Source organism: Bacillus sp. Y3 (assembly GCF_008123875.1).
GTDB lineage: Bacteria > Bacillota > Bacilli > Bacillales > Bacillaceae > Bacillus > Bacillus altitudinis.
Genome location: NZ_VSSC01000004.1, coordinates 1 through 57,671, shown reverse-complemented (window position 1 = coordinate 57,671; position 57,671 = coordinate 1). Strand labels below are relative to the sequence as shown.

Annotated in this window: 61 protein-coding genes, 1 pseudogene and 1 riboswitch; of the genes and pseudogenes, 49 read left to right on the top strand and 13 right to left on the bottom strand. The window is 40.1% G+C overall.

From position 1 onward, the window contains the following. Positions 1-102 precede the first annotated feature (102 nt). Positions 103-345 (top strand): aspartyl-phosphate phosphatase Spo0E family protein, encoded by a 243-nt coding sequence (locus tag FXF70_RS09930; RefSeq protein ID WP_008346101.1) that lies wholly within the window; start codon positions 103-105, stop codon positions 343-345. A gap of 52 nt (positions 346-397) precedes the next feature. Here the strand turns inward: FXF70_RS09930 and FXF70_RS09925 are convergent, their stop codons facing one another. After that, a complete protein-coding gene (locus tag FXF70_RS09925; RefSeq protein ID WP_148780185.1) occupies positions 398-1,897 on the bottom strand; it encodes a sporulation kinase KinD in 1,500 nt (499 codons plus the stop codon). A gap of 204 nt (positions 1,898-2,101) precedes the next feature. Between FXF70_RS09925 and mhqR the strand changes: the two genes are divergently transcribed. Continuing rightward, the gene (gene mhqR, locus FXF70_RS09920) at positions 2,102-2,557 is read left to right on the top strand and encodes a MarR family transcriptional regulator MhqR (RefSeq protein WP_148780184.1); all 456 of its coding nucleotides are present in this window, start codon (positions 2,102-2,104) and stop codon (positions 2,555-2,557) included. A 186-nt stretch (positions 2,558-2,743) separates the two neighbouring features. On the opposite strand, the gene motB is transcribed toward mhqR, so the two are convergent. The 3 genes from motB to FXF70_RS09905 form a co-directional block, all read right to left on the bottom strand. Beyond that, positions 2,744-3,508: a flagellar motor protein MotB gene (motB, locus tag FXF70_RS09915; RefSeq protein ID WP_017367125.1), complete on the bottom strand. Its 765-nt coding sequence runs from the start codon at positions 3,506-3,508 to the stop codon at positions 2,744-2,746. Then, positions 3,501-4,295 carry a flagellar motor stator protein MotA gene (gene motA / locus FXF70_RS09910; protein WP_008346088.1) on the bottom strand — a complete coding sequence of 265 codons (795 nt, stop codon included), beginning with the start codon at positions 4,293-4,295 and terminating at the stop codon, positions 3,501-3,503. The genes motB and motA overlap by 8 nt, the downstream gene beginning before the upstream one ends. 387 nt (positions 4,296-4,682) lie before the next feature. Beyond that, positions 4,683-6,788 carry an ATP-dependent Clp protease ATP-binding subunit gene (locus FXF70_RS09905; protein WP_148780183.1) on the bottom strand — a complete coding sequence of 702 codons (2,106 nt, stop codon included), beginning with the start codon at positions 6,786-6,788 and terminating at the stop codon, positions 4,683-4,685. Between the two features lie 245 nt (positions 6,789-7,033). Here FXF70_RS09905 and FXF70_RS09900 point away from each other — a divergent pair, with 245 nt between their 5' ends. The 6 genes from FXF70_RS09900 (at position 7,034) to FXF70_RS09875 (ending at position 11,163) form a co-directional block, all read left to right on the top strand. Then, positions 7,034-8,077: a YkvI family membrane protein gene (locus FXF70_RS09900; protein WP_148780182.1), complete on the top strand. Its 1,044-nt coding sequence runs from the start codon at positions 7,034-7,036 to the stop codon at positions 8,075-8,077. A 71-nt stretch (positions 8,078-8,148) separates the two neighbouring features. Beyond that, a riboswitch (PreQ1 riboswitch) is annotated at positions 8,149-8,193 on the top strand. A gap of 158 nt (positions 8,194-8,351) precedes the next feature. Beyond that, positions 8,352-9,008, top strand: coding sequence for a 7-cyano-7-deazaguanine synthase QueC (gene queC, locus FXF70_RS09895; RefSeq protein ID WP_008348090.1), 657 nt, complete (start codon positions 8,352-8,354; stop codon positions 9,006-9,008). Next, positions 9,009-9,449 carry a 6-carboxytetrahydropterin synthase QueD gene (queD, locus tag FXF70_RS09890; RefSeq protein WP_148780181.1) on the top strand — a complete coding sequence of 147 codons (441 nt, stop codon included), beginning with the start codon at positions 9,009-9,011 and terminating at the stop codon, positions 9,447-9,449. Beyond that, positions 9,442-10,173 (top strand): 7-carboxy-7-deazaguanine synthase QueE, encoded by a 732-nt coding sequence (queE, locus tag FXF70_RS09885; protein WP_148780180.1) that lies wholly within the window; start codon positions 9,442-9,444, stop codon positions 10,171-10,173. The genes queD and queE overlap by 8 nt, the downstream gene beginning before the upstream one ends. Positions 10,174-10,188: 15 nt before the next feature. Next, positions 10,189-10,686, top strand: a complete 498-nt coding sequence (queF, locus tag FXF70_RS09880) for a preQ(1) synthase (RefSeq protein ID WP_003211403.1) — start codon at positions 10,189-10,191, stop codon at positions 10,684-10,686. A 258-nt stretch (positions 10,687-10,944) separates the two neighbouring features. Beyond that, positions 10,945-11,163 carry a hypothetical protein gene (locus FXF70_RS09875; RefSeq protein WP_025207245.1) on the top strand — a complete coding sequence of 73 codons (219 nt, stop codon included), beginning with the start codon at positions 10,945-10,947 and terminating at the stop codon, positions 11,161-11,163. A 124-nt stretch (positions 11,164-11,287) separates the two neighbouring features. On the opposite strand, the gene FXF70_RS09870 is transcribed toward FXF70_RS09875, so the two are convergent. Next, on the bottom strand, positions 11,288-11,476 hold the full coding sequence (locus tag FXF70_RS09870) for a YkvS family protein (RefSeq protein WP_003211747.1): 189 nt from the start codon (positions 11,474-11,476) through the stop codon (positions 11,288-11,290). Positions 11,477-11,643: 167 nt separating this feature from the next. On the opposite strand from FXF70_RS09870, the gene FXF70_RS09865 reads away from it, so the two are divergent. The 17 genes and pseudogenes from FXF70_RS09865 to FXF70_RS09790 all read left to right on the top strand — a co-directional run bounded on the left by FXF70_RS09865 (position 11,644) and on the right by FXF70_RS09790 (position 30,031). Then, a complete protein-coding gene (locus tag FXF70_RS09865; protein WP_008348081.1) occupies positions 11,644-11,838 on the top strand; it encodes a hypothetical protein in 195 nt (64 codons plus the stop codon). Positions 11,839-12,144: 306 nt separating this feature from the next. Beyond that, positions 12,145-12,798: a cell wall hydrolase gene (locus FXF70_RS09860; protein WP_025207246.1), complete on the top strand. Its 654-nt coding sequence runs from the start codon at positions 12,145-12,147 to the stop codon at positions 12,796-12,798. Positions 12,799-12,911: 113 nt separating this feature from the next. After that, positions 12,912-14,228, top strand: coding sequence for a polysaccharide biosynthesis protein (locus FXF70_RS09855; protein WP_148780179.1), 1,317 nt, complete (start codon positions 12,912-12,914; stop codon positions 14,226-14,228). Positions 14,229-14,282: 54 nt separating this feature from the next. Further along, complete coding sequence (stoA, locus tag FXF70_RS09850; RefSeq protein WP_148780178.1) at positions 14,283-14,771, top strand: endospore biogenesis thiol-disulfide oxidoreductase StoA; 489 nt, start codon at positions 14,283-14,285, stop codon at positions 14,769-14,771. A gap of 295 nt (positions 14,772-15,066) precedes the next feature. After that, positions 15,067-16,986 (top strand): heavy metal translocating P-type ATPase, encoded by a 1,920-nt coding sequence (locus FXF70_RS09845; RefSeq protein ID WP_148780177.1) that lies wholly within the window; start codon positions 15,067-15,069, stop codon positions 16,984-16,986. Positions 16,987-17,090: 104 nt separating this feature from the next. Then, positions 17,091-18,185, top strand: a complete 1,095-nt coding sequence (locus FXF70_RS09840; protein WP_148780176.1) for a M24 family metallopeptidase — start codon at positions 17,091-17,093, stop codon at positions 18,183-18,185. A gap of 291 nt (positions 18,186-18,476) precedes the next feature. After that, positions 18,477-19,466 carry a LacI family DNA-binding transcriptional regulator gene (locus FXF70_RS09835; protein ID WP_148780175.1) on the top strand — a complete coding sequence of 330 codons (990 nt, stop codon included), beginning with the start codon at positions 18,477-18,479 and terminating at the stop codon, positions 19,464-19,466. Between the two features lie 55 nt (positions 19,467-19,521). Next, positions 19,522-20,376: a glucose PTS transporter transcription antiterminator GlcT gene (gene glcT, locus FXF70_RS09830; protein WP_017359435.1), complete on the top strand. Its 855-nt coding sequence runs from the start codon at positions 19,522-19,524 to the stop codon at positions 20,374-20,376. Between the two features lie 202 nt (positions 20,377-20,578). Further along, positions 20,579-22,678 (top strand): glucose-specific PTS transporter subunit IIBC, encoded by a 2,100-nt coding sequence (ptsG, locus tag FXF70_RS09825; protein ID WP_017359434.1) that lies wholly within the window; start codon positions 20,579-20,581, stop codon positions 22,676-22,678. Positions 22,679-22,771: 93 nt separating this feature from the next. Beyond that, positions 22,772-23,038, top strand: coding sequence for a phosphocarrier protein HPr (locus FXF70_RS09820; protein WP_003211078.1), 267 nt, complete (start codon positions 22,772-22,774; stop codon positions 23,036-23,038). Further along, positions 23,038-24,756 (top strand): phosphoenolpyruvate--protein phosphotransferase, encoded by a 1,719-nt coding sequence (gene ptsP / locus FXF70_RS09815; protein WP_148780174.1) that lies wholly within the window; start codon positions 23,038-23,040, stop codon positions 24,754-24,756. Before FXF70_RS09820 ends, ptsP begins: the two co-directional genes overlap by 1 nt. 113 nt (positions 24,757-24,869) lie before the next feature. After that, on the top strand, positions 24,870-25,097 hold the full coding sequence (locus FXF70_RS09810) for a transcriptional regulator SplA domain-containing protein (protein ID WP_008348056.1): 228 nt from the start codon (positions 24,870-24,872) through the stop codon (positions 25,095-25,097). An 80-nt stretch (positions 25,098-25,177) separates the two neighbouring features. Continuing rightward, positions 25,178-26,206, top strand: coding sequence for a spore photoproduct lyase (splB, locus tag FXF70_RS09805; RefSeq protein WP_007498710.1), 1,029 nt, complete (start codon positions 25,178-25,180; stop codon positions 26,204-26,206). Positions 26,207-26,321: 115 nt separating this feature from the next. Next, positions 26,322-27,344, top strand: a pseudogene (locus tag FXF70_RS19450) (cache domain-containing protein); the annotation flags it as partial. Beyond that, complete coding sequence (locus tag FXF70_RS19445; RefSeq protein ID WP_370529227.1) at positions 27,336-28,283, top strand: methyl-accepting chemotaxis protein; 948 nt, start codon at positions 27,336-27,338, stop codon at positions 28,281-28,283. The pseudogene FXF70_RS19450 and the gene FXF70_RS19445, both read left to right, overlap by 9 nt. A gap of 76 nt (positions 28,284-28,359) precedes the next feature. Further along, on the top strand, positions 28,360-29,145 hold the full coding sequence (locus tag FXF70_RS09795) for an SDR family oxidoreductase (protein ID WP_148780173.1): 786 nt from the start codon (positions 28,360-28,362) through the stop codon (positions 29,143-29,145). 13 nt (positions 29,146-29,158) lie between these two features. Continuing rightward, complete coding sequence (locus FXF70_RS09790) at positions 29,159-30,031, top strand: NAD(P)-dependent oxidoreductase (RefSeq protein WP_148780172.1); 873 nt, start codon at positions 29,159-29,161, stop codon at positions 30,029-30,031. Positions 30,032-30,145: 114 nt separating this feature from the next. Here FXF70_RS09790 and FXF70_RS09785 read toward each other — a convergent pair whose 3' ends face one another. After that, a complete protein-coding gene (locus tag FXF70_RS09785) occupies positions 30,146-30,943 on the bottom strand; it encodes a CAP domain-containing protein (RefSeq protein WP_048003071.1) in 798 nt (265 codons plus the stop codon). 336 nt (positions 30,944-31,279) lie between these two features. Here FXF70_RS09785 and FXF70_RS09780 point away from each other — a divergent pair, with 336 nt between their 5' ends. Both FXF70_RS09780 and FXF70_RS09775 read left to right on the top strand, forming a co-directional pair. Then, a complete protein-coding gene (locus tag FXF70_RS09780; RefSeq protein WP_148780171.1) occupies positions 31,280-33,403 on the top strand; it encodes a peptidoglycan D,D-transpeptidase FtsI family protein in 2,124 nt (707 codons plus the stop codon). 156 nt (positions 33,404-33,559) lie between these two features. Further along, positions 33,560-35,386 (top strand): PAS domain-containing sensor histidine kinase, encoded by a 1,827-nt coding sequence (locus FXF70_RS09775; protein WP_148780170.1) that lies wholly within the window; start codon positions 33,560-33,562, stop codon positions 35,384-35,386. Positions 35,387-35,411: 25 nt separating this feature from the next. On the opposite strand, the gene FXF70_RS09770 is transcribed toward FXF70_RS09775, so the two are convergent. Beyond that, positions 35,412-36,584: an aminotransferase A gene (locus FXF70_RS09770; RefSeq protein WP_019743910.1), complete on the bottom strand. Its 1,173-nt coding sequence runs from the start codon at positions 36,582-36,584 to the stop codon at positions 35,412-35,414. A gap of 294 nt (positions 36,585-36,878) precedes the next feature. On the opposite strand from FXF70_RS09770, the gene FXF70_RS09765 reads away from it, so the two are divergent. Further along, positions 36,879-37,763: a cation diffusion facilitator family transporter gene (locus tag FXF70_RS09765; RefSeq protein WP_017359428.1), complete on the top strand. Its 885-nt coding sequence runs from the start codon at positions 36,879-36,881 to the stop codon at positions 37,761-37,763. A 64-nt stretch (positions 37,764-37,827) separates the two neighbouring features. Here the strand turns inward: FXF70_RS09765 and FXF70_RS19060 are convergent, their stop codons facing one another. Then, positions 37,828-37,980, bottom strand: coding sequence for a hypothetical protein (locus FXF70_RS19060; protein ID WP_017367142.1), 153 nt, complete (start codon positions 37,978-37,980; stop codon positions 37,828-37,830). 300 nt (positions 37,981-38,280) lie between these two features. Between FXF70_RS19060 and FXF70_RS09760 the strand changes: the two genes are divergently transcribed. The 3 genes from FXF70_RS09760 to FXF70_RS09750 all read left to right on the top strand — a co-directional run bounded on the left by FXF70_RS09760 (position 38,281) and on the right by FXF70_RS09750 (position 41,237). Continuing rightward, positions 38,281-38,820 (top strand): RDD family protein, encoded by a 540-nt coding sequence (locus FXF70_RS09760; protein WP_007498690.1) that lies wholly within the window; start codon positions 38,281-38,283, stop codon positions 38,818-38,820. 124 nt (positions 38,821-38,944) lie between these two features. After that, the gene (locus FXF70_RS09755) at positions 38,945-40,255 is read left to right on the top strand and encodes an MFS transporter (RefSeq protein ID WP_148780169.1); all 1,311 of its coding nucleotides are present in this window, start codon (positions 38,945-38,947) and stop codon (positions 40,253-40,255) included. Between the two features lie 73 nt (positions 40,256-40,328). Next, positions 40,329-41,237 carry a chemotaxis protein gene (locus FXF70_RS09750; protein ID WP_008348035.1) on the top strand — a complete coding sequence of 303 codons (909 nt, stop codon included), beginning with the start codon at positions 40,329-40,331 and terminating at the stop codon, positions 41,235-41,237. 34 nt (positions 41,238-41,271) lie between these two features. Here FXF70_RS09750 and FXF70_RS09745 read toward each other — a convergent pair whose 3' ends face one another. Beyond that, positions 41,272-41,733 (bottom strand): YkyB family protein, encoded by a 462-nt coding sequence (locus FXF70_RS09745; RefSeq protein ID WP_007498684.1) that lies wholly within the window; start codon positions 41,731-41,733, stop codon positions 41,272-41,274. A gap of 313 nt (positions 41,734-42,046) precedes the next feature. Between FXF70_RS09745 and FXF70_RS09740 the strand changes: the two genes are divergently transcribed. Beyond that, on the top strand, positions 42,047-42,478 hold the full coding sequence (locus tag FXF70_RS09740) for a hypothetical protein (protein ID WP_148780168.1): 432 nt from the start codon (positions 42,047-42,049) through the stop codon (positions 42,476-42,478). Positions 42,479-42,643: 165 nt separating this feature from the next. On the opposite strand, the gene FXF70_RS09735 is transcribed toward FXF70_RS09740, so the two are convergent. After that, on the bottom strand, positions 42,644-42,859 hold the full coding sequence (locus tag FXF70_RS09735) for a hypothetical protein (RefSeq protein ID WP_008348016.1): 216 nt from the start codon (positions 42,857-42,859) through the stop codon (positions 42,644-42,646). Positions 42,860-43,024: 165 nt separating this feature from the next. On the opposite strand from FXF70_RS09735, the gene FXF70_RS19055 reads away from it, so the two are divergent. Beyond that, entirely contained in the window at positions 43,025-43,201 is a 177-nt protein-coding gene (locus FXF70_RS19055; protein ID WP_187424768.1) for a hypothetical protein, read from the top strand. 227 nt (positions 43,202-43,428) lie between these two features. Here FXF70_RS19055 and FXF70_RS09725 read toward each other — a convergent pair whose 3' ends face one another. The 3 genes from FXF70_RS09725 to FXF70_RS09715 form a co-directional block, all read right to left on the bottom strand. Beyond that, on the bottom strand, positions 43,429-44,706 hold the full coding sequence (locus tag FXF70_RS09725; protein ID WP_008348012.1) for an MFS transporter: 1,278 nt from the start codon (positions 44,704-44,706) through the stop codon (positions 43,429-43,431). 73 nt (positions 44,707-44,779) lie between these two features. Next, positions 44,780-45,277: a L,D-transpeptidase family protein gene (locus FXF70_RS09720; protein WP_008348009.1), complete on the bottom strand. Its 498-nt coding sequence runs from the start codon at positions 45,275-45,277 to the stop codon at positions 44,780-44,782. Between the two features lie 156 nt (positions 45,278-45,433). Next, a complete protein-coding gene (locus FXF70_RS09715) occupies positions 45,434-46,291 on the bottom strand; it encodes a metallophosphoesterase (RefSeq protein ID WP_039963342.1) in 858 nt (285 codons plus the stop codon). 139 nt (positions 46,292-46,430) lie between these two features. On the opposite strand from FXF70_RS09715, the gene fadH reads away from it, so the two are divergent. From fadH to FXF70_RS19140, 16 genes are all read left to right on the top strand, one after another. Next, positions 46,431-47,195 (top strand): 2,4-dienoyl-CoA reductase, encoded by a 765-nt coding sequence (gene fadH / locus FXF70_RS09710; protein ID WP_007498678.1) that lies wholly within the window; start codon positions 46,431-46,433, stop codon positions 47,193-47,195. A 64-nt stretch (positions 47,196-47,259) separates the two neighbouring features. Continuing rightward, entirely contained in the window at positions 47,260-48,480 is a 1,221-nt protein-coding gene (locus tag FXF70_RS09705; RefSeq protein WP_052320947.1) for an EAL domain-containing protein, read from the top strand. Positions 48,481-48,741: 261 nt separating this feature from the next. Beyond that, positions 48,742-49,638 (top strand): manganese catalase family protein, encoded by an 897-nt coding sequence (locus FXF70_RS09700; RefSeq protein WP_019743902.1) that lies wholly within the window; start codon positions 48,742-48,744, stop codon positions 49,636-49,638. Positions 49,639-49,822: 184 nt separating this feature from the next. Beyond that, a complete protein-coding gene (locus FXF70_RS09695) occupies positions 49,823-50,065 on the top strand; it encodes a YkuJ family protein (protein ID WP_003212254.1) in 243 nt (80 codons plus the stop codon). Positions 50,066-50,204: 139 nt separating this feature from the next. After that, positions 50,205-50,720, top strand: coding sequence for a ribonuclease H-like YkuK family protein (locus FXF70_RS09690; protein ID WP_008348001.1), 516 nt, complete (start codon positions 50,205-50,207; stop codon positions 50,718-50,720). A gap of 149 nt (positions 50,721-50,869) precedes the next feature. Next, a complete protein-coding gene (gene abbA, locus FXF70_RS09685; protein WP_008347999.1) occupies positions 50,870-51,061 on the top strand; it encodes an antirepressor AbbA in 192 nt (63 codons plus the stop codon). Positions 51,062-51,207: 146 nt separating this feature from the next. Then, a complete protein-coding gene (gene cbpB, locus FXF70_RS09680; RefSeq protein WP_007498671.1) occupies positions 51,208-51,651 on the top strand; it encodes a cyclic-di-AMP-binding protein CbpB in 444 nt (147 codons plus the stop codon). A 96-nt stretch (positions 51,652-51,747) separates the two neighbouring features. After that, positions 51,748-52,629, top strand: a complete 882-nt coding sequence (locus FXF70_RS09675; protein WP_039168691.1) for a transcriptional regulator CcpC — start codon at positions 51,748-51,750, stop codon at positions 52,627-52,629. 102 nt (positions 52,630-52,731) lie between these two features. Next, a complete protein-coding gene (locus FXF70_RS09670) occupies positions 52,732-53,139 on the top strand; it encodes a DUF4275 family protein (protein WP_041507579.1) in 408 nt (135 codons plus the stop codon). 199 nt (positions 53,140-53,338) lie between these two features. Then, positions 53,339-53,815: a flavodoxin gene (locus tag FXF70_RS09665; RefSeq protein WP_148780167.1), complete on the top strand. Its 477-nt coding sequence runs from the start codon at positions 53,339-53,341 to the stop codon at positions 53,813-53,815. Beyond that, positions 53,805-54,698: an exo-alpha-sialidase gene (locus FXF70_RS09660; RefSeq protein ID WP_148780166.1), complete on the top strand. Its 894-nt coding sequence runs from the start codon at positions 53,805-53,807 to the stop codon at positions 54,696-54,698. The genes FXF70_RS09665 and FXF70_RS09660 overlap by 11 nt, the downstream gene beginning before the upstream one ends. Before the next feature lie 16 nt (positions 54,699-54,714). Next, on the top strand, positions 54,715-55,173 hold the full coding sequence (locus tag FXF70_RS09655; RefSeq protein WP_008347989.1) for a flavodoxin: 459 nt from the start codon (positions 54,715-54,717) through the stop codon (positions 55,171-55,173). Between the two features lie 109 nt (positions 55,174-55,282). Continuing rightward, positions 55,283-55,993, top strand: coding sequence for a 2,3,4,5-tetrahydropyridine-2,6-dicarboxylate N-acetyltransferase (gene dapD / locus FXF70_RS09650; RefSeq protein ID WP_008347987.1), 711 nt, complete (start codon positions 55,283-55,285; stop codon positions 55,991-55,993). A gap of 34 nt (positions 55,994-56,027) precedes the next feature. Further along, on the top strand, positions 56,028-57,206 hold the full coding sequence (locus FXF70_RS09645; RefSeq protein ID WP_148780165.1) for an N-acetyldiaminopimelate deacetylase: 1,179 nt from the start codon (positions 56,028-56,030) through the stop codon (positions 57,204-57,206). A gap of 50 nt (positions 57,207-57,256) precedes the next feature. Next, complete coding sequence (locus tag FXF70_RS09640) at positions 57,257-57,499, top strand: YkuS family protein (protein ID WP_003211408.1); 243 nt, start codon at positions 57,257-57,259, stop codon at positions 57,497-57,499. Continuing rightward, positions 57,489-57,671 (top strand): hypothetical protein (locus FXF70_RS19140; RefSeq protein WP_222863439.1); only part of this gene is annotated, 183 nt, incomplete at its 3' end. The genes FXF70_RS09640 and FXF70_RS19140, both read left to right, overlap by 11 nt.

The following is a 57,671-nucleotide window of genomic DNA, read 5'->3' as shown; positions in this document are numbered from 1 at the left end:
AAATAAAATAAGCATATTTAATTTAATTTACAAATAAAGTATAATTTTGGTGTCGGATCATTTAGAGCGTAGACAGACGAATTCAGAGCGGGAGCTGAGATCATGAATATTTATGTACGGAAAGAACAGCTATTAATGTCAATTGATGAAAAGAGAAGACAAATGGTAGAAGCTGCTCAAGTAGAAGGCTATACAGGTGAGACGACAATTAAATATAGTCAAGAACTGGACAACCTGATGAATGAGTATCAGTATCTTCTTTTTCATGAACAACAATCTGTTGCTTCCTTTCATGATCTTGTATCACAAATGAGTCTCCTTTCTGTCAATCGTCCTTCTTATTGACATCAAAAAAACCGGTCTTGCCATTAGCAAAACCGGCTGAATGTTTCAGCTATTAGTGTGCAGAAGGGAGCATGATGATCACGGTTGTTCCTTTATTCACTTCGCTCTCGATATCGATTGTCCCCCCATACATCGAAATGATCCGTTTACACACAACAAGCCCAAGACCTGTTCCTTTTTCCTTCGACGTAATAAAAGGGAGGAAAATATGTTTCAGCATCTCTTCTGGTATACCTTCACCTGTATCTTTCACTTTTATGATGACCTGTTCTTTTTCAGCCTCAATGACAATCTTCAAATGACCGCCATTTGGCATCGCTTCTAACGAGTTTTTCGCTACATTCAATACCACTTGTTTAATGTGATCCTTCGTGCAATACACGCCAACATCTTGAATGGTGTTGATTTGCAAATCAACCTCGACATTATAAAGGTTCGCCTCAGAAAATACAATTGGCATGATCTCACTCACAATTTCTTTCACAGAATTATTTTGCCACTTTTCAGCCGTTGGTTTTCCAAGCACAAGAAACTCACTGACGATTTGGTTAATCCGTTTAATTTCTTCCTCGATGACAGAAAAATAAAGCTGATCCTCTTCTGAACGATACTTCTTTTGCAAAAGTTGAATAAACCCGCTAATGCCTGTTAATGGATTGCGAATTTCATGCGCTGTACTTGCTGCGAGTGTTCCAATGAGTTCAAGTTTTTGTGCTTCATTTTGGTGGCGTTCCTGCTGGGTTTGTCGTCTTAAAATGATATATTGGACGAGTGTGAATAAGATATTTAAGAGAATAAATGCACTGGATAAAGGAAACAGCATCACAGACAGTACTTCACTTGTTGTCGCACGCTGCGGAAAAACCTCCAGCTTCCAGCTGTTTTCATCTAAATATGTAGACACGGTGCTATCACTTTCAGATTCTGGCTGTGGACCACTTGTAAACACAACGTCTCCATTTTGATTCAGCATCTTAAAATGAAGCTCTGGGTTTAATACATTCATAATATTTCTTAAATAATCAATTTGAATCGCAGCGACTAGCACATCCGTGACTTCGTCGTTCTCATTCAAAACAGGGACACAAATGGAGAGAATCCGCTGCTTAGTAATGCGGCTCACATAGTTATCTGTGATGACGGTCTGTTTTGTGACTTGAATACGTTTAAAGTAATCTCTAAATGACAGGTTGATTTTTTCCTTTAATGGTGTGGTGCTGGCTGTGACATTTCCTTTTTGGTCTAGGAGATACAGGCCTGAAAAACGAGGTTCTTGTTTATAGATTTTCTCTAGGATGTTTTGCACTCTTTTCGTTTCAAGCGGCTGGTCAAATCCCATGGCAAGGGAAGTTAATCTTGCTTCTGTTTCACTGATTAAATAATTCATTTGGTTTTTGTGAATATTTAACATAAGTGTAGCGGTTTGTTTGTTTTTTACATCAATTTTCTCAGTTTCTTTTTCGTAGATAAAATAACTAATGATGAGGGTTGGAATCACGACCAAAATAAGGTAAAGCTTGATCTTCTTCCAAAACCCTTTCAGTATACTCATGATTCATCGCTCCAACGTATTACCTAATAGACTTATTATAGCATTGAACCTATCTTTATTACGATGACTTGTGAGATTTTTAAAAAATTAGGTGATTCGTTCTGGTCTCTTTTTCATGCTAAAAATGGTTCAACATGTTGACATTTTACTTATTGTTTATTAATGTCACATTAGTGGGTTGCATTTCATAAAGGATGATAAAAAATGGAAAATCATAATGTTGAGAAATCTTTGAAATTATTTATTGTACTATCACGTGCCTATCGCTCCATTAATCACCACATGAACAAACATATTGTGAAGCACGGTCTGAATCCGACTGAATTTGCTGTATTAGAATTGCTGTATCATAAAGGTGATCAGCCGCTTCAGCAAATAGGTGATAAGATCTTACTCGCAAGCGGAAGTATCACGTATGTGGTTGATAAATTGGAGAAAAAAGAACTCCTTAGCCGGAAAGCTTGTGCAGAAGACCGCAGGGTGACATTTGCACATATTACGGAGCAGGGAAGAGCTTTGCTTGATGACATCTTCCCAGATCATGCAAAAGAGATTCACGAGATGATCAGTGTGCTTAGTGAAGAGGAGAAGGATGCCTGCATCGGTATGCTCAAACATGTAGGGCTGCGTGCCAAGCATTTATATGATCATAAAGAATAAACACATAAAAAAGGAAGCCAGCGGCTTCCTTTTTAGTATGTAGACTAATCCTCGCATATGGTGTCAGTCCTGCGCACCGATAAACGACAAGCGCTTTCAATCGCGCTCATAAGAAAAACAAAGGACTAAAATAAACATCATTTTAGCCCTTTGTCATGATCTGAAAGGAAGCTGCTGGCTTCCTATTTATTTTGCTTTTTTCTCAATTGGCAAAATAAGAACTTCGACGCGTCTGTTTTTACTTCTGCCTTCTGCGGTATCGTTAGAGGCAATCGGTTTAAATTCACCGTAACCTTTTGTGCTAAAGTTCTCTTGGTCTAGGTTGCTGTTTTCAAGGAGAATATTTAAAAAGTTGACCGCACGAATGGCGCTTAAATACCAGTTGGATTCAAATTCAGAATTCCGAATCGGAACGTTATCTGTATGCCCGCTAATGACGATATCACGAGCAGGGTTAATGACGAGCAGCTTTGATATTTCTTTGGCTAACGGAACATCCTGCGAGCGGATCACCGCTCGCCCAGAATCAAAGAAGATGCTGTCTTCAATTGTAATAAGCAGACCTTCATCCGTCAGCTTTGTTTCAAGCTTCGAACCAAGTTTTTTATCCGCAATGAATGAATCTACTTGCTTTTTAACCTTTGTTAATACCGCTTGGTCACGAGCTTTCGCTTTTGCTTCTTCTTCATCTTCTGCTGATTTTTTGGTTTGATTGCTGTTTTCTGTTTCTTCGGTGCTCTGCATGCTTGATTGGTCCATTACGCCAGTGCCGCCAGTAAAGACAACATTAAACGATTTAGCCATCTGTTCATATTTTGCCGCATCAATGGAGCTAGATGCAAACAGCACAATGAAGAGGGCGAGAAGAAGCGTAAGAAGATCGGCGTAAGGGATCAGCCAAGACTCATCTACATGGTCTTCATGATCATGTTTTTTACGTTTCCTAGCCATTCTGTTTTTCTCCTTCTTCAATGACAAGATTTGCACGTTCTTTTGCTGGTAAGTACATCAGAAGTTTTTGCTCAATGACCTTTGGAGACTGGCCTTCAAGGACAGAAAGAATCCCTTCAATCATAATGAGACGAAGCTTTACTTCTTCCTTTGATTTACGCTTCAGCTTGTTGGCAAATGGATGCCACAACACATACCCTGTAAAAATCCCTAGCAGTGTGGCGACGAAGGCAGCACTAATCGCATGTCCAAGTGCTTCAATGTCTCCCATGTTTGCAAGTGCGGCAATAAGTCCGACAACGGCACCAAGTACCCCTAGAGTCGGAGCGTATGTACCAGCTTGTGTAAAGATTAATGCGCCTGACTGATGTCTCTCCGACATGGCATCGACTTCTTCTGTTAAGACGTCGCGAATAAATTCAGCACTTTGACCGTCAACTGCCATGCTTAAGCCGTTCTTTAGAAAATCGTCATCGACTTCCTCAAGATTTGCCTCTAATGCCAAAAGACCTTCACGACGAGCAATTTGTGCCCAGTTTGAAAATAGAGGAATCATTTCTTGTATCGTTGGAAGCTTGCTATCTTTGAAAATTTTGCCGAATAATTTTGGTGTTTTCTTAATTTCACTAGATGGGAAGGCAATGACAACAGCTGAAATTGTCCCAACCACAATGATCAATATAGCCGCCGGGTTGATAAGAGCGGTTAGACTCACACCTTTCAAAACCATACCGACACTCAGTGCAATAAATGCTAAAATAATACCAATTAACGATGTTTTGTCCATTATCTCACCAAATCCTTTAACTATCTTTTTCTATAGTTAATATCGGTGTCTTCTAGAAGGGTTTTAGTCAGAATATAAAATTAAGACATTTTATGTGAAGAAATTTTGACGAAAGCGCTTTCTGAAAGTTGTAAAAAAAAGAAACTCCCTCATATAAAAGGGAGTTTTCAGCTTCATCTTTTTTGAGCTGTTTCATCTAAGAGCAATTCTTTTAATTTTTCTTCATGTATGATTTTGATCAAATCGTAGTTCCAATTGATCATGTGATCCATGTGCTCCACCTCTTTTTCTTTTATCGTAAAGGAAAAGAGGCGGGGGAGCGTCGGCGCTCAGATGGAATTTAGACACTGCCACATGATGGAGTTGAAGATCCTCCTTAGGATGTACTTAGCTCTTTTTCACAACAATTTCGTCATGTTCAACATCGACTGTAAATCCAGTAAGTTTTTCTTCTTCAAGCAAGATGTCCGTCATTTGATCTTCAACATGCTCTTGAATCGTTCTTCGTAACGGACGAGCCCCAAATGCTGGATGGTAACCAAGTTCAGCGATTTTTTCTTTCGCTTCGTTTGTGATGTGAACAGTTAGATTTTGTTCTTTTAACTGCTCTGACAAATCTTTGAGCAGAAGATCCACAATTTTGACTAAATCGTCTTTATCTAATGAATCAAACTGAATGATGCTGTCAAAACGGTTCAAGAATTCCGGTTTGAAATAAGCGCTCAGTGAATCAATCAATGATTGTTCTTCGATGGCTTCTTCTTGTTCAGACTGGAACCCGACTTTGACCGCTTTTTTATCTGTGCTGCCAGCGTTACTTGTCATAATGATGACTGTGTCTTTAAAGCTGACGGTTCTGCCTTGGCTGTCTGTTAGACGGCCATCTTCCATGATTTGAAGGAACATATGCTGGACATCAGGGTGCGCTTTTTCGATTTCATCAAGCAAAATGATGCTGTATGGTTTTCTGCGAACCTTTTCCGTGAGCTGTCCGGCTTCATCATGTCCAACGTAACCAGGAGGAGAACCGATGATTTTGGACACGGAGTGTTTCTCCATGTATTCACTCATATCTAAACGAATGATCGCTTCTTTTGAGCCAAATAATTCTTCCGCTAATGTTTTAGACAATTCGGTTTTCCCGACGCCTGTTGGCCCAACGAAAAGGAAGGAGCCAGTTGGTCTGTGTTTTGATTTTAAGCCGGCTCTGCTTCTTTTTACGGCTTTCGCCACTTTTTCAACCGCATGTTCCTGACCAATGACGCGGGCTTTTAAGCGGACATCAATTTCTTTCATTTTTGTTTGTTCGTCTGCTTGCAGTTTGCCGACAGGGATACCTGTTTTTTGTTCTACAATCGACTGAATGTCCTCAGCTGTGACGACATGTTCTTTGTCATTTGTTTTGTTTTGCAATCTCGCTTCAATCGCTTCTTCTTCGTCTCGAAGCTTCGCTGCTTTTTCATATCGTTCTTCATTTAAAGCAGCTTGTTTTTCAGCGGCAATTTGCACAAGACGGTTTGTTAATTCATCTTCACTTGCTGCATCAATGGAGAGATTCGCTTTTGAACCTGCTTCATCCATTAAATCAATGGCTTTATCTGGCAAGTGGCGGTCTTGAATATACCGCGAAGATAATTGAACACACGCTTTAATGGCTTCGTCAGAATAGGTGACGCCATGATACGCTTCATACTTATCTTGAATGCCTTTTAATATCTCGAATGCTTCATCCTGTGTTGGCTCATCAACGATGACGGGTTGGAATCTGCGTTCAAGGGCAGCATCTTTTTCAATCTGACGATATTCTTTTAATGTTGTCGCACCTACTAGCTGCAGTTCCCCTCGAGCTAGAGCTGGTTTCAAAATGTTTCCGGCATCCATTGACCCTTCAGCAGAGCCTGCGCCTACAAGAAGATGAATTTCATCAACGAATAAGATGATATTTTTACGGCTTTGCAATTCTTTGATTAATTGCTTCATCCGTTCCTCAAATTGACCACGTACACCTGTGTTTGCCACAAGTGAAGAGACATCTAATAAATAAACTTGTTTGTTCTTTAATTTATTTGGTACATCTCCATTTGCAATTTTTAGAGCTAGTCCTTCGGCTATGGCCGTTTTACCAACACCAGGTTCACCAATGAGGACAGGATTGTTTTTATTTCTTCTATTTAAAATCTCAATGACTCTTGTGACTTCTTCATCACGGCCAATGACAGGATCGATTAAACCAGCATGTGCGCCATCCGTTAAGTTCCGGCCAAGCTCATCGAGTAAGCCTTTTTGTTTAGGCCGCTCTTGGCTCGTCGCATGTCCTGCTTGCTCAGAGAAGAATGAACCGCCTCCGAAAAGGTTAGGACCCATTTTCATTTTTGACTGTTCCATCAAAGAGGTATAGCAGTCTTCACATAAAACCATTTGGCTACGGGACGAATTTACTTGCATATTCAGGCGAATCGTTGCTTCATTTACTTGACAATGTTGACAACGCATGAGCCATGACCTCCTTAAAATAAAGTTTGACTTTATTTGACCAATGAATGTTAAATAAAATGGTCTGTTGTTTGACCATCTTTGACTATAGTATACTCTGACCTATTTTGACTTTCAACTGTTTTGCTCATAGCTGAATGAAAAATCCTTTTTTGCATTTAATCATGGTTTGTCCTTCTTTTCAAGGAACTTGTCTCATAGGATAAAAAAGAGACAATCGAAAGTGATGGGTGCGGAGGGGTCATATGAAACGTTCAAATGAATCCGCTTTTCAGCTTGCCTTTGTATATGTAGGAACAGTGGTTGGAGCTGGGTTTGCGACAGGAAAAGAAATCGTAGAATTTTTTGTTCGTTTTGGCTGGATTGGATTGATCGGGATTTTGATTAGCGGTGTTATTTTTACCGGCCTTGGCGCAAAAATGATGCTGATTTCCAAACGAATTGAAGCGGAATCTTATCAAGATATGAATCGGTTTTTATTTGGAGCTGCTGCGAGTCGATATATTAACATCGTCATGTTTTTTATCTTACTAGGTGTGACGTCAGTGATGATTTCTGGAGCAGGCGCTATTTTTGAAGAACAACTTGGCATCTCAAAAGAATATGGTATTTTTTTAACGATTATTTTAAGTGTCATTGTCCTTTTTAAAGGGTCAAAAGGGTTATTTGGTGTCAATGTACTTGTCGTTCCAATGCTGATTTTCTTTTCGCTGATTGTGTTTCTAGACTCATTTGTGTTTAGTAGCGGTGAAAGCCACGTTCTGGGGCTGCAAATGGGAGAGGGCGAATGGATGTTGTCTGCGGTTTCATATGGTGCATTTAATTTAGCGCTGTCTCAAGCCGTATTAGTGCCGGTCGCAAACGAAATGACATCCGAAGCCGTGATCAAAAAAGGAGCGGTGCTTGGGGGTCTGATGCTGACACTTATTCTGCTCGCCTGCTTTTTATCTCTTTCTTCATTAGATATGCTGGAGTCTTATGATATCCCGATGGCCCAAGTGGTGTATCAAGTCGCAAACTCCATTCATCTCGTCTATTTATTCGTGATCTTCGGTGAAGTCTTTACATCTGTTATAGGGAATTTATACGGTCTCGAAAGGCAAGTGAGGGCGTATATCCGATTGAACAGTATGTATACGATATCCTTTATTCTGCTTTGCTGTTATGTGATCAGTAAAATTGGATACGGCACACTCATTTCAACGGTTTACCCTGTTTTTGGCTATGTCAGTATCTTTTTTATCCTCTTTCTTTGTCTGAAAAAAGTGCCTGCATCACGTGATAAGTAAAGAAGGGATAGCTTGTATACCAATTATGTGGTACACTATCCTCTGTGAAAATTGAACAAAAATCCGTGAAAACGGGAGAGGTTCTAGCAAAACCCTCTATAAAAAACTAAGGACTTGCCGTATCCTTGGATGTGGCATTTTTTATTTTTTATGGCTGGGACACCTCATACACATGTAAAGGTGTCTTTTCTTTTGAGAAAAATAGGGGTTTTCATGAACCTTTCAGATGCAGCTTTGTGCGGTGGTACGGGTCTGCAAAAGGAGGAAAAGGAAAATGAAAAATGAAAAAGCGGTCGTTGTCTTTAGCGGGGGACAGGACAGTACGACATGTTTACTATGGGCACTTCAACAATTTAAAGAGGTTGAAACGGTAACCTTTCATTATAATCAGCGTCATCAAGAAGAAATTGATGTCGCCAAAAGAATTGCTGACAAGCTAGGTGTGAAAAATCATCTATTAGATATGTCTCTTTTAAATCAGCTTGCACCAAATGCCTTAACAAGAGATGACATTGATATTGAAGAAAAAGAAGGAGAACTGCCTTCCACATTTGTTCCGGGGAGAAACTTAGTTTTCTTATCCTTTGCATCCATTCTTGCGTATCAAATTGGAGCACGTCATATTATCACGGGTGTGTGCGAGACAGACTTTAGCGGCTACCCAGATTGCCGAGATGAGTTTGTGAAATCTTGTAACGTCACGGTGAATTTGGCAATGGAAAAACCATTTGTCATCCATACGCCGCTCATGTGGCTGAATAAAGCTGAAACGTGGAAGCTGGCTGATGAACTGAATGCGCTAGATTTTGTAAAAAATGAAACACTCACTTGCTATAATGGCATCATTTCTGATGGCTGCGGGGAATGTCCTGCATGTAAGCTTCGGAAAAATGGCTATGACACTTATATGGACATGAAGGAGGCGAACTAAATGCTTTCTCAAATCTATCCACAGACGAATCACCCTTTTTCGTTTGAATTAAATAAAGATATGCATGTATCGGCAGCCCATTTTATCCCGAGAGAAGATGCTGGCGCTTGTAGCCGTGTACATGGTCACACGTATACGATTAACATTACGATTGCAGGAGATCATCTAGATGATTCAGGTTTCCTTGTGAATTTTAGCACGCTAAAAAAACTCATTCATGGACAGTACGACCATACACTGCTCAATGACCATGAAGAATTCTCATCAAATGATCCATACGCGATGCCAACCACTGAGGTTGTCGCAAAGACTGTGTATGATAAAGTGACCGCATATTTAACGACTTTAGCGAACAAGCCGACATGTGTTCAAGTTTTTGTCAGAGAGACACCAACAAGCTATTGCATTTACCGTCCGAAACGAGTTGAGCTCAATGACTAAAGCGATTCCTGTCTTAGAAATCTTTGGTCCAACCATTCAAGGAGAAGGAATGGTCATTGGCCAAAAAACCATGTTTGTCAGAACGGCTGGCTGTGACTACTCCTGCAGCTGGTGTGATTCATCTTTTACATGGGATGGATCAGCGAAGCAAGATATTCAGTGGCTTCAGGCAGAGGACATTGTAAAAGAGCTGAAGAGAATAGGTGGAAAGGCATTTTCTCATGTCACCATTTCAGGTGGGAATCCTGCGCTTTTGAAACAAATGGAATCACTTATTGATTTATTGCATGAAGAAGGAATTGATACGGCGCTTGAAACGCAGGGAACGATGTATCAAGATTGGTTTTTGAAGATAGATGATTTAACCATTTCTCCAAAGCCACCAAGTTCTAATATGAAAACCGATTTCTCGAAACTTACGCGTATCATAGATGAATTGAAAAATGGAAACAGGTTGCATCATGCAAGCCTGAAGGTCGTCATCTTTGATGATCTTGATCTAGCCTATGCAAAGGATGTCCATGCGAAATACCCAGAACTCCCCTTTTATTTGCAGGTGGGAAATGATGATACGACGACAGCTGATGATGCGTACTTATTAACGCACTTATTAAAGAAATACGAAATGCTTGTAGATCAAGTAGCGCAAGATCCTGATTTGAATCGTGTGAGAGTCTTACCACAATTGCACACGCTATTGTGGGGAAATAAACGAGGCGTATAGAAAGGAAGAGACAAAATGACGACAAGAAAACCAGAAGAATTAGAAGGTGTCACTTTACTAGGAAATCAAGGGACCAATTACTTGTTTGACTATGCACCACAAGTGCTTGAAACGTTCCCAAATAAACATACGAATAGAGATTATTTTGTGAAATTCAACTGCCCAGAATTCACATCACTTTGCCCGCAAACAGGACAGCCAGATTTTGCGACCGTGTATATCAGCTACATCCCAAATGAAATCATGGTCGAAAGTAAATCATTAAAATTATATTTGTTCAGCTTCCGTAACCACGGTGACTTCCATGAGGATTGTATGAATATTATCATGAACGACCTCATTGAATTAATGGACCCAAGATATATTGAAGTATGGGGCAAATTTACACCAAGAGGCGGTATTTCAATTGATCCGTATACGAACTACGGAAAACCTGGGACAAAGTATGAAGAGATGGCATCGTATCGTATGATGAATCACGATATGTATCCAGAAACGATTGATAATCGCTAATAAATAAGAAAAGACATGTGGATGACATGTCTTTTTTTATGGAATAGATTATGATGGCACATAAAAAAAGAGAAGAGTCATGTCACTCTTCTCATACCAATAGGAATAGAACTTGCTAGGACGGCTGGGGGCTACCAGCTCGTATGTATAGTATACACGACAGAACGTATGTTTGTAAAGGTGTATCATGCTTTTATTCTTCATATATTTACTTTAAGATAAAATTGAAACGAGCGAATGAAAATGGAGGCGTTTGTGTTGGCAAACAAAGAAGACAAAACAGAGAAGCTGCTAATGGAATTAAGGGAAGAGCTTCAGGTGCTTGAACATCAAAACAAAGAACGATATAAATGGAGTGCTTCCACATTACTTGGAGTGATCGCCCTTTTAATTGATAAAGGCGTGATAACACCTGAAGAAGTTGATATGTACAAAACAAAAGCGGAAATGCAAACCTTTCACGCGCAAAAAGACTGACGCCACTTTATATGGTTGTCAGCCTTTTTTATATGTGATGGTCAAAAGAGAACAGAGCTGTCACACGAGTCAGCTTTGCTGTGTATATCTTTATGTAACGGTAGTCTGAATTGAGGATTGCAAATTAATGTACGGAGTCTTTGATGATTTTATAGTTTTTATGATTAACGACTGTTAGTGAATCCAGTTCTAAATCTCTATAGTTGTCCATAATAGTGACATCCACAATAACAGAGTTTTCATTCACTTTTTCAACTACACCTGTTAAACCATTTCTAAATTCGATCACATTCCCAATTTTTGCAATCTTCAACCGATCCCTCTCCTTTAAAAACAGATTTCATTCCCTATTAAAAAGTATTTTGCAATATTTTCATACCAATGTAAAGGATAAAGACGTTTTTCTTTCGTTTTCGTTGTACGCTTTGAAAACGAATGGTATATTTAATATTTGATCAAGGCTGAAAAGGAGCGGTTTTTTTGACTGAAGAACACATCAACACAATACTAGAATCATTACGGAATGGTACTGAAAAACAAGTGACCATTCAAAAGGATGATTTTTTAACATTTCGTTCTGTATTGGTCAATCAAGATGATTTTAAACATTTTCGCGGAATCGCCAAGCATGGTGGAGATGTTATTTTTGAATATCTTAAAGAAGCAAGAAGCTAAAGCTTTTTCTCATTCATGAGAAAAAGCTTTTTATTTTGGTTCTTTTGTCACACTTCAAACCAGCTTGATACATATGAAAAGAAAATGTAATAACCCATAATCAGGAGCATAAGGATGATTATAGGCTAAAAAGAGACTATATTAAACGCTTACATTACCAGTTCATGCGTATTTCAACTAGGACATGCCATTTAATGACGGAATTTGGACAGGCATGAAAATCTTTGTGCGTGAAAATAGAAGAAGCTCTTGTTAGAGTGGACAAGTATCTTACAGCCTACATTGATTAAAGGAGGAATGAGGCGAATGATCAAAATTCATACAGCTCTTTTTGCCATCCTTATGCTCATCTCAGCGATCAAGATGGACAATATACAAGAGCAAGAAGGCACATTAAGTCAGAAACTTGAACAAGCACCTGTAAAGCATCAGCTTTCATATATAGATCAAGATGAAAAGCATACTGTGATCCCAGCGTTTTCAGAGGAGAAACATCAGCCGAAAGTGAAAATGCTAAGCACGTCAACAGAGGAGAAGGCATCAAAACCGAAGCCGAAGAAAAAGGAAACGGCAAAGCCAGCAAGCTCAAGAAATCAATCACACTATTCTAATGAAGAAATGGACTTGCTTTCTCGGTTGGTACATGCCGAAGCAAAAGGTGAATCTTACGCCGGGAAAAAAGCGGTAGCAAGCGTCGTCTTAAACCGCGTAGAACACCGCTCTTTTCCTGACAGTGTCAGAGGCGTGATTTATCAGCGAAATGCCTTCCAGCCCGTATCAAATGGAAGTATCAATGATAAGGCAGACCAGGATTCCGTAAAAGCTGTGAAGCAGGTTGTCAAAGAAGATGACAGAACAACAAAGGCGATTTATTTTTATAATCCAAAAACGGCGACAGATAACTGGATTCGTTCTCGTAAAATTGTAGAACGCATTGGCCGTCATGTGTTTGCAGTGTAAAGAAAAGCAGCGATCAATCAGTCGCTGTTTTTTTGTCTTCAATTATTAAAATATTTTCAGGACTTGTCTCATAGAATGTGAAAAGAATTTGCTTTTAGACAAGGGGAGGCTACATGAATCGATTTGTAAAAGGGGTCATTCTGCTATCTGTCGCAGCTTTCATTGCTGAGTGTATCGAGTTTTTAGTCAATATGATTTTAGCGAGAGAGCTTGGAGAACATGGAATGGGTTTATATATGAGCATCCTTCCCATCATCATGCTTGTGCTTGTGATCGCCAGCTTAGAGCTGCCAGTCTCCATTTCTAAATTCATTGCAGAATCGCATGAGCGGCTTCATAAAAGTATGCTTCGCCATGCATTTAAAATGACGCTTGTGGTGACATGCACAACAACGGCAATAGCAGCCATTGTACTGCCTTTCATTCCTGTATTTCAATCGTATCATCCGCTGATGAAGGGTTTGGTTCTGTCACTCATTCCAATCATCGCATTTACTTCCATTGCACGCGGCTATTTTATGGGCAAGCAGCAAATGGGCAGAATTGCTCTAGCCAATATGCTGAAAAAAACGATCCAGCTTATCTGTTTGTTTTTGTTTTTTCATTGGTATTCGTTTGATATTGAAACAGCGGTGCTTATTGCGATTGGTGTGATTGTTGCAAGTGATCTCGTCGTCTTTATCTATTTATATTCCCAATACGTCATGGCGAAAAATGCTGTGAATGTCAGATCGGTTGAGTTAAGAGGGATTGACGTCAGAAAACGTTTGTTAGCAGTCTCCATCCCGACAACAGGTATGCGTATCTTTCATGCCATTGCCAATGCGATTGAACCGTTTTTGATCAAAGGAGCCCTCGTTGCAGCGGGCATTTCTGGTACGCTTGCGGTTGATCATTACGGAATGCTTGCTGGCGTAGCGATGTCGATCGGTTTTTTTCCGGCGTTTATCGCTCATTCCATTATGATTGTGATGATTCCGAATGTATCAGAAGCCTATGCCTTGGGGCAGTATGATCTCGTGAAAAAACGTGTCAGACAAGCGATTCTCATTACGTTTGGCTATGGGGTGCCAGCGGTGATGATCATGTATTATTTCGCTTATCCGCTCACGCAGCTCTTTTTTGACTCACCTCAAGCAGCCGTCTACTTGCAGCTGCTATGGCCATACTTCTTATGCCACTTGTTCGTGATGCCGTTTCAAGCGTGTTTAATTGGTATGGGTCTCATAAAAGATGTGTTCCTACATAATATATGGGTGCACGTGGTGTCGTTCTCTATGGTGTATTTTCTAGGATCCATCGAATCCTTAAATATGATGGGCGTTATCTTAGGAATGAACACGGGGATGCTGCTATTAACGGCTCTGCATTATGCAACGATTTGCAAGGAACTCGGCGTCTCCATGTTTCTTATATTGAAAAAAGCTTGAATGTCATGTGCAGCTAGCGGGCAAGCTATAGGAAAATCAGGAAGGAAGATGCTGATGAATCGTAAATATCTACCCGCCAGTCTTCTCGTGATGACCCTTCTTTTATTTCTGATGAACATAGAGGCTGAAGCAAAAGAGCCTGTCATGGCGCCGAGGATAGAAGCTCTTACATTAACAGGTGAAACGCAGGTGATCCCGGTGAAAGGGAAGCGGACCATTCTGCATTTTTGGACAACGTGGTGCCCATCCTGCAAAATGGAGCTTCCAGCCTTTGAACAGATTGTGAAAGAAAATCAAAGTGATGTAGACATACTGACTGTTAATTTACTTGGTGCTGAGCAAAGCAAGCATGCTGTTGCCCAATTTGTGAAAGACAGAAAGTTTACATTTCCGATCGTTCTCGATGAGCACGGCGAAATGATGAAGAAATACCAAATCATGACGATCCCGACGACTTTTTTCATCAATGAAAAGGGTGAAGTGGTCAAAAACCATATAGGTCCGCTGACGAAAAAACAAATCAAAGAGTGGACAAATTCTTAGAACACAAGCTTTCTGTAAAGAACCAATGGTCGATCCGTTGGTTCTTTTTTGTGTTCAATTACCTTTCAGATGAATAAAATGTGCTCAGAAAGAGGAAGAAATGTCGGATGCTAATAATGATAATTATTATCAAGAAGAAATTATAATAATTATTAATTGAAAATTGGTCAGAACCTGTTATAATGAGTTACAGACCTATAAAAAGCTTGAAATAGCAGAAAATATAGATGATTAACGGAACGGGCAACGATTGATAATGTGAAAATCATTATCAATTAGAGAGGAGAAAGTAATCATGAATGAGAATACAGTACTTTATCAAACGACAGATCAAAAGGGATCCAACTCGCTCTTTCATAAATGGGCACAGCACGGAGAATTAATCGCAGCAGGCATTTCGGGGATTCTCATCTTGATTGGATGGTTTCTAAAGGATGAAACGATGTGGAGTATTCCTCTTTTTATTCTTGCTTTTGTTATTGGTGGTTTTGCAAAGGCAAAGGAAGGAATTGAAGAGACCATTTCATCCAAGACATTAAATGTAGAACTTTTAATGATATTTGCTGCGATAGGCTCAGCGATCATTGGCTACTGGGCAGAGGGCGCCATTTTAATTTTTATTTTTTCGCTCAGCGGTGCGCTAGAAACGTATACGTCAAATAAAAGTAAAAAAGACTTAACGGCCTTAATGAGTATCGCTCCAGATGAAGCCACTTTAATTGAAGAAGATGGCACCACCATCCAAATCGCTGCTTCTTCACTTACGCCAGGCGACCGTATTTTAATCAAAGCGGGCGAACGAATTGCAGCAGATGGTGTGATTATGAGCGGAAGAACAAGTGTAGACGAATCTGCCTTAACGGGTGAATCGGTGCCTCAGGAAAAAGGGCAAGGGGAAGATGTGTTTGCAGGAACAGTGAATTTAAATGGTTCATTAACAGTAGAAGTAACAAAACATAATGAAGAAACACTTTTTCATAAAATCATTAAGCTTGTGGAATCTGCACAAGAAAGTGTATCGCCAAGCCAAGCGTTTATTGAAAAATTTGAAGGTGCATATGTAAAAGGTGTGCTCATCACTGTAGCGATTTTAATGTTCCTACCTCATTTTGTACTTGGCTGGAGCATGAGTGAAACGTTCTACCGTGCGATGGTGTTTATGGTGGTTGCCTCGCCTTGTGCACTTGTTGCCTCAATTATGCCAGCAGCTCTTTCACTCATCTCAAACGGTGCAAGAAACGGTATGCTTGTAAAAGGAAGTGTCTTTTTAGAAAAACTGGGCACAAGTACGATGATTGCATTTGATAAAACGGGTACGATTACAAGTGGAAAACCAGCTGTTGAAAAAGTGGTCTTGGCAAAAGGGCAGGATGAATCGACCTTTTATCAAGCGCTCTATCAAATTGAAAGTCAGTCAAACCATCCATTAGCTAAAGCCATTTCTGATATGGCAAAAGAGCATCATACAGGGCGGTCAGCCCACGTAACCATTGAAGAAACATCAGGTTTTGGTGTGGAAGCACAATTAAATGAGGACAGATGGCGGATTGGGAAGAAAGATTTTGCCGGAAAAGCTTCAATGGATCGTGACATTGAAGAGAATGGTGATGTTCTTTCATCCAAAGGATATACAGTTGTCTATGTTCAAAAAAATCAAGAAGTCGTCGGCTGTCTCGGTTTGAAGGATCAAATCAGACCTGAAGCCAAAAAAATGATTCAGGAGCTGAATGATTTAGGCATCCAAACCGTCATGCTCACAGGGGATCAGCAAAAAACAGCTGAAGCGATTGCAGAGGAAGCAGGCATCCAAACCGTTGTCGCTGAATGTCTTCCAGATGAAAAGGTACACGAAGTCAATCAACTGAAAAAACAAGGTGATTCGATCATTATGGTCGGAGATGGAATCAATGATGCACCTGCACTCGCCACAGCAGATGTTGGCGTCGCAATGGGCGGAGGCACAGATGTTGCTTTAGAAACAGCAGATCTCATTTTAATGAAAAATAACTTAAACAACTTGACAAAGATGATCCGTCTTTCAAGAAAGATGAACCGAATCATTAAACAAAACATCATCTTTTCATTAACTGTTATTTGTTTGTTAATCTGTGCGAATTTCTTACAAGTTCTTGATTTACCTTTTGGTGTCATTGGGCATGAAGGCAGTACGATTTTGGTTATTTTAAACGGACTTCGTTTGCTTCGTGCTTCTTAAGCAAATCACAAAAGCGCACTGGCTTTAGGTCAGTGCGCTTTTGTGCGAAATACAGTGAAAACTGATACAATAGATCAGTAGTCAAACGTGTGAGGAGGATCACGATGAATCGAATGAAAAACTTGTCTTCTTGGCTTAAGAAAAAAGACATTCAAGGTGCATTTATACATACAAAGGAGAATGTATTCTATCTATCTGGATACTTTACAGAGCCGCATGAAAGAGTGATGGGGCTGTTTGTTTTTCAGGAAGCAGATCCATTTTTCATTTTGCCTAAGATGGAAGTTGAGCAAGCAAAAAATGCGGGATGGGCTGGAGATCTCATTGGATATGAAGACCATGAAAACCCCTTTGATTTCATACAAAAGGCACTAGAAAAACGAGAAGTAAAAGCGACTCGCCTAGCGATTGAAAAAGAATCCATTCCTTTGCAAAGAGCAGAGCAGCTTCAAGCTGTCACTGGGGCAGAAACATTTGTCCGGGCAGAAGATGTGCTCAATCAGCTAAGACTAATTAAAGACGAAGCTGAAATTGAAACATTGAAAAAAGCTGCTCAATTGGCAGACGAAGGCGTCAAAATTGGGGTTCATGCCCTAAAAGAAGGGGTGACGGAAACCGAAGTTCTTGCTGTCATCGAATATGAACTGAAGAAAAAAGGCATTCAGGGCATGTCCTTTTCAACCATGGTACTATTCGGAGAAAAATCAGGAGAACCTCATGGAAATCCGGGACAGGCAGCCTTGAAAAAAGGCGATTTTGTTTTATTTGATCTTGGCGTGATTGTGGATGGCTATTGTTCAGATATTACAAGAACCTTCATCTATCAAGAAGCGTCTGAACAACAAAAGGATATTTACAACGCCGTCTTGAAAGCCGAATTGGCAGCACTTGATATGAGCCAGCCGGGTGTGAGAATTGGTGACCTTGACTTAAAAGCAAGAGGGCTGATCGCAGAAGCAGGATATGGCGAATACTTCCCGCACCGTCTAGGGCATGGACTCGGGGTTTCTGTTCATGAGTTCCCTTCTATGAGTCAAGCAAATGATGATCTTCTAAAAGAAGGGATGGTCTATACGATCGAGCCGGGTATTTATGTACCAGGAGTCGGCGGGGTTAGAATTGAAGACGATGTTCTCATTACAAAAGATGGCCCAGTCACCTTAACCAATTATCCAAAAGAGTTGACGATCATCAAGTAATGAAAAAAATCACGATGAACGTCCAAGTATTGGGAGCGTCATCGTGATTTTTTGTCACTCTTTGCAATCCTTATCAACAAAAAAATCATCAATTGATTGAAACGGCTTGATTTTATGTTCTTTTCCTAAAGGATGTAGTGCGAATCGAGCAGAAAACAAAATAGTCAAACATAATATGATCCATATGATAATACCCATCTTGAATTCCCCTTTCCACCCAGTGATTTGTTCAGCTCACATACATCTTAAAGTATGAAACGCTTACCATATCAAGAGAAAGTAGGAGAAAAAATGCCTAACATAAGGGATATTGCGAAAAGAGCGGGTGTATCTGTTACCACCGTATCACGAGTGATGAATGATCATCCTTATGTCAAAGAAGAAAAGCGAGAGCGCGTACTTAGTGCGATGAAAGAGCTCAAATATACACGGAATATTCAGGCAGTGCATTTAGCAAAGGGCTATTCCAATATGCTTGGAATTGTACTTCCGACAATTGATCACTCCTATTTCAGCGGAATTGTCACAGGGATTGCAGAGAAAGCACAGGAGTGCGGAATGCATTTTGCCTTGTTTCAAACAGGATATGACCCAGTAAAGGAAAAAGAAGCATTAATGAGCTTAAAAGAGCAACGTGTGGATGGTTTAATCTTTTGCTCAAATGCGTTAAGTGATCGAGACATTTTAAAGTGGCAGGAATCTGGTCCTATTATCTTTTGTCATCCTACTCCGCATGATCCATGTTCATCGGTATCGATTGCGCATGATCAGGCTTTTAAGGAAGGGCTTGAACACTTAGCGGCATGCGGTCATGAGCGAATCGCAATCGTTCTTGCTAGAACAGAAGGGGAGAATAGCCAAGTTCGCATTCAGACTTATCAAGAAATGATGCGGTCGCTTGGGCAGGACATTGATGATGAATGGATCATTGAAGGAAAACTGACCATTTTTGATGGCAAGCAATTATTTAGAGAATGGAAAGAGATGAAAAATCGTCCGACAGCCTTATTGATTACGAACGATGATGTCTCAGCAGGTTTTTTACTAGAAGCACAGCGTCGCCACATAAACGTTGGAGAATCGCCAGCCATACTTGGCTTTCAAAACGATCAATTGAGTGAAGCATTGGGGATTTCTAGTATAGACATTCCCCTCAAACAAATGGGGCAGGAAGCATTTGACTTGTTCAAGCAAGCATTACAAGGTGAGGCACCAAAAAAAAGAGTGCTGTCATATCGACTCGTTGAGCGAACAACGACTATTTTGAAAAACAATCGTTGACGCACGTTTCATCTGTTTTGTACGATAAGAAGGATTGAATAAGAAGGAGGTGGGGATGTTCATGGAATCCTTCACCGTTGATAAAGCGTTAAATAATAATGTCATCATCGCAAAACACCCTTCTTTAGGCGAAGTGGTCCTGATTGATAAAGGGATCGGCTTTGGGAAAAAATCGGGTGACGTTCTCGATCAAGCGGCATTTGAGAAAATGTTTGTGTTAAAGAATACAAAAGAGCAAACAGAATACAAACAATTGCTGCACCACATAAATGAGGACATGATTGAGCTTGCCAATGACGTCATTTATCATATACGAGAAAAAATGGGGCATCGTTTAAATGAGCATATTCATATTGCACTGACAGATCATATTGCCTTTAGCTTTAAGCGAGTTAAGCAAGGCTATGATATCACCAATCCTTTTATGCTTGAAACGAAATCCTTATACCCGAAAGAATACGAGGTCGCAAAGGAAGTCGTGGAACTGATAAATGCGCGGCCAGATGTTGAAACAAAGCTGCCCGAAGGAGAGATTGGCTTTATTGCGCTCCACATTCACTCTGCTTTAACGAACCGGCCTTTATCCGAGGTCAACCGTCATTCGCAGCTCATGACACAAATGGTCCAAGTCATAGAAGATGCATTTCATATGAAAGTAGATAGAGAAAGTATTCATTATTTACGCTTACTGCGCCATATTACGTTTTCGATTGAGCGTATTAAACGGGAAGAATCATTAGAGGAGCCAGAAAAGTTGCTTCATCTATTGAAAAATGAATATCCTTTATGCTACAATACTGCTTGGAAAATGATCAAAATTTTGCAACATGCATTGAAAAAGCCTGTACAAGATGCCGAAGCTGTCTATTTGACACTACACCTGTACAGATTGACGAATAAAATTTCATAGTTTCCTTGAAACGTGTAACTGATTCGATCAGGCATGAGTGACTTAAGGTAAATACAGGATAAGATCCTGTTATTTGCGCAACCTTATATCACCATGCCTTTTTTGTGTTCTGAAAGTGAAATGTAAACGGTTAATTATGAAATGTACGTCAGTGTGTCATTGAAATGCATGTTGTAAGCGAAAACAAAAGGAGGTTCAACCAGTGTTTAAATCACTTTTTGGTGTGTTGCAAAAAATTGGACGAGCACTTATGCTTCCAGTTGCGATCCTTCCTGCTGCTGGTATTTTACTAGCACTCGGAAATGCGATGCAAAATCCGCAGCTGATTGATGTCGCTCAATTTTTAAGCAATGATACAATTCAGCTTGTTGCTAGTGTTATGGAGAATGCGGGGAATATTGTCTTCTCGAATCTTCCGCTCCTATTTGCTGTAGGGGTTGCCATCGGTCTTGCCAATGGAGACGGTGTGGCAGGGATTGCCGCGATCATCGGTTACCTTGTCATGAACGTAACGATGAGTGCCGTATTAATGGCCAACGGTTCCATTCCATCCGATTCAATCAAATTGGCTAAGTTCTTTAAGGAAAGTCATCCAGCGTATGTGAATATGCTCGGCATACCGACCTTGTCTACCGGCGTGTTTGGCGGGATTATTGTCGGGGTATTAGCGGCTTATATGTTTAATAAATTTTACAAAATTGAGCTCCCGCAATATCTTGGCTTCTTTGCTGGTAAGCGTTTTGTTCCAATCGTTACGTCGATTTCAGCACTTATTTTAGGGCTTTTGATGCTCGTCATTTGGCCGCCAATCCAAGGTGCATTGAACTCATTTTCAACTGGACTGCTTGCAGCGAATGAGCCGCTAGCTGCCTTTGTATTTGGTGTCATTGAACGCTCATTAATTCCGTTTGGTCTGCATCACATATTCTACGCACCATTCTGGTATGAATTTTTTAGCTATAAGAGCTTATCAGGAGATATTATCCGTGGTGACCAGCGTATTTTCATGGCGCAAATCAAAGATGGTGTTCAGCTGACAGCCGGTACATTCATGACAGGGAAATATCCGTTCATGATGTTTGGACTTCCAGCAGCAGCACTTGCGATTTACCATGAAGCAAAACCTAAGAATAAAAAACTTGTAGCAGGAATTATGGGGTCAGCGGCCCTTACTTCTTTCCTAACAGGGATCACTGAACCGCTTGAATTCTCATTCTTGTTTGTTGCACCGATATTATTTGCGATTCACTGTGTATTTGCTGGATTATCCTTTATGATAATGGATATTCTAAACGTGAAAATCGGGATGACCTTCTCAGGAGGGTTAATCGACTTCTTCCTATTTGGTATCCTGCCGAATAGAACCGCTTGGTGGCTTGTTATTCCAGTCGGTCTCGTACTGGCTGTCATTTACTACTTCGGATTCAGATTTGCGATTCGCAAGTTTAATCTGAAAACGCCAGGACGAGAAGATGAAGCAGCTGACGGTGCAAGCAGCGCTCAATCTGGAAAAGGCGATGACTTACCTTATGAAATTCTTGAAGCAATGGGTGACCAAGAAAACATTAAACACCTAGATGCTTGTATTACGCGTTTACGTGTCACTGTAAATGATCAGAAAAAAGTGGATAAAGACCGCTTGAAAAAGCTTGGCGCTTCAGGTGTCCTTGAAGTCGGGAATAACATCCAGGCCATCTTTGGACCACGCTCTGATAATTTAAAAACACAAATGCAGGACATTATTGCAGGGCGCACACCTCGACCAGCGAAAGACCCTTCTGCAAAAGAAGAAGTCAGTCAGCAGGTTGAAGAAGTCATTGCAAAACCGCTTCAAAACGAACAAGGGGAAGAAATGTTTGCTTCACCAATTACAGGGGAGCTGCATCCAATTACAGATGTGCCAGATCAAGTATTCTCAGGGAAAATGATGGGTGACGGTTTTGCTATCTTGCCAAAAGAGGGAACAGTGGTTTCACCAGTAAGAGGAAAAATCTTAAATGTGTTCCCAACAAAACACGCCATCGGCCTCCAGTCTGATGGTGGACTTGAAATCTTGATTCACTTCGGGATTGATACAGTCAGCCTCAAAGGAGAAGGATTTGAAGCATTTGTACAAGAGGGAGATCAAGTAGAAATCGGTCAAAAACTTTTAGAGGTTGATATTGATAAAATTAAGTCAGAAGTACCATCTTTAATGACACCAATTGTATTTACAAACTTAAGTGAAGGACAATTTATTGACCTTCAAGAATCCGGTGAAATCAAAGCTGGCCAAGAAAACATCATGAAAATTTCAAAATAATTTTCATAACTGCCGTTCTTGTTAGATGACAAGCTCGGCAGTATGATATAATATTGTGGATGTATGAAATGTATAAAAAGGAGATTGATAAAAATGGCTCAACAAACATTCAAAGTAACTGCAGATTCTGGAATTCACGCACGTCCTGCAACAGTTCTTGTACAAACTGCTAGTAAATATGATGCTGATATCAACTTAGAATATAATGGTAAAACAGTGAACCTGAAATCTATTATGGGTGTAATGTCTCTAGGAATTGCGAAAGGTGCTACAATCACAATCTCTGCTTCTGGTTCTGATGAAAATGATGCACTTGCTGCGCTAAAAGACACAATGAAAAGTGAAGGCCTAGGCGAGTAATGCAACAACTGAAAGGAATCGGTGCTTCAGCAGGCGTTGCGATTGCAAAAGCATATCGTCTAGAAGAACCAGATTTAACAGTTCACCAAAAAGACATCAATGATCCAGAGACAGAAGTGAAACGCTTTGAAGAAGCAATTCATGTTTCAAAGCAAGAACTTGAAGCAATTAAAGAACATGCGCTAAAAGAACTTGGCCAAGATAAAGCGGATATTTTTTCTGCACACCTTCTTGTGTTAAGTGATCCAGAGCTGCTCAACCCAGTGAAGGATAAAATCACATCGGATAAAGTAAATGCTGAATTTGCTTTAAAAGAAACAGCAACAATGTTCGTTACAATGTTTGAAGCAATGGACAATGAATACATGAAAGAACGTGCAGCGGATATTCGCGACGTTACAAAACGTGTCACTGGTCATTTGCTAGGCGTTGACATTCCAAACCCAAGTATGATTTCTGAAGAAGTCATTATCATTGCTGAAGATTTAACACCTTCTGATACAGCTCAGCTGAACAGACAATTTGTCAAAGGTTTTGCGACAGATATCGGTGGTCGTACTTCTCACTCAGCGATTATGGCAAGATCAATGGAAATCCCAGCAGTTGTTGGAACAAAAGAAGCAACAAAAACGGTGAAAAACAATGATCTGATCATTGTTGATGGTATTAGTGGAGACGTCATCATTCAGCCTTCTGAAGATGAAGTGAAAGCGTATCAAAAAAAGCATGAAGACTACTTAGCTCAAAAAGCGGAATGGGCGAAACTTGTTGACCAACCAACGGTCACAAAAGACGGCGTTCACGTAGAGTTAGCTGCGAATATTGGAACACCTGAAGATGTGAAAGGTGTACTTGAAAATGGCGGCGAAGCAGTTGGATTGTACCGTACAGAATTTTTATACATGGGCAGAGATCAGCTCCCAACAGAAGAAGAGCAGTTCGATGCGTATAAAACCGTTTTAGAGAAAATGGAAGGCAAGGCTGTGGTTGTCCGCACACTAGATATTGGTGGCGATAAAGAACTTCCTTACTTGCAGCTTCCAAAAGAAATGAACCCGTTCCTTGGCTATAGAGCGATCCGCCTTTGCCTTGAAGAGCAGGAGATTTTCAGAACACAGCTACGCGCGTTACTTCGTGCAAGTACATATGGAAACTTGAAAATCATGTTCCCTATGATCGCGACGTTATCAGAATTTAGAGAAGCAAAAGCTATTTTACTTGAAGAAAAAGAAGCATTGGTTGCTGCTGGTACAGAAGTATCTGATTCCATTGAAATCGGAATGATGGTAGAAATTCCATCAACAGCTGTTATCGCAGATCAATTTGCAAAAGAAGTAGATTTCTTCAGTATTGGAACAAATGATTTGATTCAATACACAATGGCTGCTGATCGAATGAACGAACGAGTGTCTTATCTTTACCAGCCATACAATCCAGCTATTTTACGCCTCATAACGCTTGTGATTGAAGCAGCGCATAAAGAAGGTAGATGGGTTGGCATGTGCGGTGAGATGGCAGGAGATGAAATCGCAATCCCGCTCTTACTTGGATTAGGATTAGATGAATTTTCAATGAGCGCAACATCGATTCTTCCAGCAAGAACGCAGTTAAGCAAGCTTTCTAAGGAAGAAGCTGCATCATTTAAAGAGCATATCTTATCACTGAGTACAACTGAAGAAGTGGTTGATTTCGTGAAAAAAACGTTTCAACATAACTAGGTGATGTAAACCAGACAGGTCAAACTGTCTGGTTTTTTTGTCGAATTTTATCATAATCAGTCATATCGCTTGCAGAGAAGGGCATCCTAACATAAAAAATGGAGGTGACCAGTTTGTCTTTCTCTGACTATAAGCCAGGTGATCAAGTATATGTCATTTATCGAAATCCACATGCAGCCAATGTTGCACAAATTAAAGAAGCGGAAATCGTTTCACACCCTTACAATGAACAAGAGCTTGCGCTATTTCTACTTGAAACATATCACCCATTAGCCCCTGATGATGCCGTATTTCCAACATACGAAGAAGCAGAAGCCCTTTATCAAGATCTGTTTGAATAAGGGAGATTTTAGAAAGGATAGAAGCCATCCTGAGAGGTTAAAGTAACGGTATGAACCTATAAGGTAAGGATGTGCTAAATATGATCAAACCGTTCGTTCCTCAGCTTGTGTATATTGAACCTCGGGCGCTAGAGTACCCATTAGGACAAGAGCTGAAAGAAAAATTTGAAGGTATGGGAATTGAAATTAGAGAAACAACCTCACACAACCAAGTGAGAAATATTCCGGGGAAAAATGATTTACAAAAGTACCGTAATGCAAAATCGACGCTCGTTATCGGCGTGAGAAAAACCTTGAAATTTGATACATCTAAACCATCTGCAGAGTATGCCATTCCGTTTGCGACAGGATGCATGGGGCATTGCCATTATTGCTACCTGCAAACGACGATGGGGAGTAAGCCGTACATTCGCACATATGTCAATGTAGAAGAGATCTTAGATCAGGCTGAACAGTACATGAACGAGCGTGCACCTGATATCACGCGATTTGAAGCCTCGTGTACATCTGATATCGTGGGAATTGACCATTTGACTCACACACTCAAACGAGCGATTGAATACTTTGGTCAAACCGATCTTGGCAAACTACGCTTTGTTACGAAATTTCATCATGTAGACCATTTGTTAGACGCAAAACACAATGGGCGAACAAGATTCCGCTTTAGTATCAATGCCGATTATGTCATTAAATATTTCGAACCTGGAACATCACCACTCGATCAGCGGATTGAAGCGGCTGTAAAGGTAGCAAAAGCAGGCTATCCACTGGGCTTTATTATTGCCCCTATTTACATTCATGAAGGGTGGCAAGAGGGCTATAAAGTCCTATTTGAAAAACTCGATGCAGCTCTCCCTGAAGAAGTGAGACAAGATATCACCTTTGAAATGATTCAGCACCGTTTTACAAAACCGGCGAAGCGTGTCATCCAAAAAAACTATCCGAAAACAAAACTAGAACTAGATGAAGAAAAGAGAAGATATAAGTGGGGTAGATATGGAATTGGAAAATATATCTATCAAAAAGATGAAGAACAAGAACTTAGACAGACATTAGAATCATATATCGAACAGTACTTTCCGTCTGCAAAAATTGAATATTTTACTTAAAACAAGTCATTATGGCTTGTTTTTTCTATTTAAATTTTCTTACAACTATTGAATGCGGTACCAATTTTGCCGATATACACATTAAGATGCGAAAGTAGGATGTAGGGGTGATGAGATGTTTAAGAAACTTCAAGTGAGAATAGCTGTTTTCATCTCAGTTATTTTAATTTTAACCGTTGTCGCAGTTCAAGTGGGTTCCAATTTAGTATTAAGACCATTGATTGAACGAGATGCGAAAACAACGACAGCAGCAACGGCAGAAAGCATGAGAGACATCATAGCACTAAAGCTTGAGAATTACGGTGATACGATTAACAAATTGGCAACAAGTACACTTACTGAAGATTTTGCACAAAAACAAACAAAGCAGACATTGGCATTTGAAAACGATGAATTAAAAGGATTGCAGGAGCAGGATGAACTCATCTCGCTTGCCTATATAGGAACAAGTGATGGTAAAATGTTCGCTTTCCCGGAGTCCGATTTTGGTGAAGGGTATGATCCGTCTAAACGAGACTGGTATATTCAAGCAGCTGAAAAGCCTGACGAAGTCCTATGGACAGATCCGTACATTGATAAAGCAACAAATGAAATGGTCGTTTCAGCCACGAAGGCGATCGTACGAAATGGGAAAGTAGTCGGTGTCGCTGGACTTGACTTGAAACTGGCTTCCATTCAGTCTTATATAAAAGAACAAAAGATTCCTTATATGGGAACGGCTTTCTTAGTTGACGGCACAGGGACCATTTTGGCACATCCAACAGAGCAAGGAAAAAATATCTCAAAAGTCGCTTCTGTGAAAAAAGCGATCGACAACTCGGGTATTGATGATGACAAACAGCTGACCGTCATCTCAAAAATTAAAGAGGCAAACTGGACGATCGGTGTGAGCTTCGAGAAAAAGAAACTTCTTTGGATCACTGAACAAATGAATCAGACAAGTATCATTATTTCTGTCATTGCCATTATACTTGCCATGATTCTAAGCTACTTATTGGCTAGAAGCATTACAACACCAATTAAACGCCTCATCGAGCATGTTCGTAAAGTGTCTGAAGGCGATTTAACCAGCTCGCTTGAGTCGAAGTCTCAGGATGAGATAGGTTTCCTGACGAAAAGCTTTAATCAAATGACTGAAGGTATCAGGGACTTAATTGAAAAAGTGAAAGAGTCTTCAGATCAGGTTGTGAAATCAACGGATGAAGTGACACAAATTTCAAACGAGACCTTGCTGTCTAGTGAACAGATTGCAACGGCTATTCAAGAGGTCGCTGTAGGAGCAACGAAACAAGCATCAGAAGCGGAAACCATTAATGAAAAATCAGAGCATTTGTATGAAAAAGTTCGTCATATGGGTGAGCTTGCCACGCAAATGCAAACCAACTCAAAATCATCGGAAGATGCAAGCTATAGAGGACTTGATGCTCTTGGTCTGCTCGTCCAAAAATCAACACAAGCGAATGAAGAATCGAAGAAGGTAGAGCAAATGCTGCTTGACCTTGAGCATAAAACAAAAAATATTGAAAACGTCGTAACAGCGATCTCTGAAATCTCAGATCAAACGAATTTACTCGCACTGAATGCAAGTATTGAAGCAGCGAGAGCAGGAGAAAGCGGAAGAGGATTTGCTGTTGTTGCAGAAGAAGTCAGAAAGCTGGCTGAACAATCTGCAGAATCAACGAAACATATTAGTGAAACCGTAAAACTCATTCAAGATGAATCGAAAAAGGCAGCTGAAGCGATGACAGCAGCAAGCAAAATGAATGAAGAACAAGGTGATGCCATCAATTCAACAGGTGAGGCACTCAGTAGTATCACAATGGAAATGCAGGCACTTGTCGGCTCCATTGACAGCATTCATACACAAATCAATGAAATGACTGAAGAACAGCAGAAAATGAATGATTCCATTCAAAGTATTGCGGCCATTTCACAAGAATCCGCCGCTTCAGCTGAGGAAGTACATGCTTCCACAGACGAACAAGTACAAGCTTTAGAAAGAACGAAAACATCAACAGAAATGTTGAACGAATCAAGTCAGGCACTGCGTCAGGCAGTCAATCGGTTTAAACTATAATCTTGCAGAAAAGAACCTTGCCATGTGAGCAAGGTTCTTTTTGTATGATAAAATATGAACAGAGGAGGGTGCCAACATGCATGTTAATCTATCTGGAAAAAAAGCATTGGTCGCAGCAAGCAGTCAAGGTATCGGTAAAGCCATTGCCTTTCATCTTGCAAAAGAGGGAGCAGATGTGATGCTCTCGGGAAGACATGAGCAAACGCTGCAAGAAGCGGTCAAAGAATTATCCCCGCTTGTAAAAGGGAAGCTAACGTATCAAGTATGTGATGTATCTGATGCCGAGCAAATTAAAGCGCTTGTCGTCGCAGCAACAGGTGATGAAAAACGTCTTGATATACTAGTGAACAACACAGGCGGTCCTCAAACAGGAACACTTGAAACCTTAACAGATGAAGATTGGATGGAATCATTTCAGCTTCATTTACTCAGCTATATTCGGTTATTAAAAGAAGCCTTGCCGTATTTAAAAAAACAAGGTGCACGAGTGTTAAATATTGCATCTATGTCGGTCAAAGAACCGATCCCAGGCTTGATGCTGTCGAATACATTTAGACCGGCCATTACCGGCTGGACAAAAACAGCTGCTCAGGAGCTTGCCAAAGATGGTATTTTGATCAATACCTTAGCCCCGGGGAAAATTGAAACAGAGCGCGTGAAACAGTTGGACAAACACCGTGCACAGGAGGAGCAACAATCGGTTGAAGAGATCAAAGCACAAGCTGAACGTATGATTCCGCTGGGCCGTTACGGACAGCCAGAGGAATTTGCAGCATATGCGGCTTTTCTTTTATCTGAAGCCAATACATATATGACAGGTCAAACCCTCATCATTGATGGTGGATTGACAAAGTCTCTATAAGGGGGAATTCGTGATGGCACAAATCAAAACAGTTGGTTTTATTGGAATCGGTGTAATGGGCCGTAGTATGGCAGGGCATTTAATGGATGCTGGCTACGAAGTTCTTGTTTATACAAGAACAAAAGCAAAGGCAGACACATTGGTTCAAAAAGGTGCTCTTTGGAAATCGACCGTAAAGGAGATCGCAAAGGAGGCAGATGCCGTCATCACAATGGTCGGGTATCCATCAGATGTAGAAGAAGTCTATTTAGGAGAAGATGGACTCGTGACACATGCTGCGCCTGGTACATACCTCATTGATATGACCACATCGAAACCTCAGCTGGCAAAAGAAATTGAAACGAAAGCGAAGGAAAAAGGACTATTTGCATTAGATGCGCCGGTCTCTGGCGGAGACATAGGAGCCAAAAATGGCACGCTGGCCATTATGATTGGTGGAGAAAAAGCAGCCTATGAAGCGTGCCTGCCGCTATTTCAGCAAATGGGAGAAAATATTCAATATCAAGGACCTGCAGGAAGTGGTCAGCATACAAAAATGTGTAACCAAATTGCTATCGCAGCAGGGATGGTAGGTGTGGCTGAGGCAATGGCCTATGCTGAAAAATCAGGACTTGATTCAGAGCAGGTACTTAAAAGCATTACAACAGGAGCAGCCGGCAGCTGGTCTTTGTCAAACCTTGCGCCAAGAATGCTGAAAGGTGATTTCGAGCCAGGATTTTATGTGAAGCATTTTATTAAGGATATGGGCATTGCACTTGAAGAGGCAGAGCTGATGGGAGAAGAGATGCCAGGCCTTTCACTAGCGAAGTCATTATATGAAAAACTCAGCGAACAGGGCGAAGAAAACAGCGGAACACAAAGCATCTATAAATTATGGGTGAAATAAAAAAACTGCCCCGCCTAGGTGGAACAGTTTGTAGCGTGTAAACAAGCCCTCACATGGCTGAAAAAAGAAGACAAATTAAAAACCTGTCCCAAATAGAGACAGGTTTTTTTGATCTTATTTTCCGATGAATTGCTGCGTCCAGTAGTTACCAGATTTCACATAACCTACACCGATATGTGTATAGTTTTTGTTTAAAATGTTCGCTCTGTGACCTTCACTGTTCATCCAAGCTGTTACTACTTCTTGAGGTGATCTTTGACCTTGAGCAATGTTTTCACCTGCTGTTTTGTACGTGATACCAAATTGCTTCATTTGATCAAATGGAGATCCGTAAGTTGGGCTTGTATGAGAGAAATAGTTTTTATCTTTCATATCTTGTGATTTAGCGCGAGCAGATTTGCTTAATTTAGAATCAACAGAAAGAGCTTTTAAGCCTTGTTTTGCACGCTCTTTATTTGTCAGTTCAACCACTTCTTGTTCAAATGCATTTAAGCTGCTGTCTGCTTTTGTTGCAGTTGTGTCTTTTTGATCAGATTTTGAGCTGTTGTTCGTTGTGTTTTGTTTTGCTGGTGTGCTTGGTTTAGAAGCAGCTGGTTTTTTCACTGATTCTTGTTTTTGCTCATTTTTTGCTTTATTAACTTCTTTCACCACTTTTGTACCAGTAACAGGTTGACCACTTTTGATCAGCTTGTTTAATAGAGCTTCGATCTCTTTTTGATTTGAAGTGCTTAGCTTGTTTACATCTGAAGAGATATGTAATTTTGCAGCTAATGTATGAAGATCAATGGCTTGATGCTGTACGTTTATGACTTGTTTCAGGTTAAGCTCTTTCGCATCAGCTGAATGCCCTCCAGTGAACGTGATCAATGCAGCAGCTGTCAGCGCTGAAAAAATGAATGATTTCTTTTTCATTTTGTAACTCCTCCTAAAATCTTTGTTTTGTTTTCTCACAGAAAATCATAACATGGACTTTTTGTTATAAACGTACCAGCATCCTCCATTGACAACGCCCATTTGTCATTTTTGTTAAAGTCATAGAAAGAGTCTCTTCATATCAATGAATGGAGAATCTTTCTATTTAAAGAAAACGACATAAACATACCAATATTTTAAAGTGTTAGTATATTTTTTTGCAGAATAGGGATTGACAGCTTTTTTTCACTTGTTTCGCTGTAACAACTATTACAAAAGTGTTACAATAATGAGTGGTAATTGTAAAAGATTGAAAGGATGAGAGGAGCTACATAAGTGGGAGAGAAACAGCATCAAGGTGCTGCCGAGCAGAAAAAAATGAAGCGCCGGAACGCCTGGAGAATTAATCTCTTTTTCTTCGCTGTATTTAGTTTATTTGCTGGACTTGTCATCAAGCTCGGCGTGCTGCAAATCGTCAATGGTGAGGATTATAAAAAGCAAGCCAACCGAACTGAGGTCAAAACAGCATCATACCCGTCTCCAAGAGGAAAAATGTATGACGCGAGAGGAAGAGTCGTTGTTGATAACGAAAGTGTACCTGCCATCGTTTATACATCAGAAAGCGGTGTGAAAGCGGAGGATAAGATTAAAGTAGCAAGAAAACTTGCGACTTATATAAAAATGGATACAGATTTTTTGAGAGAGCGTGACATTCGAGATTTTTGGCTGGCCAGCCACCCGAAAGAAGCGGATAAGCTCATTTCAAAAGCAGAGCAAAAGAATCTTAAAGCAAAAGATGTCTATCCTCTTCAAGTAGAGCGTGTGCCTAAAAAAGAAGTCAAGGCGATCGAAAAAGATGCAGAGGAAAAAGCAGTTGCAGCGATCTATCGCAGGTTTACAGGCGGATATGCCTTTGAACCTCAAATCGTGAAAGCGATGGACCCGAACGAAGAGAAAAAAGGGGACGAAAAAGTTGCGCTGCTTGATGAAACAAAAGAATCAAAACAGACATCATCCGTAAGTTTGACATACGAAGAGATCTCACTTGTATCAGAGCATCTTGATGAACTGCCTGGTGTAAATGTCATCAATGACTGGACAAGGAAATATCCGTATGAAAAAACCCTTTATAATGTCCTTGGCGGTGTCACCACCCCAGAGCAAGGCATTATAAAAGAGCGTGAAGATTACTATATGGCAAGAGGTTACTCGAGAAATGACCGAGTAGGAAAAAGTTATTTAGAATATCAATATGAGGATTTTCTCAATCCAGAAAAAGCAACTGTTCAATATACACAGGTCGGCGGAAAACTGCTTGATGAAATCAAGCGGACAGAAGGACGAAGAGGACTTGACCTTGCACTCACATTTGATATGGAGCTGCAAAAGGAAGTCGACAAAATCGTTGAATCAGAGCTAAGATCCGCTAGTGCAAGAAACTATATGATGGACCGTGCCTTTGTTGTGATGATGGACCCAAACACAGGTGATGTTCTCGCGATGTCAGGAAAGAAAATGGACGGCAGAGACGTCACAGATTATGCGATCGGAACATTTACGACACAGTATGAAATGGGCTCTGTTGTCAAAGGAGCTACTGTCCTCTCTGGTTATCAAGATGGCATGTCACACAACCAATCCTATATGGATACACCGCTGTATTTTGCGGGAAGTGGAAAACCGAAGAGGTCTTACAAAGATCTTGGGTGGGTTAACGACCTTCAGGCACTCCAAAAAAGTTCCAACGTTTATATGTTCCAAGTGGCGATGAGAATGGCAGGGATTACCTATCAAAAAGATGGCCCGTTACGGGCAAGACCTGAACACTTACAAAAAATGAGAAACTACTATGCGCAATTCGGTCTTGGTGTGAAAACAGGCATCGATTTGCCGCAGGAATCAAGCGGAATGCAGACGCATCCTCAGACAGTCGGCGGACTCTTGCTTGATGAAGCGATTGGTCAGTATGACACGTATACACCACTTCAAGTCGCACAATACATGTCGACCATCGCAAATGGAGGTAACCGTATTCAGCCAAGAGTGGTGAAAAGTGTTCACTTTCCAACGAATAAGGAAGAAGTAGGCCCTGTTGTGAAGAAATATGAGCCAAAGGTGCTGAACACCATTAACAACTCGAAAGCAGATATTGACCGTGTCAAAATGGGACTAAAAATGGTCACATCAACAGGCGGGACTGCCGCTGGCCGGTTCGGTCAGCATGATGTCGCAGGGAAAACGGGTACAGCCCAAACCTTCTACTATGGTGCCAACCGGAGCTGGTGGGGGAATGCCACGTACAATTTAACCTTTGGAGGATATTATCCTTCTTCCAATCCGAAAGTGGCATTTAGTGTCGTCACACCGTATGTATCAGATAAAGATCCTGTCATTAAAACCATTCCAAGTAAAATTGTTGATAAGTACGTTGAATTACAAAAGAAATATGAAAAGCAATAAACAGCAGGGAGCACAGCAAGAGAAAGTGCTCCCTTTTTGCTGAAAATATGGACGTTTCACACGAGATTGGGAGGAAAATACGGTTTTTCTAGCGAATCCTTTTTATACATCAAACTAAGGACAACCCTAAAAAAATTAAAGGAGGGTCGGACGACGATGGAACAAAAAATGAAAGATTCGAATCAGCTGTACTCGAATATTGATTTACATGCCGTTCTTTCTTCTAATGGCCGCTTTCTCTACATTTCTTCCAATTGTAAGCAGCTTTTGCTCTATGAACAAAAGGATTTACTAGGGTGTTTTTTGAAAGACTTTGTTCATACCGAAGATCAATTTCTCGTCGAAAGTTATTTCTATAATCAGCACATGCTAGAGATTTGCCACTTTAGACTGCTTAGAAGTGATCTTACAGCTGTATGGGTAGAAGCAAGCATTGATTTTGTTGCTTGTGATGGGTTAGACAACGAATTAAGTAGAGAAATGATCCTGAAAATGAGGGTAATGAATACAGAGCCTCAAAAAGCAGTATTTCAACCAACAGAAGTGTCAGAACAGTCGTTAGGCAGTCTACCGGCTTTCCAAGATGTCAGTGAAGCTGAAAATCTGATTGCCATGCTGCCAAATCCGTTATGTATTACGGCGCTTGGGAAAATTGTGTATGCCAACGATGCGATGCTGCAATTAATGGGTGTATGTACAAAAGATGAAATGATCGGCAAGTCTGCGTTTGATTTTATTGCCGAGGAGTACCATGACATTGTGAGAAGCCGAATCAAAAGACTGCAGCAAGGCCTTCCAGTCGGAATGATAGAACAAATATGGAAAAGGAAAGACGGGAGCATGATTCATATTGAAGTGAAGTCATCTCCGGCAATTTATCAAAATCAACGTGCAGAACTTTTACTATTAGTAGATATCTCTTCCCGTAAAAAATTTCAAACCGTTCTTCAAAAAAGTAGAGAGCGGTATCAGCTGCTTATCCAAAATTCTATTGATACCATTGCCGTCATCCACGATCATAAATGGGTATTTATGAATGAATCAGGTATTAAATTATTTGAAGCCGAACATTACGATAAATTAATCGGAAAAGATATCTTTCATCAAATCCATTCATGTGATCAGCAAAAAGTGAAAAAGAGCTTATCACGTATTATCGAAAGAGCATCAGATTCTGAGATTGTGACGATGAGCTGCCATACGTTTAAACACCGGTTGATTTATACAGAAATGGTTTGTATCCCTACCACATTTTTTGGTGAAACAGCCGTTCAAATTATTTTAAGAGATATATCTGAACGAAAACAAACAGAAGAACTCATGCTGCGCTCTGAAAAATTATCAATCGCAGGTCAATTGGCAGCAGGCATTGCACATGAAATAAGGAATCCACTGACGGCGATTAAGGGCTTTTTACAGCTCATTAAACCAAAAACAAAAGACCGTGATCAATATTTTGAAATTGTCTTCTCTGAGCTGAGCCGGATTGAAATCATCTTAAGTGAGCTACTAATGCTTGCGAAGCCGCAGCAAACAGCATCTATGCAGACGCTTGATTTGAAAAAAATCATTAGCGAAGTCACCGCTCTGTTAGAGACACAGGCCAACTTAAATGGAATTTTGATGAACACAAGTGATATCGAGGAGGATCTCCTGATGAATGGGGATCAAAACCAGCTGAAGCAGGTGTTTATCAATTTAATCAAAAATGCCGTCGAATCCATGCCGGACGGAGGGAAGGTAGACATTACCGCCAAAGCCGAAAAAGAAGGGATACTTGTCACGATTAGAGATGAAGGAATTGGTATTCCTGAATCGGTCATGAAGCGGATCGGTGAACCTTTTTTAACGACAAAAGAAAAGGGAACAGGGCTTGGGCTCATGGTGACATTTAATATTTTAGAAAATCACAACGGAACCATCCGGGTAGATAGCCACCCTGAGAAAGGGACTGTGTTTCACATCATGTTTCCCGCAACATAAAAACAACGGCAAGAGAGCCGTTGTTTCATCCGTCTGTTGATTGTATGGAACGCTTTTCAAGTACAAATTGTTCGAGACGGTCAAGTCCTTCTTTTAACGTTTCAAGTGAATATGCATAGGAAAGGCGCACATATCCTTCTCCGAGTGAAGAGAAAGCAGAACCAGGTACGACCGCAAGTTTTGTGCTTTCTAACAACTCCATGCAAAAATCAAAAGAACTCATCCCAAACGATTCAATGGAAGGGAAAATATAAAAAGCGCCGGAAGGCTTAATGACCGGAAGCCCCATAGAAATGAGTCGATCATATACATAGTCGAGCCTTTTCTTATATTGCTCTCTCATGATCAGTGCATCATCTACACCATTTGTCACTGCTTCAAGTGCCGCCTTTTGTGAGATAGCCGAGGCACAAGACACGTTATATTGATGTACTTTTAATACATGTTTAGCAATAGGAGCGGAAGCAAATAAAAAGCCGATTCTCCATCCGGTCATGCTATGAGATTTTGACAGTCCATTGATGACAATCGTCTGTTCCTTTAAGAAAGAAGCAATGGAATGATGTGGACGATCAAATGTCAGCTCACTATAAATTTCATCAGATAGAATAAAAATATCCTTTCCTTCAAGAAGCTGTGCAATTTCTTTCAATTCTTCTTCTAATAGCGTGACCCCAGTTGGATTTGAAGGGTATGGAAGGACAACACACTTTGTCTTTTCCGTTAATGCATCTTCAATCAGCTTGGCATTTAATTTAAAACCGGCATTTGTTGTGTCGATATGCACGGGCACCGCACCGCACATCCGAATGATCGGTTCATAGCCAGGGTACACAGGGCCGGGCAGGATGACCTCATCGCCTTCAGTCAAAATGGTTCGAAACGCAGCATCAATTGCTTGACTCGCACCTGTTGTCACAATGATTTCTGTCTCTGCATCATAATCAAGATGGACTTTCTTTTTGATGTATTGCTGGATCGCTTGTCTTAGCTCTAAAAACCCAGCGTTATGAGTATACGAGGTGAAATTCTCGTCAATGGCTGTTTTGGCAGCTGTTTTGACATGATGCGGCGTATAAAAATCGGGCTGACCTATGGTCAATGAAACGACATCCTCATATGAAGATACGAGATTTGAAAATGTTCGAATGCCTGAAATTTCAATATCCTTTACTCTTGGATTCAGCAAATGCTCCATTTCTCATCACCTTAAAAATTTATGTTTTTATCCTATTTTACCATTCACTGCATAAATGTCACCTGCGGAAAGGCTTCGGATATCGTTATATGTAGTCTATTCTCCTATCCATCACAGCATGAGTGATAGATGAAGAAAGAGCAACATTTATTATAGCGTAACCTGCTCGGAAAATACAGCTCTGCTTAAGATGATTAGAATAAGGCAAAACGGTATAAACTGAAAGAACGAGAGAATCGAGTCATGGGAATTGCTTTCACAGGCATACGATCTCCTGAAGGAGGACGATAATAGATGGATCAATCAGCAAAGACATCGAAAATAGCCTTTTTATCCGTCATGAGTAATACGTTTGTTGTGGTCCTTAAAATCATTGTAGGGGTGTTAACTGGATCTGTTGCGGTTTTATCAGAAGCCATTCACTCTTTTCTCGATTTAATGGCCTCTTTTATTGCATTTATCTCTGTTCGTATTTCAAGAAAGCCGGCAGATTCAAAACATCCTTATGGACATGGGAAAGTTGAGAATATTTCTGGAACGATTGAAACTTTGTTGATTTTTGTTGCTGGGATTTGGATCATTTATGAATGTGTTCATAAATTAATGCATCCAGAGCCTGTTAAACTGCCGGTACTTGGTATTGTGGTCATGCTGATCGGCGCACTTATCAATTTTGTTGTGTCAAGAGTTGTGAACAAAGAGGCAGAGCGAGTACATTCTGTTGCCATGAAATCGAATGCACTGCATCTTTTAACAGATGTGTTTACGTCACTAGGGGTTGCCATTAGTTTATTGCTTGTTGCATTAACGGACTGGTATTTCCTCGATCCGATTATTGGAATGGTGCTAGCGCTCTATATTATGCGTGAAGCATTTAAACTCATGAAGGAAGCCTTCCCGCCGCTTGTCGACGCCCGGTTAACCCCGGAAGAAGAACAAGCGATAGAGGCCATCATTCAAACATTCAGCCAAGAATTCATTGAATATCATGACTTTCGAACAAGACGATCCGGTGCTGAAGAATATATTGATTTTCATTTGATTGTTCATGGAAAAACAACCATTGAAGATGTTCACCAATTATGTGATCGAATTGAAGAGAACATTCAGCAGGCGTTTCCGCATGCACAAATCTTTATTCATGTAGAACCTGAAAGTGAAAGAAGCACACAAACGTAAAAAGGCGATACCACCTCTTTGAAGGTTGTATCGCCTTTTTTTACGCTTCATCTATGAAATGAAATCAATATCCATAAGCAGTATCGTAATCTTCATACCAAGAGATATAAGCAGCATCTTCATTTGATAAACCATGTTTCATATCTAAAAAATCAGCTTCGCAAATATCTTCAATCACAGTCATTTCGTTGTTCTTTAATAGTACGACAGTTCCCATCATGAACACCTTTCTTTAAAAAATCCTTGACTATTGTACCATGTGAAACGTGATTGTCAACAGAAGAATCGAAATGAGAGGAAAATATCACAAAATGTTAAAAAATCAGGCGTTGAAAGAACTAGATGTGCCATAATTTTCGTGAATTTTCAGTATTTATTCACATAAATCATCATTGAAAAATGATCTAAAATTCATGTAAAAATGTAAAGCTCCATTGATCTTGCGATATTCATAAGATATAATAACGAATGATTATAAGAAATTTATAGAAAACATACATAATAAAGGAGAAATAGGATGGAAACAAACATGTCAGAAGCACCTATTCAAGAAGAAAAACATCCTGAACTAGCTGGAGTAGGTTATCGTTTTCTTGCTCATCTTTTAGACGGTGTCATTATTAGTGTACCATTTTCAATCATTGTATTTATTCTCGCAACACTCTTTTTTGTCTCAAGCCCTGAGGCGGCATTTTTAATGTATGATGATAGCTATTACTATTCTTCAACGGTGATCACGGATGAAGAATGGGCAGTCATTGTGGGCCTTCTCTTTTTCTATGGCGTAACGACCTTAATCGGTATCGCGGTGACTTGGCTTTATTATGCGATCATGGAATCATCAAAGTTGCAAGGAACTCTTGGCAAGATGGCTCTTGGCATCAAAGTGACAAAAGTAACGGGTGGAAAAATAACATTTGGGCGCGCGACAGGCCGCTTTTTTGCAAAAGGCTTTTTGTCTCCAATCTTATTCATTGGCTACATCATTGCGTTTTTCACAGAAAAAAAACAAGCACTTCACGACTTGATTGCAAGTACCATTGTCGTAAAGAAATAATGAAAAGAAGCACCTCTGCTAAATAGTACGGGGTGCTTTTTGTATAGATTGCTTGTATGGAAGAGGGAAACGTCACATAAAGTAGAATGATAGTGAAAATAAAGCAGAGAAGGGAGTCAATCTATTGAAAAGAGGGAAAATGACCGTTCAGAAAAAAGGGGCAAGCTTCGGGCTCTTTTTCACAGCACCTGTTTTGGCCTGGGCATTGTATGATTTTGCAAATACGATATTTTCATCGAATATGATCACCATTTTCTTCCCATTTTACTTGCAGGAGACGATAGGCGACAGTGCGAGGATGGATCAAATCGCCAGCACATTTATTTCTTATGCGAACGCACTTGCAAGCTTTTTCCTCGTCATTTTTACGCCTTTATATGGTGTGCTGATTGATCGTACAGGGAAAAAGAAGCGGTATATCACAGTGTTTACCCTGATTTGTATTGCCTGTACCTTTATGATGGGGATCTTTGCTGGGATTGATTTCTCAAGCGAATGGTTTGGTCTTCCTGTCTCCTTATTGGTGGTGGTTACCTTGTTCGTCATCGCCAAATTTTTCTATCACTCTAGTCTTGTTTTTTATGACACCATTTTGCCCGATCTTGGGACAAAGGATGAAATCCCCCTCATTTCTGGATTCGGTATTGCTGTCGGCTATTTAGGTACACTTGTCGGCCTTTCTGTTTATTTACTTGTAGGAAATGACCAGTTTCATGAAGCATTCATTCCGACAGCCCTTTTATTCTTTCTCTTTTTTCTGCCCTTTCTCTTTATTATAAAAGATCCTCAACCTCTCCCGCAGCAAGAGAAAAAGGCGTCTTTTTTCAGCGGGTATAAAGAGATTATTCGTACATTTAAAGAGATGAAGCAGTACAAACCGGCCTTTATTTTTATGATCGCTTTCTTTTTTATGAATGATGCGTTGCAGACAGCGATTGCGATGATGGCTGTTTATGCAAAAATTATCATTGGTTTTACGGCAGGTCAATTTATTTTGCTTTATCTTGTGTCCACGATTTCAAGTATCATTGGCTCGTTTCTATTCGGATATGTCACAAAGGCCATCGGGGCAAAGCGCTCGATTACAGTCGTGTATGTCATTTTAATTGTGGCGCTCATTCTAGCTGTGACAGCGACAACTGAATGGGTCTTCTGGGTAGCAGGCAGTTTATTCGGCATTTCACTTGGCGCAAGCTGGGGATCATCACGAATCCTCATTATTGAGCTGACGCCTAAAGAAAAACGAGGGCAATTTTTTGGTCTCTTTGCGTTTTCGGGAAAGGTGTCTTCAATTGTTGGTCCCATCATTTATGGCTCCGTCACACTTCTATTTGCATCACATGGGAATCTCGCAAGCCGTCTTGCATTAGGGTCTTTGCTCATCCTTGCAGCCATAGGACTTGTGATTCATCAATTCGTGCGAGAGAAAGCGTAAAGAAACGTCAACTTTTTACCCATGCTGCCGATATAAAAAGTACAATCTTATATTGAAGAATAGAGGGATTTCCGTGGCTTTAAACAAACAAGAAATTTTACTTGACTCTGGTACTAATGAATTGGAAATTGTGAAGTTTGAAATTGGTTCAAATCAATTCGGCATTAACGTCATGAAAGTAAGAGAAATTATTCAGCCAGTTGAGGTGACAGTTGTACCGCACTCTCACCAAGATGTAGAAGGGATGATTAGTTTACGAGGCGAGATTTTACCAGTCATCAATCTATTTTCCTTTTTTAATGTCGAGTCAGATCAGTCAGAACAAGAGAAATACATTGTGACTGAATTCAACCAACGGAAATTTGTGTTCCATACAGGAACGGTATCACAAATTCACCGCGTCAGCTGGGAAGAGATTGAAAAACCAACTGCACTCAATCAAGGAATGGATCGTCATTTAACAGGGATCATCAAGCTTGACGAGAAAATGATTTTCCTTCCAGATTACGAAAAAATCATCTATGATATTGAATCCGCATCTGGTGTAGACACATATCATATGTTTGACGGTGAGAAAGACGAGAGAAGAACAGGGAAGAAGCTGTATGTTGTGGAAGATTCTCCCCTTCTCATGCGCTTATTAACAAATGAATTAACCGAGGCAGGCTATAAAAACATTGTGACCTTTGAAGATGGGAAACAAGCATATGACCATGTCATGGATCTTGTCAGTAAAGGCATTAGTGTGACAGAAGAAATTGATATGATTATTACGGATATAGAAATGCCAAAAATGGATGGACATCGATTAACAAAGCTGCTGAAGGACAATCCTTTAACACAGTCCATTCCAATTCTCATTTTCTCTTCATTAATTACGGACGATCTGCGTCATAAAGGGGAAACCATCGGTGCAGATGATCAAATTAGTAAACCAGAAATTCATCAGTTGATTGAAAAAGTAGATCATTTTATTATCTAAAGAAAAAACCACTCGCTTTGAGTGGTTTTTCTGTTTAAAAATAACTTTCCCCGAGCCGTTTGAAGACGGGTTTTGTATAATGTGATTTTTGTTTTGTGGCGGCAGGTTTTTCTTTTAAACCGACATACGTTTGAAGTATTTGTTTCGCTCGATTTAATGACATATTCGCTTTTGGATTGCGATATGATTGATTTAAATTTCCTAAGTGTGGCAAAAATTCGAAGTCTTCTTTAGTTGGTGGCAGATGAAAATAATAATCTCCAATTTCAATCAGCACGTCGGACTGTTGTTGACTATATCTGGGATTGTTAGAGAAATGTAGGCCCACTTTTCTTCCTTTACCTTCTTGCAATAGTTTTTGCAGCGCACGTTTTTTCAAAAGATAAAGAAACTTGGGATTTGGTGCGGTTTTAGCATGGCGGTTAACAGTATAAATGGCTTTTGCGATGTTTTCTGCTGTAGGTTCTATGTCTTTAGTATGAGCATAATCGTCCATTTTTTCTCTCCTTTGTCTTTCGTCTTCCTGTGCTTAGTATAAATTATACGTTTTTATTAGTAAATTGCAAATAGGGTTATTGTTAAAAGTGATATATGTATTGGACTTGATCGGCATTTTTTTAATTGTGCACATGACTTGATGTTTATTATAGAAACAAAATGGGATTAAATACGCAAAAAATTATTTATAATATGAAAATTGAAAAAATAATTTTTAAAACGTTTTCGTATATTGTGATTCAGAAGGAATTGTTGATCAAAATGTAATAATATTGTATAATTTCTATATATTTTTAAAAAAGGGTGATTTTATGAAGTTAAGACTAGTAATTTCGTTTGTATTTTTATGTGTATCAATCTTTTTTTCTATCGATGCATCAGCTGCTACTAGCAATTGGCAAACCCCTTATTTTGCTAAATCTACATGTAAGGTAAGAGTATGGACAGATGCTACCAATTATTCTAAAAAAGCTAAAACTGTTGATTTTACAATTGAACAAAATGGTAAATGTGGTGAACTAAGATATGATGCTCATTTGTCTCCAATCGGACTCTATACATATACCGCAGAATTTGAGAGAGGGAGTTTTAAATATAAAACCCCGCTGAAAAAATTAAGCTTAAATCTACCAGAATACAAACATAGAGGATATGAAGCTGTTGTACATGTCAATTTATCTAGTAAGAATGGTAAAGATCTAGGGTATGCACAATCTAAAACAATTAATATAAAAAAACGTTAGAAAATTCATAAACATGTCTAAAAGTTAATAGCAAATAGATATAACTTAATCCCCTTTTAATAGGGGATTTTTATTGTACAGATCAAAATTAAATAAGTTTTTGATGATTGCAGATCTACCATATGCAAGACAATCAAAGTCGAACATATGGCTTAAAAACATGGACTATTTTGTATGGCTAGAATAAGCACAGTAAAAACAGCCGTTAAAATCAGTTTCACTCGTCATTTTTTTGGCTTCATCCATGGCGCTTTCACTGTTCATGTGCAGACCAATCAACGTACGACTTGCTGCATCACCTAAAAATGCGCAGTCTTCTGTATGTACAACGTATTGTCCTTGATCATTTTTTGTATGAATAAAATAATAGCTTTTTAGCATACCCTTCACCTCCAACCTGACTATATTACTATAAAACTTCCAATATTGTAAAGAATTTTTATTAAAAATGTTGCATTTATACACATTCCTTTTATTTCATAAAAAGGAAAATTGGTTGTAAGATAAGAAGAGCAAAGTCAATGAGAACAGAAAGGATGGTTTAGATTGAAAGATATTTTAACGCCTGTATTGGTCGCTTTTGTGGTTGGAGGCATTGTGTACGTGATAGATGATCGGCCGATTCATCCTTTTCTTCTTTTTCTCATCTTATTTATTAGCATTTATACAGTCGATAGAATCGTTCATTTTGCTTCGAATCATTTCCATGAGCAGAAAAAATAATCGTCGTTTATGTTACACCCATGAAAAAAGGACTTTCTATAGAAGAAAGTCCTTTCAGCGTGTAGACAAACCCTCGCAATCTTTGTCAGTCCTGCGTGCTGGTGCTCACGAATGTGAAATTCGCTCCGCTCCATTACTCGCCCTTCCTAGACTGCAAAGGTTTTCTATCACGCTGAAAAGAAGAAAAAGGGCTAAAATAAACATTATTTTAGCCCTTTTTGCTTCATCTATTGTACTCCCTGACCTTTTAATTCACGCTGTACATCTAAGTCGGCAGCTTCTCTGCTGAACTTTGGCAGTGTAATGAAGTAAAAAAGGAAAACGAGTAAAATAATAATACCCATTCCGTAATAAATGTAAGAAACATTGGTGATGAGCTTTGGAAATAACACGGCAATTAAACCTAGCGTCATTGATTGTGCAAACATGGTGAGCGGATCAACCCACCCTGATACGCGTCCCATCAGACGAGGGTGAACAATTCTTGGGAGCCAGCCTCCAATGACAATGTTGACTGGACCAATACATGTACCAATGACAAATGATGTGACATAAAATAACCATAATGTATGGGTAGAACCAAGGACAAAAATTAAAATACCTGCAACTAGAATTGGAATCGACATGAGATATTGCATCTTTACCTTTTTCGCAAGAATAGAGCCAAGTAAGCTTCCAACTAGAAGGCCGGCACCGATTGCGATCGTAAAAAAGGATGTATGCAGTTCAAAATGGTCCGGTGAAAGACCGTATTTCATTGTAAACATCGGAAGAACGGCAAATGCGCCATTCACAAGACCAAAAACAAAAAAGCCGAAAATTAAAGAAGCCAATAATTTATTTTTTAAAATATAGAGAATGCCTTCTTTAAAATCTTTTAGAGACGTTTTAACGGTCATGCCTTTCCAGCCTGCTTGTCCATTTGGCTGTCGTGCTTCAATTGGAATATTGCATGATCGAATGAGAATACCGGAAATAATAAAACTGACCAAATCAATGGTAATGGCACCGTGAAGTCCAATCGTTTTATACATAATGGCACCAATTCCAACACCAAATACCATAAACAAACTAAACAGCATCTGATTTAAACCAGCAGCTTTTGCATATTGATCTTTATTTAAAATGGCCTGAACGAGAGAGGCTTCAGCTGGATAGAAGAACTTCGTAATGGCACTTCGTATAAACAAGATCAAGAAAATAAGCGGCAGTGAATTAAAATAAATGACGATAAATAAAACGATCGTCAGCCCAGCTCGTATCCAATCACAATTCTCTGCGACTTTTTTACGATCAAAACGGTCTGCGACCACACCGACCATAAAAAAGACAAAGATCGTAGGCAGTGAATACATTAGCTCTGCTAAAGTGGCGTAAGCGGGCTGATGACTAAAATGGTCGAGCAAATAAAAGGCAAACGCCATATTGCCTACTGTTGTCCCCATTTGCGAGGCAAGTGCTGCAAAAAAGAGACGAACAAAATTTCTGTTTTTAAAAATATCCATAAATACGCTCCTTAACCTGAAGATCCCACTTTCTATCATATAAAATTTTAACCATTCGTACAATTGATTTCTCCTACTGGCTAATGGTCACAGGTGTTCCATTTGGAACAATTGAAGCAAGTTCGATGACATTCTGATTGTACATGCGAATGCACCCTCTAGACACAGCTTTACCAATTGAAGACGGGTTATTCGTTCCATGGATGCCATAATGAACTTTTGAAAGGCTCAGCCAATAGGCGCCAAAGGGACCTCCTGGGTTTGGCTGTCTGTTGACAATATAATAAGAACCTGTCGGTGTCATGTTTAATATTCTGCCGGTTGCAATCGGGTATGAGCGCAAGAGCTGTGATCCAGAAAACAGCACGAGACGTTTCGCTGAAATTGACACAGATATGCGGTAAGGGATCGTGTTAGGATCCGGTAACCCAGGGATGATGATGACTTCATTTTGTTCTGGTTCGCGGGCTTGAAGTGACGGATTTGCAGCCTTTAAAGCATCTGTCGTTGTTCGAAAATCAAGTGCTATAGAAGCAAGTGTTTCTCCACTTTTTACCGTGTATCGCAGCACGAAAGCTCACTCCTTTTACTCAAATAAAAGAAGCCATGATCCCCGCCTCACATATACTATATGGACGGGATCAGGCCCAGTAAGGTTTCTCCTAACATTTGTCATGAGAATGATCTTTGTTTATACATATGCAGGAAAAGGTGATTTGGCTTTTCTTTACACGTGAGATGTTAAGGTGAAAAAAGTGATTTCAGGTTTGGCTAAAAACCGAAGCGGCAGTCTAGTTGTCCCAAGCCCGCGGTTGACATAGATACGGTGCTGATAGCTACCGTATAAGCCTTCGACATATGTTCGCCCAAAAGGTGCTGTGAGAATCGGTCCATAGAAAGGAAGCTGTATTTGACCACCATGCGTATGCCCAGAAAGCTGTAAGTTAATAGGTGTTGTTTCAAGCTCTAGTGCCGCATCAGGCTCATGCACAAGCAATAACGTAAAGAGATCAGAAGAGACTTCTCGTTTGATGAAATGGTAATCAGGCATACTCATCATGAGATCATCCAGTGTAGCGATCTGTATGCGTCCGCCTTCTTTTTCTAAGTGAAACACTTCATTTTTACATAATGTAAAACCGCAAGCTTTCATCGTTTCCTCATATAGATCAATGCCAAATGGTCCGTAGTCATGATTTCCGCATATGGCAAACTTTCCAAACGGAGCATCAAGCTTAGACAAAGAGGCTTTGGCTTTTTCATGTTCTTCAATCGATGATTCAAAATCAACAAGATCACCTGTAAACACAATGAGATCGGGAGATGCAGCGTTGATCTTTTGGACAACAGTCTCTAAATCTTTTGCCGAAAATGTATCACTTAAATGAACATCACTAAATTGCGCAATTTTAAACTGGTCAAAAGAAGCCGGTAGCTGAGCATCATGAATGGTGAGTGATACGGTGTCGATCATGCGCGGCTCAATGTACCGAGCATAGCCATAACCGGATGTGGTCGCCAAAAGTCCGAGAATACTCGCACCAGCTGCTCCTTTTAAAAATTGCCTACGGGAAAGTTGCTTCATATAAGACTCCTTTAAAAATAAAATTAAGTATAGCATGATTTTTGATGAATCTCCCATATGGTGTATGGAGGGGAAATCATGATATGATAGATGGATAATGAATGAATAGTCATTCAAAATACACAAAGGGGGAGAACAAATGACGAAGCAAACAGTGATTGTCACAGGGGGATCAAGCGGAATGGGAAAGGCGATGGCGACTCATTTGGCACTCGGGGGCTGGAATGTTTTGATTACTGGAAGAACAGAAGAGACCCTTGAAACAACGGCAAATGAAATCAAACAGCAAGGTGGTTCGATCGCTTATTTTCAAATGGACGTGCGACATCCAGAAGATGCTGATCAAATGGTGAAGTTTGCAGTAGATACATTTGGTGATGTGGATGCACTCATCAATAACGCAGCAGGCAACTTTTTAGTTCCAGCAGAAAAACTGTCTCCTAACGGCTGGAAAGCGGTCATTGATATTGTGCTAAATGGCACCTTTTTTTGCAGCCATGCAGTGGGCAACTATTGGATTCGTCAAAAGAAAAGCGGAAGTATGATCAACATGGTCGCCACATATGCATGGGGGGCTGGTGTTGGTGTAGCGCATTCAGCAGCCGCAAAAGCAGGCGTACTATCACTTACCCGAACGCTTGCAGTCGAATGGGGAAAGCAATATCGCATTCGCGTAAATGCCATTGCGCCGGGGCCCATTGAAAGAACAGGTGGTGCTGATAAACTGTGGGAATCTGAAGAGGCTGCCCAAAGAACATTAGATAGTGTTCCGCTCGGTAGACTTGGCACACCAGAAGAAATTGCAGAACTTGCGAGTTTCTTATTATCTGAGCATGCATCTTATATTAATGGAGATTGTATCACGATGGATGGGGGGCAATGGCTCAACCAATCACCATTTTGAATGACCGTGTAAGACCTGCTTTTGATATGGTATAATCACACAAAGAGAGAAGCAGGTGATGAAAATGGTCGATCCATTGGATATTTTAACGAATATTGAAGATGTTTTCCCGCACTATCAAGCGATCTTCAGTGCGGAGGAACAAAAAGTGATAGGCTATGAGATTCTTGGAAGAATGAAGCTTGAGTCGGGAACAGTTAGTCTAGGCTCCTTCTTTACGGATTCATCTATTCCTGACGAATATAAATTGGAAGTAGATCACAAAGTATTAAGTCAAGCGCTTGATCTCTTCACAACCGCAGATGAAGATTTGCTCATCTTTATTAATCATGATGCGAATGTCCTCATGCTTGATCATGGCGAAAGTTTTTTAGAACTTTTAAAAGAATATGAAGCAAAGGGTATTCAGCTTAGCCGGTTTGTCATTGAAATAACTGAACATACATTTAGCGGCGACATTGAACAGCTTTACCATACGTTAACGTATTATCGTACATATGGGATCAAAATCGCCGTATCTAATATAGGAAAAGAAAGCAGCAATCTTGACAGGATTGCTCTGCTTTCACCTGATCTATTAAAAATAGATCTACAGGCTTTAAGGGCTTCGTCTCCATCTCCTTCCTATGAATATGTGTTATACAGCATTTCACTTCTTGCAAGAAAAATAGGAGCGGCTTTAATCTATGAAGACATTGAAGCGAATTTTCAGCTGCAATATGCATGGAGAAATGGCGGAAGATATTTTCAAGGCTTCTACCTTCACGAGCCTGTGGCACAATTAATTGACCGTAACAAACGAAAAGAACAGCTTAAAGAAGAATTTCAACAATTCATTGCCCATGAGAAAAAGAAACTCCAAGCTGTCTATGAACATTCTGAAACCTTTTATAAGCGAATACATCAAGCTGTCAGTACGTTAAAAAAATCATGCAGCACAAATGATGAACTTATACAAAAACTGGCACTTGAACTAACCGATTGCAGCTTTCGCATTTATATGTGTAATGAAGAAGGGTTTCAAATCACTGGAAATGTGTTTAAGAAAGAGAAAGAATGGCTGTTTCAGCCAGAGTATATAGAGAAAAACTGGAGCTGGCGCCCTTATTTTCTAGCAAATATTCTTCAAATGAGAATTAGCGGAAAAGGATTTTTCAGCGATATCTACAGTGATTTAGAAACTGGAGAACGAATACGTACGTTTTCTTATCCGTTAGAGGGAGACGTGTATTTGTTTGTAGATCTTCCGTATGCTTATCTGTATGAGCAGGAAGGATTAATTTAAAAGCAGCCGTCAAGGCTGTTTTTTTTATTAGAAAAAAGATAGAAAAAATGGTTGACAATGAAACTGATAATCATTATCATTTAGTTATAGAGAGAAGCTACTCTCTGTTCCCCAACCCCTCTATCAGATCAAGATCCAAAAAACTTGGCGCTACCCCCGCCAAGTTTTTTTTGTGCGCCAATCATTCCCTTCATGCATAGGACATCCCAATTCATCCATACACCTTAAATGATGATAGTTAGACAGTAGGAGGGAAAAGTCATGATCAAACGTGACAAGCGGCTGCTGATTGATTTACCAATGCCTGATCACCCAGATGCAAATGGTGCAGCGGCTGTGCAAGAATTACTCGGCGGAAAATTTGGTGAAATGTCCACATTAAATAACTACATGTTTCAATCGTTTAACTTTAGAGGGAAACGAAAGCTCAAACCATTTTATGATCTTGTATCAAGTATTACAGCTGAAGAATTCGGTCATGTAGAGCTTGTGACAACTGCAGTCAATCTCATGATTACGGGAACCACCCATGGGGGCGATCCAGATACGACCCCGATGAAAGCGGCTGTTGATAAACGAAATACGCAGCATTTTATCCAAACGGCACAAACAGGCTATCCGTTTGACTCCATGGCAAAGCCGTGGACAGGTGAGAATGTGTTCTCAAGTGGTAATCTGATTCTGGATCTTCTTCATAACTTCTTCCTAGAGTGCGGAGCTCGTACGCATAAAATGCGCGTATATGAAATGACGGATCACCCTACGGCAAGAGAAATGATCGGTTATTTACTTGTCAGAGGCGGCGTTCATGTTGTGGCGTATGCAAAAGCCCTTGAGGTAGCGACAGGGGTAGATGTTGGGAAGATGCTGCCGATTCCAAATCTCGACAATAAATACTTTGACTCTGCAAGAAAGTTTGAAGATCAGAATATTCATACAAAACTGTATACATTTAGTGACACGGATTATAAGGATATCAATCAAATTTGGAAAGGAAACCATCCAATTGATGGAAAGCCGCTGACAGTTATTGAGGGCACACCAAAAGGTGCACCCGTGCCAGATTATAGAGATTTGCCGGAAGAGTTTGCTCCAGGTATTTCAAAAGAAGATTTTGACGAAATTGCGAAACGCCTGATGAGATCGGCCGGTTTATAAAAAACAAGATGCATGAGATAAGAAAAAAGACTCAAAATAAAAAAACAGATTCTTTTTCTTTTTTTGAATTCAAGAGGAAAAATATCATCTGAGAACACTTTATGGTATGATGCTTTGTAGGACTTGTGTATAATCAATACGGGTTCATCTTGAGTTGTTTTTTTGAAAGGAGTCTTTTTTTAGAATGTCACAATTAATGGGTATCATTACAAGGCTGCAAAGTCTTCAAGAGACAGCAGAAGCTGCAAACGAGCCGGCACAGCGTTATTTCGAAGTGAACGGTGAGAAAATCTGTAGTGTTAAGTATTTCGAAAAGAATCAAACGTTTGAATTGACTGTTTTTCAACAAGGGGATAAGCCAAACACTTTCCCATTTGACAACATTGATATGATTTCGATTGAGATTTTTGAGCTTCTACAATCCTAAGCTGAATCGTATGAAATGTTTTTTCTAAGAATTCCTTCGTTGATTGCGGAAGCATACACTTCATAGGTGATAAGCAAATGGAAGATGATCATTCAGTGCAATATTCGGATAAGAGACCATTGAAAAGGAGTTCCTTTCTGTGAGTGATTCTTTTTTCTTTAATCTTTCTGAAGAGCATTTAGCGTTTTCTGATGTTGTCATGAGAATGAAAGACTTTATTCAAAAAGACCCGAGATCTGTTTATGTACTATCAATTGGTACGGACTCTCAGGTCAATCAGAATGTCACAACATTTATGACTGCAATTCATCTTCACCGGATCGGCAAAGGAGCTTGGGGCTGTCTCACGCAGCAAGTGTTGAATCGGCCTGTACAAAGTCTTAGAGAAAAAATTTCATTAGAGACAGCGTTTAGCCAAAAGGTATGTGCAGACATCCTTGAGGGACCTTTAACAGAACTGATGGATTTGCTTCTTCCGTTTGCTGAGGAAGGGGCAGACCTTCGTTTTGAAGTCCATCTAGATATTGGCAAAAAAGGAAGTACAAAAGAGCTGATCCAGGAAATGACCGGAATGATCACAGCCATGGGAATTGAAGCAAAAATAAAACCCGACTCATACGCAGCATTTTGCTACGCCAATCGATACACAAAATAAATTCCGTCATTTTTCTCCAAACGTTGTCGAAACGTGCGGTTGACGATTCGATTCTAGTTCCTTATTCTAGCTGTATAGAGAGGAAGCAGACATTCAAACGCCTGCTAATCAATATAAAAGCATATATGAAACAGGGGGCCTGATGTTGAATGAGCGTCATCGAAAATCGTTTTAATGAAGAAGAGAAAAAGCTATTATTAAACGTATTACTGAATCAGGAATATGCTGTCGAATTACTAAGCAGTGAGATCAATGATATAGAATGTGGAACAAAAAATGTCGACGACAATACGTATAAGAAATTGATCACATTGTATGACAGAGTAAGGTTTGAGAATTAATATCGATTGAACATTCTATTAGATACTCTACGCTGAGTATCTTTTTTATGCAGAAAAAAATCTTTCGACAAAATTCGTTTTAGTTTATGCTTAATGTTAAAGGGGAATGTATGATTGATGATTGAGAGAAAAGGGGTCGAAGAAACATGATAGAGATAGAACCGGCTCAATTACTTGAGTCAACAGTAGCTGAGCATATGATTGATGCAGATAAAGTGGCACACGTTCAAATTGGAAATAATCTTGAGCACGCCCTATTGGTCCTGACAAAAACAGGATATACAGCCATACCTGTTCTGGATGCTTCTTATCACCTTCATGGGTTAATTGGAACAAATATGATCATGGATAAAATCTTTGGCTTAGAACGAATTGAATTTGAAAAGCTCGACCAATTGAAGGTAGAAGAGGTCATGCTATCAGATATTCCAAGACTGAAAACGACTGATCCTGTTTTAAAAGGTGTTCACGCTGTAACGAATAATGGATTTGTTTGTGTGGAAAATGAAGAGCAAGTATTCGAAGGAATTTTCACTCGGCGTGTTGTATTAAAGCGCTTAAATGAAGTCATTCATTCCGCAAAAAAATGAGCTGCAGCCCAGCTTATTTTTTTTGCCTTCATAAGCTATTATTTATATAATGACTATATAAAATAAGAAAAACTTATCAAGAGAAGGAGGGCGCCCATGCAGCTTCAAGAGTTACATATGCTTGTTGTACTTAGTGAGGAATTGAATATGAGAAAGGCTTCAGAGCGGCTCTTTGTCTCTCAGCCTGCCTTATCTCAAAGGCTGCAAACGATTGAAAAAGAGTGGGGAACCAAAATCTTTTTTCGTTCACAAAAAGGCCTGACAGTCACTTCAGCTGGCGAACAGATTATTCAATTCGCCAAAGAGGTCACGACTGAGCAGGATCGAGTGCGAGAGAGAATTGACGAGCTTGAAGGAGAAATTCACGGTACACTCAAGCTTGCCGTTGCGTCCATTATTGGTCAGCACTGGCTGCCAAAGGTGCTGAAGCGGTATGTCGAGAAATACCCAAATGCCAAAGTATCTCTTGTGACAGGCTGGAGCAGTGAGATGCTTAAAAGTCTGTATGAAGACCATGTCCACATTGGCATCATTCGCGGGAATCCTGATTGGAAGGGCACAAAGGAATACTTAATGACCGATCATTTATATTTAGTCGATTCTGTCATCAAGGACGTGGATGAGTTAATTGAGACAGAACGCCCGTTTATTCAATTTAAAAGTGATAGCACCTATTATCAAGAAATTCAGCACTGGTGGCATCAAAAGTTTAAAGTGTCGCCAAAACAGACGATTCTTGTGGACCAGATTGAGACATGTAAACAAATGGCCTATCACGGTATCGGCTACGCCATTTTGCCTTCGGTCACCTTATATGATCATGAGAAAAGTGTACACAAAACCCCGCTCGTAGACGCAAATGGAGAGCAAATCGGACGTGACACGTGGCTGTTAGGATATGAAGCCTCTTTTCAGTTAAAACAAGTTCAAGCATTTGTTGGTGTGGTGAAAGAAATGCTTGAAAGTGAGGCAGTGTAAGTACTTCTGGAAGAGGAGGTGCTTTTTAGGATAAGTGGTTTGATTAGGTTTCTAATAGATTTACCTGTTTCATACTGAAAAAGCAGAAAGCTGGAAGAAATGATGAGAAATCAACAAAAAAAGAAGATGGATATACCGAAGTGGGGAACTTATTTACGCGAGAGATGGCGTGGACGTTTTGCAAGTCATCTTTCTTTAGAAGAACAAAAAGAGATTGGGATGGATGGTTTCCTATGGCACTTATGCAGCTGGGGAAAAGTTGAATGCCTTGAAAAAGAGGCAGCGATAAACGCCTTTCATCAGCAATCAAAGCATACATGTACTATTTTTTATCAATTTACTCAAGAAGCGTATCTGTTTGAAAACGCCGCTGACCTGTCAGTAAAGGAATTGCCGTATACAGACGGACACATGGACTATAGCGATCTATATGTCATGGATTGGGAAGAAAATTGGACATTTGTGATGACGCACGAAACAGATTGCGGTCCATATTTTATTCAGAAATAAAAAAAGAGTAAATCACAAAGAGATAGAGTGATGATCAATTAAAGCCGCCTTCCAATTGGAATGAGCGGTTTTTTGATGTACGTCATGTTTATTTTGAACAGCACCTTTTCATAAAACATTTGACAATGAAAATCATTATCATTTAAAGTGTACATATAATAATTGAAAATGATTATCATTTAGATGAGGTGACCAATAGATGAAAGCACTAATTGCATTTGCGAGTATGTCTGGCAATACGGAAGACATGGCAGCGATCTTAAAACAAACGCTTGAAGGAAAAGGGATAGAGACAGAGATGATTGAATTTGACGACACAAGTGCAGAAGATCTTTCTTCATACGATTATGTCATGATCGGCTCTTATACATGGGGTGACGGTGATTTACCTTATGAAGCTGAAGATTTTTATGAAGAGGTCTCAGCACTTGAACTTAGTCACATCAAAGCGGCGGTATTTGGATCAGGCGATTACAGTTATCCGAAGTTTTGCGAGGCTGTTCATACCTTTCATGACATGCTGAAATCGACAGGTGCATCCGTATTTCCTGAAACATTGAAAATGGAACTTGCGCCAGATACAGATGAAGATGTGGCGTGCTGTGAGGAGTTTGCAACGAGCTTTTTAACGTGGGCATCATTGTCTGAGAAAAGAGTTGAAAATCATGTTTCATAAAGGTGCGACAGCTGTTGCTGCGTCTAAAAGTGGCGGCTACTTTGTTGCTGTCAAACGAGAAGGTATTTTCCATTACAGTGTGGAGGGCGGATGGCAGCAGCTTTTTAAGCTTAAGCATAAAATCCATGCTATCAGTTATATTGGTCCTTATTTGTTCGGTGTTGGTGAAAATGGAACTGTCATACGATCAGGAGATGAGGGCCACACATGGGCGCTATCATCTTTTCCGACAAATGCAGTTGTTTGGTCTATTACAGGACGCAAAGATGGGTTTGTATGCGCACATGGAAAACATAGTATTTATGTGTCAACCGATTTCGGAATTTCCTGGGAAATTATGAAGCCATTTGCTCATGTGAATCAGCCCCCTGTGATTCGTTCATTATGTGTAGCCGGTGATTATCTTTATATTGGAACGCAGATTCATGAGGTACATGGAGGAATATGGGTGTATGACTTCCAAAGTGAACAGGTTTTTCTCCTAAACAGAGAAGAGCACCGAATGACTGCTTCTATGCTGCTTTGCGGGGAACACCTCCTTGTCTGTGCGTTGGGCTCTAAAAAAGGGAAAAAAGGGTCTGTTCAAATTTTAGACTTACATACCAATATGCTGCATGATATTCAATCACAAGCTTTTGCGCGAGAGGAATCATTTTTGGATGTGTCAGAGGATAACGGCATTGTGTATGTGACCACCTCACAGGACGAGCATGGATTTTCTAAGGTGTATCAGCTTGATATAGAGCAAAAAGAGCTCAAGTGGTTTGATACGATCAAAGGGCACGGTTTTCGTGTCGCCAATCAAAAGGAGAATTTTTTCTGTGCGGGTTTATATGAAAGTAAGTTTGTCAGGCCTTATGAGGAACCTGCACTGATTCATTAATAAGGAGGAAGAAAAAGTGACGAAAAAAGTTTTATTGGTGTATGCCACAATGTCAGGAAATACAGAAGCAATGGCTGATTTAATCGAAAAAGGATTAAAGGAAGCTGGGGCTAGCGTGGACCGGCATGAAGCGATGGATATTGATGCTGAACTTCTTCATGATTACTCGCACATTCTGTTAGGTGCATATACTTGGGGAGATGGTGATCTTCCAGATGATTTTATTGATCTATATGAGGAAATGGAAGAGCTTGATTTGACGGGTAAAGCATTTGCTGTATTCGGTTCTGGAGATACATCTTATGAACATTTTTGCGGAGCTGTGGATTTAATTGAAGAAAAAGTGAAGGAGCTGGGCGGTGATATCGTCCTGCCATCCATCAAAATTGAGCTGAATCCAGAAGGAAACGAGGAAGAGGAATTGATTTCTTTTGGTAGACAATTTGTTCATCTTCACCAGCAAGAAGCGGGATAAAGAGGCCCGCTTGTTTTATTTGCCAAGGCGCAGACGATTCTTTCACTTGTCATTAAAACTCTCCTTTGGTACAGTAATGAAGTATAAATTAAGAGGAGGACATACATACATGAAACAAATGGACGCTAATGAAATTATTTCATTTATTCAAAATAGTACAAAATCAACACCTGTGAAAGTCTACATTAAAGGGGACTTAGAAGGTATTGAATTTGGTGAACATGCAAAAACATTTATCACAGGTAACACTGGTGTTGTCTTCGGTGAGTGGAGCGAAATTCAAGAAGCTCTAGCATCAAACAAAGACAAAATTGAAGATGTTGTCGTGGAAAATGACCGTCGTAACTCTGCGATTCCTATGTTGGATTTGAAAAACATCAAAGCACGTATTGAGCCAGGTGCAATCATTCGTGATCAAGTGGAAATTGGCGATAATGCAGTCATCATGATGGGTGCTTCTATTAATATCGGTTCAGTCATCGGTGAAGGTACGATGATTGATATGAACGTTGTTCTTGGCGGCCGTGCGACAGTAGGTAAGAACTGTCATATCGGTGCGGGATCTGTTCTTGCAGGTGTCATTGAGCCGCCTTCTGCTAAGCCAGTTGTAGTAGAAGATGATGTTGTCATTGGTGCAAACGCTGTTGTTTTAGAAGGTGTGACAATTGGGAAAGGTGCGGTTGTAGCAGCTGGAGCGATCGTTGTGAACGATGTCGAGCCTTACACGGTTGTAGCAGGTACACCTGCAAAGAAAATCAAAGACATTGATGAAAAAACAAAAGGTAAAACTGAAATCAAACAAGAACTGCGTCAGCTTTAATTGACACAATTCGCAGCTGAAGACATAGACGTGGATGATATATCCACGTCTTATTCGTATAGAGGAAAGGAAGCGAGTTCACTTGTTAAATCGTGAGCAACTAATATCCATTCGAAGAGATTTGCACCAAATTCCTGAGCTTGGTTTTAAGGAATTTAAAACACAAGCTTACCTCATCAAGCATCTCGAATCGTACCCAACAGATCGAATCGAGATGGAAACATGGCGGACTGGACTTTTTGTGAAAGTAAAAGGGACAAATCCTACGCGCGTCTTTGCGTATCGTGCAGATATGGACGGCTTATCTATCCCTGAAGAAACGGGCTATTCATTTCAATCGGTACATGAAGGCCACATGCATGCATGTGGACATGATCTTCATATGACCATTGCTCTTGGTATCATTGATCATTTCGTGCATCAGCCAATCAAAGAAGATCTGCTATTTATTTTCCAACCGGCAGAAGAAGGGCCAGGCGGAGCTGAACCAATGCTTACAAGTGATGTTCTAAAAAAATGGACGCCAGACTTTATTACAGCGCTGCATATTGCACCTGAATATCCAGTCGGCACGATTGCAACAAAGCCGGGCCTATTATTTGCTAATACGAGTGAGCTTGTGATCGATCTTGAAGGAAAAGGCGGGCATGCCGCATACCCTCATTTAGCAAATGATATGGTGGTGGCTGCAAGTGCACTTGTAGGGCAGCTGCAATCGGTGATTTCACGAAATGTGGACCCTCTTGATAGTGCCGTCATTACAGTTGGCACGATTACAGGTGGTACTGCTCAAAATATCATTGCGCAGCACGCAAAGCTGGATGGAACCATTCGCACGCTCTCGCCAGAGTCTATGGAAAAGGTGAGAAAACGAATTGAAGCACTTGCAAAGGGAATTGAAATTGGCTACGAATGCAAGGCGACAGTTCGATACCCTTCATCTTATTACGAAGTGGACAATTCAAAGGAATTGACAGAGGAATTTATGTCATATGTAGCCGAAGAAGGTCTTGCGAACGTCATTGAATGCAGAGAAGCGATGACAGGAGAAGATTTCGGCTACATGCTGAAAAAATATCCTGGCTTCATGTTTTGGCTAGGGGTAGATTCAGAATATGGTCTGCACCATGCAAAACTCACGCCTGACGAAAATGCGATTGAAACAGCTGTAAACGTCATGACAGCTTATTTTAAAAAGCAAGCAGGTGAATGAATAATCAAATGGTCTCCTGTACACCTTATGAACAGGAGGTGTTCTTGATTATGACAAGAATTGGTGTAGAACCATCTTTATCCGATGTAGAAGAACTTTTGAAGCAAAAAGGGTATGATGTCGTACGTATTCAAAATGAACAGCAAATGGATCAGTGTGACTGTTATGTGGTCACAGGGTTAGATTCAAATGTTCTTGGCATTTCAGACACAACGACAAAGGCATCTGTCATTACAGCGTCAGGTATGACGGCTGATGAAATTTGTCAAGAAGTAGAACAGCGTGTTCAATAAAACTAACAAAAAAGAACCAGGATATTATGATCCTGGTTCTCAGGCTGTCGAGAAAATATCGACAGCTTTATTTTTTCCCTTAAATTTTCCACTATCCCATTTTATAATAGAGAAAAGCATACTAAAGGAAGGTGTTTTTCTCATGTTCCACACTAGAAATTCTTCTCAGCAC

Excerpts from the sequence above, each read along its gene's own strand:
- FXF70_RS09735 (WP_008348016.1), bottom strand. The coding sequence starts at position 42,859 with ATGCTAAAAAGCTATTATTTTATTCATACAAAAAATGATCAAGGACAA.
- glcT (WP_017359435.1), top strand. The coding sequence starts at position 19,522 with ATGTTCATGGAATCCTTCACCGTTGATAAAGCGTTAAATAATAATGTC.
- mhqR (WP_148780184.1), top strand. The coding sequence starts at position 2,102 with ATGGAAAATCATAATGTTGAGAAATCTTTGAAATTATTTATTGTACTA.
- FXF70_RS09835 (WP_148780175.1), top strand. The coding sequence starts at position 18,477 with ATGCCTAACATAAGGGATATTGCGAAAAGAGCGGGTGTATCTGTTACC.
- FXF70_RS09795 (WP_148780173.1), top strand. The coding sequence starts at position 28,360 with ATGCATGTTAATCTATCTGGAAAAAAAGCATTGGTCGCAGCAAGCAGT.
- FXF70_RS09860 (WP_025207246.1), top strand. The coding sequence starts at position 12,145 with ATGATCAAAATTCATACAGCTCTTTTTGCCATCCTTATGCTCATCTCA.
- FXF70_RS09640 (WP_003211408.1), top strand. The coding sequence starts at position 57,257 with ATGACAAGAATTGGTGTAGAACCATCTTTATCCGATGTAGAAGAACTT.
- ptsP (WP_148780174.1), top strand. The coding sequence starts at position 23,038 with ATGCAACAACTGAAAGGAATCGGTGCTTCAGCAGGCGTTGCGATTGCA.
- FXF70_RS09695 (WP_003212254.1), top strand. The coding sequence starts at position 49,823 with ATGTCACAATTAATGGGTATCATTACAAGGCTGCAAAGTCTTCAAGAG.
- FXF70_RS09905 (WP_148780183.1), bottom strand. The coding sequence starts at position 6,788 with ATGCGTTGTCAACATTGTCAAGTAAATGAAGCAACGATTCGCCTGAAT.
- FXF70_RS09900 (WP_148780182.1), top strand. The coding sequence starts at position 7,034 with ATGAAACGTTCAAATGAATCCGCTTTTCAGCTTGCCTTTGTATATGTA.
- FXF70_RS09760 (WP_007498690.1), top strand. The coding sequence starts at position 38,281 with ATGGAAACAAACATGTCAGAAGCACCTATTCAAGAAGAAAAACATCCT.
- FXF70_RS09745 (WP_007498684.1), bottom strand. The coding sequence starts at position 41,733 with ATGGACGATTATGCTCATACTAAAGACATAGAACCTACAGCAGAAAAC.
- cbpB (WP_007498671.1), top strand. The coding sequence starts at position 51,208 with ATGATAGAGATAGAACCGGCTCAATTACTTGAGTCAACAGTAGCTGAG.
- FXF70_RS09770 (WP_019743910.1), bottom strand. The coding sequence starts at position 36,584 with ATGGAGCATTTGCTGAATCCAAGAGTAAAGGATATTGAAATTTCAGGC.
- FXF70_RS09925 (WP_148780185.1), bottom strand. The coding sequence starts at position 1,897 with ATGAGTATACTGAAAGGGTTTTGGAAGAAGATCAAGCTTTACCTTATT.
- FXF70_RS09700 (WP_019743902.1), top strand. The coding sequence starts at position 48,742 with ATGATCAAACGTGACAAGCGGCTGCTGATTGATTTACCAATGCCTGAT.
- FXF70_RS09845 (WP_148780177.1), top strand. The coding sequence starts at position 15,067 with ATGAATGAGAATACAGTACTTTATCAAACGACAGATCAAAAGGGATCC.
- queD (WP_148780181.1), top strand. The coding sequence starts at position 9,009 with ATGCTTTCTCAAATCTATCCACAGACGAATCACCCTTTTTCGTTTGAA.
- stoA (WP_148780178.1), top strand. The coding sequence starts at position 14,283 with ATGAATCGTAAATATCTACCCGCCAGTCTTCTCGTGATGACCCTTCTT.
- motA (WP_008346088.1), bottom strand. The coding sequence starts at position 4,295 with ATGGACAAAACATCGTTAATTGGTATTATTTTAGCATTTATTGCACTG.
- FXF70_RS09775 (WP_148780170.1), top strand. The coding sequence starts at position 33,560 with ATGGAACAAAAAATGAAAGATTCGAATCAGCTGTACTCGAATATTGAT.
- FXF70_RS09765 (WP_017359428.1), top strand. The coding sequence starts at position 36,879 with ATGGATCAATCAGCAAAGACATCGAAAATAGCCTTTTTATCCGTCATG.
- FXF70_RS09670 (WP_041507579.1), top strand. The coding sequence starts at position 52,732 with ATGAGAAATCAACAAAAAAAGAAGATGGATATACCGAAGTGGGGAACT.
- FXF70_RS09820 (WP_003211078.1), top strand. The coding sequence starts at position 22,772 with ATGGCTCAACAAACATTCAAAGTAACTGCAGATTCTGGAATTCACGCA.
- FXF70_RS09725 (WP_008348012.1), bottom strand. The coding sequence starts at position 44,706 with ATGGATATTTTTAAAAACAGAAATTTTGTTCGTCTCTTTTTTGCAGCA.
- FXF70_RS09675 (WP_039168691.1), top strand. The coding sequence starts at position 51,748 with ATGCAGCTTCAAGAGTTACATATGCTTGTTGTACTTAGTGAGGAATTG.
- queE (WP_148780180.1), top strand. The coding sequence starts at position 9,442 with ATGACTAAAGCGATTCCTGTCTTAGAAATCTTTGGTCCAACCATTCAA.
- FXF70_RS09705 (WP_052320947.1), top strand. The coding sequence starts at position 47,260 with ATGGTCGATCCATTGGATATTTTAACGAATATTGAAGATGTTTTCCCG.
- FXF70_RS09665 (WP_148780167.1), top strand. The coding sequence starts at position 53,339 with ATGAAAGCACTAATTGCATTTGCGAGTATGTCTGGCAATACGGAAGAC.
- FXF70_RS09740 (WP_148780168.1), top strand. The coding sequence starts at position 42,047 with ATGAAGTTAAGACTAGTAATTTCGTTTGTATTTTTATGTGTATCAATC.
- abbA (WP_008347999.1), top strand. The coding sequence starts at position 50,870 with ATGAGCGTCATCGAAAATCGTTTTAATGAAGAAGAGAAAAAGCTATTA.
- FXF70_RS09930 (WP_008346101.1), top strand. The coding sequence starts at position 103 with ATGAATATTTATGTACGGAAAGAACAGCTATTAATGTCAATTGATGAA.
- FXF70_RS19445 (WP_370529227.1), top strand. The coding sequence starts at position 27,336 with ATGACTGAAGGTATCAGGGACTTAATTGAAAAAGTGAAAGAGTCTTCA.
- FXF70_RS09715 (WP_039963342.1), bottom strand. The coding sequence starts at position 46,291 with ATGAAGCAACTTTCCCGTAGGCAATTTTTAAAAGGAGCAGCTGGTGCG.
- FXF70_RS09855 (WP_148780179.1), top strand. The coding sequence starts at position 12,912 with ATGAATCGATTTGTAAAAGGGGTCATTCTGCTATCTGTCGCAGCTTTC.
- splB (WP_007498710.1), top strand. The coding sequence starts at position 25,178 with ATGATCAAACCGTTCGTTCCTCAGCTTGTGTATATTGAACCTCGGGCG.
- FXF70_RS09645 (WP_148780165.1), top strand. The coding sequence starts at position 56,028 with ATGATATATCCACGTCTTATTCGTATAGAGGAAAGGAAGCGAGTTCAC.
- FXF70_RS09790 (WP_148780172.1), top strand. The coding sequence starts at position 29,159 with ATGGCACAAATCAAAACAGTTGGTTTTATTGGAATCGGTGTAATGGGC.
- queC (WP_008348090.1), top strand. The coding sequence starts at position 8,352 with ATGAAAAATGAAAAAGCGGTCGTTGTCTTTAGCGGGGGACAGGACAGT.
- FXF70_RS09840 (WP_148780176.1), top strand. The coding sequence starts at position 17,091 with ATGAATCGAATGAAAAACTTGTCTTCTTGGCTTAAGAAAAAAGACATT.
- motB (WP_017367125.1), bottom strand. The coding sequence starts at position 3,508 with ATGGCTAGGAAACGTAAAAAACATGATCATGAAGACCATGTAGATGAG.
- queF (WP_003211403.1), top strand. The coding sequence starts at position 10,189 with ATGACGACAAGAAAACCAGAAGAATTAGAAGGTGTCACTTTACTAGGA.
- fadH (WP_007498678.1), top strand. The coding sequence starts at position 46,431 with ATGACGAAGCAAACAGTGATTGTCACAGGGGGATCAAGCGGAATGGGA.
- FXF70_RS19060 (WP_017367142.1), bottom strand. The coding sequence starts at position 37,980 with ATGGGAACTGTCGTACTATTAAAGAACAACGAAATGACTGTGATTGAA.
- FXF70_RS09785 (WP_048003071.1), bottom strand. The coding sequence starts at position 30,943 with ATGAAAAAGAAATCATTCATTTTTTCAGCGCTGACAGCTGCTGCATTG.
- dapD (WP_008347987.1), top strand. The coding sequence starts at position 55,283 with ATGAAACAAATGGACGCTAATGAAATTATTTCATTTATTCAAAATAGT.
- FXF70_RS09660 (WP_148780166.1), top strand. The coding sequence starts at position 53,805 with ATGTTTCATAAAGGTGCGACAGCTGTTGCTGCGTCTAAAAGTGGCGGC.